Origin of the sequence: Streptacidiphilus monticola, from assembly GCF_042658505.1 — a bacterium.
GTDB lineage: Bacteria > Actinomycetota > Actinomycetes > Streptomycetales > Streptomycetaceae > Streptacidiphilus > Streptacidiphilus monticola.
In genome coordinates this window covers 1-53,290 of sequence record NZ_JBHSQJ010000023.1, presented here as the reverse complement: position 1 = coordinate 53,290, position 53,290 = coordinate 1, and the positions used below count along the sequence as shown (strand labels likewise).

Here is a 53,290-nt window from a genome sequence, read left to right as displayed (position 1 = left end):
TGGGCGCCCGGCGACGGCGTCGCCCTGCCGCCTGCGCCGGCGCGGGTGACCGCCGGACGAGCGGACGCGTACTGGCGCGGGAGCGACGACGGCGGCACCGGCTTCCTGACCGTCCTGGTGCAGAGCGACAACGAGGGCCCGGTCGAGATCGACCTGCGAGGCGGCCGCCGGGTGGCCGTCACGGCCGCCCGGGGCGGCGCGGCCCTGCTCCGCCTGGTGGACGGGGAGTTGGACGACTTCCTGGTCCTCGGCGGCAACGAGTTCCTCGACTCGCTGACGACGCCGTCGCTGCGGGTCGCCGACCGGACCTGGACCGCGCCGGGCCCCGGTGACCACGCCCGCATCGCGGGCGTGACCCGCAGCTTCGATCTCTGACAGCGGCCCGGCAGCCCCGTCAGGGGCGCGAGGAACTGCGCGAGCAACCAACCTCCCGGGGAGGTCCGTCCCGCACACGAGGCCGGACCTCCCCGAGTGGTGGGCCGGTCGCGCAGTTCCTCGCGCCCCTGGGTGGGTGCCGGGTTGCCCTCGCGGAGTGTCCCCGCACCCCTGGGCGGGTGCCGGATCGCCCTCGCGGAGTGTCCCCGCGCCCCTGGGCGGGTGCCGGATCGCCCTCGCGAAGTGTCCCCGCGCCCCCGGGTAGGTGGGGCTGACCGTGGCGGCGTCAGATGTCGCGGAAGGTTTCGATCCTCGCGCCCACGGAGTTGAGCCGTTCCGCCAGGTCCTCGTAACCCCGGTTGATGACATAGACGTTGCGCAGCACCGACGTGCCCTCCGCGGCCAGCATGGCCAGCAGGATGACCACCGCGGGGCGCAGCGCGGGCGGGCACACCAGCTCGTTGCGGCGCCACCGCACCGGGCCCTGGACCAGAACCCGGTGCGGGTCCAGCAGTTTGACGTCCGCGCCGAGCCGGGTCAGCTCCGTGAGGTAGATGGCCCGGTTCTCGTAGACCCAGTCGTGGATCAGCGTCGTCCCGTTCGCCGCCGCGCCGATCACGGCGAAGAAGGGCACGTTGTCGATGTTGATGCCGGGGAACGGCATCGGGTGGATCTTGTCCGTGGGAGCGGTGAGCTTGGACGGGTGCACCGTCAGGTCGGTCAGCCGGGTCCGCCCGTTCCTGGAGGTGTACTCGGGCGTGCTCTCGTACTCGAGGCCCATCTCCTCCAGCACGGCGAGCTCGATCTCCAGGAACTCCACCGGCACCCGACGGATCGTCAGGTCGGAGCCGGTCACCACCGCCGCCGCCAGCAGGCTCATCGCCTCGACCGGGTCCTCCGCCGGGGCGTAGTCCACGTCGCAGTCGATGTCCGCCTTGCCGTGCACGACCAGCGTCGTCGTGCCGATGCCCTCGATCCGCACGCCCAGCAACTCCAGGAAGAAGCACAGGTCCTGGACCATGTAGTTCGGGCTGGCGTTGCGGATCACCGTGGTCCCGGGGTTGCGGGCCGCCGCCAGCAGCGCGTTCTCGGTGACGGTGTCGCCCCGCTCGGTCAGCACGATGGGCCGCTGCGGGCTGACGCTCGCCTCCACGCTCGCGTGGTAGCTGCCGTCGGTGGCGGTGACGTGCAGTCCGAACGCGCGCAGCGCGCTCAGGTGGGGGGCCACCGAGCGGGTGCCCAAGTCGCAGCCGCCCGCGTAGGGGATGCGGAAGCGGTCGGACAGGTGCAGCAGCGGCCCGAGCAGCATGAGTACGCTGCGGGTCCGGCGGGCCGCGTCGGCGTCCATGTCGTCGAGCGAGAGCCGTGCGGGCGGGGTGAGTTCGAGGTCCGCGCCGTCGTTGATCCAGCGCGAGCGGACGCCGATGCTGCCCAGCACCTCCAGGATCCGGTAGACCTCCTCGATCCTGGCGACGCCGCGCAGCGTCGTCCGACCCGTCGTCAGCAATGAGGCGCACAGCAGCGCGACGCAGGCGTTCTTGCTGGTGCGCACGTCGATCGCGCCGGACAGCCGGCGGCCGCCCTCGACGCGCAGGTGCATGGGGCCGGCGTAGCCGAGCGAGACGATCTCGCTGTCGAGCGCGCCGCCGATACGGGCGACCATCTCAAGGCTGAGATTCTGCTGGCCGCTCTCCATTCGGTTGACCGCGCTCTGGCTGGTCCCCAGTGCCTCGGCGAGCTGACTCTGCGTCAAACCCCGGTGCAGGCGGGCGGTACGGATGAGCTTGCCGATACGGGCGAGGTAAGTGTCCGTCACATGCGTCACACTATCTCGTCCATGCGATAGCGCCCTGTCGGGGCACCCCTACGGAGTACGGGCGCTCAGCCCAGTACACCGATCGGGTCGGCCAGGATCCGACGGACGGTCAGACGCGCCGCGCCGAGCAGCGGTCCACGTCGGCCCAGCGCGGACGCCGTCAGCGCGTCGGCGCTCCAGGGCCGGACGGCGACCCGGGCGGTGAGCTCGGCGCGCATGGCCGGCAGCAGCCAGGGCGCGAGCTCGGCGTAGGCGCCGCCGAGGACGAGGGCCTGCGGGTCGACGAGGTGGACGGCCCCCGTGAGCGCGATGCCCAGTGCCTCCCCGGCCGTGCGGAGCGCCTCCAGCGCGCGCGGCTCGGACCGCTCGGCGCGTTCGAGGAGCTGGGGGACGCCGTCGCGGCCGTCCGTCTCGATCCCGGCCGCGCGCAGCACCGCGGCTTCGCCCGCGTACTGCTCCAGGCAGCCCCGGGCGCCGCAGGCGCAGTGGGGTCCGTCGGGGCGGACCGGGACGTGGCCGAGCTCACCGGCCCAGCCGCGGGCGCCGCGGAACAGCCGCCCGTCGATGACCAGCGCGGCACCGATGCCCGCCTCGGCGGAGACGTGCACGAAGTCCCGGGCCTCGGGGTTCTCCCACAGTTCGGCGAGGGCTCCGAGGTTGGCCTCGTTCTCCAGGGACAGCGCCGGGGTTCCCGGCGGCGCGCTGCGGGCCCAGAGTTCGGCCAGGTCCACGTCGTGCCAGCCGAGGTTGGGCGCGTGCGCCACGGTGCCGGGGGCGTCGGCGAGCAGACCGGGCACGGCCAGGACCGCGCCCACGGGCCGCAGGCCGTCGGCCGAGGTGGCGCCGACGAGCTCGGCGAGATCGGCCAACACCCGTTCCGGGGACCGGTGTTGGTTGTCCGCCTCCACCTGCCTCCAGGCCCGCACCTCGCCGCGGAGGTCCACCAGGCAGACGCCGAGGTGCCCCACCCCGACCTCCAGCCCGAGCCCGGCGGGGCCGTGGTCGCTGACGACGAGCCCGCGGCCGGGACGCCCGACGCGGCCGCTGGGGGTGGCCTCGTGCTCCTCGATCAGGCCGTTGGCCTGCAGCTCGTCCACGAGGCTGGACACGGCGGCCCTGGTCAGCCCGGTGCGGGCGGCCACGTCCGCTCGCGACAGGGGACCCTGCGCGCCGACGGTGCCCAGCACGAGGGACAGGTTCTGCCGCCGCATCCCCTGCTGGGACGCCGGCCGCGCCGGCAACGTGTCACGCACGGTCGGATTCTTCCTTCCGGAGGATGCCTCTGAACTGTCGCAGCAGGTTACCCGCCCCCTGCCCCGGCACCGGCCGCTGCCCCCACCGGACGCCCGCGGCACGGCACGCCACCTACCCGGCAACCCCTCAGGGGCGCGAGGAACTGCACGAGCAACACACCCCCCCACGGGGGTTCGTCCGCAGATGGGGCCGGACCTCCCCGAGTGGTGTGTTGCTCGCGCAGTTCCTCGCGCCCCCCACGGGGCTGCCCGGTTGCTCCTGTCCGGCGCACTCGCGCCCCTGACCGGCTGCCTGGTTACCGGCCCAGCAAAGGTGCCGCTTGACGCAGCGTCAGCGCCAGCCGGTCCAGGGTCTCCGTGTCGCGGGGCAGGGGGTCGAGGACCGGGCCGGAGGCCGTGCCCCAGCGGCGCGCGACCTGGTCAGGGGCTTCCCCGGTCAGCAGCGAAGCGGCCTGCGCCGCCGCCCCCAGCGCCACCAGCTCCTGCGCCCGCGGCACCTGCACCGGCCGCCCGGAGAGCCGGCGCACCGTCTGCTGCCAGGCGTTGCCGCGTGCGCCACCGCCGATGAGCAGCAGGGGCTGTCCGTCGTCCGCGGGCTCCCCGCCCGCCCGCAGGACGTCGTCCAGCGCGGCGAGGAGCGAGTACGCCGCGCCGTCGTACGCCGCCTGCAGCAGCTGCCCGGCGGTGGTGTCGTGGCGCACGCCGTGGAAGAGCCCGGCCGCGTACGGGAGGTTGGGCGTCCGCTCGCCGTCCAGGTAGGGGAGGACGACCGCCGAGCCGCCCGGCTCGACGTCCTCGCGGTCCCGTCCGAGCAGCGCCGCCACCCGGTCCACCGCCAGCGTGCAGTTGAGCGTGCAGGCGAGTGGCAGCCAGCCGCCGAGCGCGTCCGCGAAGCCGGCCACCGTCCCGCTCGGGTCCTGCGGACGGCCCCGGGTCACCGCGTACACGGTCCCGGAGGTGCCCAGGCTGAGCACCGGGGTGCCGGGGGCCAGGCCGAGGCCCAGCGCGGCGGCCATGTTGTCGCCCGTGCCCGGGGCGACCAGCGCGCCCTCGCGCAGCGGGCCGCCCGCGCGCACCTTGCCCGCGGCCTCGCCCGGGGCGAGCACCCGCGGCAGTTGACGCTCGGTCAGCCCGAGCGCGGCCAGGATCTCGGGGTCATAGCCCTCCCCCGTCCACCACGCCGTGCCGGAGGCGTCACCGCGGTCGGTGGTGCCCTCGCCGGTCAGGCGCTCCGTCAGGAAGTCGTGCGGCAGGCGGACCTGCGCGGTGGCCGCGGCCGCCTCCGGCTCGTTCTCGCGGAGCCAGGCCCACTTGGCGGCGGTGAAGGAGGCGCCGGGCACGCTGCCGACCCGCTCCGCCCACCACTGCGCGCCGCGCTCCTCGACGAGCCGCGCGGCCTGCGGGGCCGAGCGGACGTCGTTCCAGAGCAGCGCGGGCCGCACCGGCGCGCCGTCCGCGTCCAGGGTGACCAGGCCGTGCTGCTGGCCGCCCACCGAGACGGCCTCGGCCCGGTCCGCCCAGCCGGTCGCGGCGACGGCCTCGGCGAACGCGGACCACCACTGCCGCGGGTCGCTCTCGCGCGCCCCGCCGGTGCCGCTGACCGTGTGCCCGGCCCGGCCCTGGCCCACTACCTCGCCCGTCTCCACGTCGACGGCGAGTGCCTTGGCGGACTGCGTCGAACTGTCGACGCCGATCACGACTCGCTGCGCGCCCATCCAGGTCTCTCCCTCGTGTCCCTTGTCGTTCTGACCCGCGCATACTAATTTGTTTTCTGGCATTACGAATAGCCCTTGGGGCGCCCCCTCGGGCACCCGCACAGCCCCCGCCACCGTGGCGCACAGAAGGAGAGCCGCATGAGCCGCATGACCCCCACCCCCGAGGACCGTTTCACGTTCGGTCTGTGGACCGTCGGCTGGCAGGGCCGCGACCCCTTCGGCGACGCCACCCGTCCGGCCCTCGACCCGGTCGAGACCGTCAACCGTCTGGCCGAGCTGGGCGCGTACGGCGTGACCTTCCACGACGACGACCTGATCCCCTTCGGGTCCTCCGACAGCGAGCGCGAGGAGCACATCAAGCGCTTCCGCGCCGCCCTGGACGCCACCGGGCTCAAGGTCCCGATGGCCACCACCAACCTGTTCACCCACCCGGTCTTCAAGGACGGCGCCTTCACCGCCAACGACCGGGACGTGCGCCGCTACGCGCTGCGCAAGACCATCCGCAACATCGACCTGGCCGCCGAGCTGGGCGCCACCACCTACGTCGCCTGGGGCGGCCGCGAGGGCGCCGAGTCGGGCGCGGCCAAGGACGTCCGGGTGGCGCTGGACCGGCTGAAGGAGGCCTTCGACCTGCTCGGCCAGTACGTCACCGAGCAGGGCTACGACCTGCGCTTCGCGATCGAGCCCAAGCCGAACGAGCCGCGCGGCGACATCCTGCTGCCGACCGTGGGCCACGCCCTGGCCTTCATCAACGAGCTCGAGTACGCCGACCGCGTCGGCCTCAACCCCGAGGTCGGCCACGAGCAGATGGCCGGGCTCAACTTCCCGCACGGCATCGCGCAGGCCCTGTGGCACGGCAAGCTGTTCCACATCGACCTGAACGGCCAGTCCGGGATCAAGTACGACCAGGACTTCCGCTTCGGCGCGGGCGACCTGCGCCAGGCCTTCTGGCTGGTCGACCTGCTGGAGTCGGCCGGCTACGAGGGTCCGCGCCACTTCGACTTCAAGCCGCCGCGCACCGAGGACTTCGACGGTGTCTGGGCCTCGGCCGCCGGCTGCATGCAGAACTACCTGCTGCTGAAGGAGAAGGCACTGGCCTTCCGCGCCGACCCGGAGGTCCAGGCCGCGCTCGCCGCCTCCCGCCTGGACCAGCTGGCCGCGCGGACCGCGGAGGACGGCCTGGCCGCGCTGCTCGCGGACCGCTCCGCCTTCGAGGACTTCGACGTCGAGGCCGCCGCGCAGCGCGGCATGGCCTTCGAGCAGCTGGACCAGCTGGCGCTGGAGCACCTGCTCGGCGCACGCTGAGCCGCGTCCCGCAGGCTCCCGGCCCGGCGCACCCGCGTGGCGGTGCGCCGGGCCGGACCCCCTTCGAAACCTGACCGACCCTGGGTGTGAACTGATGACGACCACCGGCTCGTTGACCAACTGGGCAGGCAACCTCACCTTCGGCGCCCGTGCCGTCCACCGGCCGCGGGCAGTGGCCGAACTGCAGGAGCTGGTCCGCGGCAGCGACCGGATCCGGGCGCTGGGCAGCGGCCACTCGTTCAGCACCGTCGCCGACACGGACGGCGACCTGGTGCTCCTGGACGGCCTGCCCACCCGCATCGACATCGATGCGGGGGCGCGCACCGTCACCGTCTCCGCCGCCACCCGCTACGCCGAGCTCGCCGTCGCCCTCCAGGCCGCCGGCCTCGCCCTGGGCAACCTGGCCTCCCTCCCCCACATCTCCGTCGCGGGCGCCACGGCCACCGGCACCCACGGCTCGGGCGACGCGAACGCGTCCCTCTCCGCCGCCGTGCGCTCTCTCGAACTGGTCGGCGCCGACGGCGAGTTGCGCGTCCTCGACCACCCCGGCACGGTCGTCCACCTCGGCGCGCTGGGCATCGTCACCGCGCTGACGCTGTCCGTGGTGCCCGCCTTCGACGTGCGGCAGTACGTCCATGTCGGCCTCTCCCTGGGCGACTACGCCGCCCACCTCGACGAGATCCACGCCGCCGGCTACAGCGTCAGCCTGTTCACCGACTGGGGCTCGGACACCGGCCGGGTGTGGGTCAAGCAACTCGACGACGGCAGCCCGGCCGCCGCCGTCCCGGGGGCGCGCCCCGCCGAGGGGCCGGAGCACCCCGTGCCGGGCATGCCCACCGTCAACTGCACCGCGCAGCTGGGCGTTCCGGGCCCCTGGCACGAGCGGCTGCCGCACTTCCGCCCCGAGTTCACCCCGAGCAGCGGCGAGGAGCTCCAGTCCGAGTTCCTGCTCCCGCGCGCGGCGGCCCCGGCGGCCGTCGCCGAACTGCGGGCGCTGGGCGCCCGGTTGGCCCCGGTGCTGCACATCTCCGAGGTGCGCACGGTGGCCGCCGACGACCTGTGGCTCAGCCCCTCGTACGGGCGCGCGTCGGTGGCCTTCCACTTCACCTGGAAGCCCGATCCCACCGCGGTGACCCCCGCACTGGCGGCCGTCGAGCGCGCCCTGCTCCCGCTGGGCGCCCGCCCCCACTGGGGCAAGGTCTCCCTCTCCCCGCAGGGCGCCGCCCACTACGAGCGCCTGGCGGACTTCCTGGCCCTGCGTCAGGAGCTGGACCCCGCAGGCAAGTTCGGCAACGCCTTCACGCGGGCGTTGCCGGCCTGAACGCCCCGCGGACGCCCGGCCGTTGCCCCGGCCGGTGCGCCGTCAGCCACCGGGGTTGTGGTCCACCGGACCTGCGGTGGGGAGCTCGACCGTGACGCGGAGGCCGCCGTCGGGGCGGGGCGTGAGGGTGAGTCGGCCGTCGTGGGCGTCGGTGATGGCGGTGGCGATGGCCAGGCCGAGGCCGACGCCCGGGTGGTCGCCGCGGGTACGTTCGGAGCCGCGTTGGAACGGTTCGGTGAGGGTCGACACCCGCTGGGGGGTGAGCTGTTCGCCCGTGTTCTCCACCGTGAGCAGCGCCGCCCCGGACCGGACCGCGGTGGTGACCCGGACCGCGCCGCCGGTCGGCAGGTTGTGCACGACGGCGTTGTGCACGAGGTTCGTGGTCAGCTGCAGCAGCAGCGCGGGGGACCCGAGCGCGGGTGTGAAGTCGCCGGACGTCTCGACGGTGACGCCGTGCTTCTCCGCGAGCGGGAGCAGCGTCTCGGTGGCCTCCTCCGCCAGCAGGGAAAGGTCGACGCGCTCGCGGGCGAAGGACCGCTGTTCGGCGCGGGTGAGCAGGAGCAGTGCCTCGGTGAGGTCGATGGCCCGGGCGTTGACGGTGTGGAGGCGTTCGAGGATCTCGCCGGTGTCCTGGTCGGGATCGGTGCGGGCCACGTCGAGCAGCGCCTTCGAGATGGCCAGCGGGGTGCGCAGTTCGTGCGAGGCGTTGGCGGCGAACCTGCGCTGGTCGGCGACATGGGCTTCCAGTCGGCCGAGCATCGCGTCGAAGGCGTCGGCGAGCTCGCGGAACTCGTCCTGGCGGCCCGGCAGTCGGATGCGGTGGGACAGCGAGCCGGCCGAGGCGAGGCGGGTGGCCTCGGTGATCCGGGTCAGCGGTGCGAGCATCCGGCCCGCGAGGAGCCACCCGCCCCCGAGGCCGAGCACCAGCAGGAACCCGAGGACCGCGGCCGCCCTCGGGGCGAACACGCGCAGCAGGTTGGACCGGACGGGGAACACCCCGTGGGTGAGGGTGCTGGTGCCGTCGGGGACGATCAGCGCCCGCTCGGGGACGTAACGCAGCAGGAACAGCCATACGGCGGCCAGCAGCAGGACGCCGGCCAGCATCAGGAATCCGGCGTAGCTGAGCGTGAGCCTGAGCCGCACGCTCGGCCCGGGGGTCCTATCCACGCCCGCCTCCCTCGTCATCAGTCGTCGACGCCGGCTGGGCGTCGATGCGGTAGCCGACACCCGGCACGGTCGCGATGATCCAGGGCTCACCGAGGCGCTTGCGCAGCGCCGAGACGGTGATCCGCACCGCGTTGGTGAACGGGTCGGCGTTCGCGTCCCAGGCGCGCTCCAGGAGTTCCTCGGCACTGACGACGCCGCCCTCGGCGGCCACGAGGACCTCCAGCACCGCGAACTGCTTGCGCGTCAGCGCCACATAGCGGCCGTCCCGGTAGACCTCCCGGCGGAACGGGTCCAGGCGCAGCCCCGCCAACTCGCGCACCGGCGGCCTACTGTGGGCGCGCCTGCGGTCCAGGGCGCGCAGCCGCAGCGCGAGCTCCCGCAGCTCGAAGGGCTTGGTGAGGTAGTCGTCCGCGCCCAGCGCGAATCCGGAGGCCTTGTCGTCGAGCCGGTCGGCCGCGGTCAGCATCAGGATCGGCATGCCGGTGCCGGAGGCGACGATGCGGGCGGCGATCTCGTCGCCCGAGGGCCCGGGGACGTCGCGGTCGAGGACGGCGATGTCGTAGGCGTTGACGTCCAGCAGTTGCAGCGCGGTGTCGCCGTCGCCGGCGATGTCGGCCGCGATGGCTTCCAGGCGCAGGCCGTCGCGGATGGCCTCCGCCAGGTAGGGCTCGTCCTCGACGATCAGCACGCGCATGCGGTCCACGCTACGAGCTGCGGCGTATCGCGGGCATATCGGGATTCGCATACGCCCCCGCGACATCCGGGCGTCTTGACTTGCGGCATGGCTCAGACCCGCTCCTCCGCACCGACCACGCACTGCCCGGACGCCGACCGAGGTGACCGTCTCCCCGCACTCCGTCGGAGGGTGACCGGCGCGTTGTCACGGCCCGAGGCGTGGCAGCGGGGGCGGGTGCTCGCCGTACTGGCGCTGCTGCTCGGGCTGCTGCTGATGCTGCACGCGGAGATCCCGAACGGGCTCGGCAGCGTCGGCAGCCTGGTGGAGACCTTCCTGCCGTGGTTCGGCCTGTTCGTCCCGGTGCTGCTGGCCGGCGCGCTGTGGCGGCGGTCGGCGTCCGCCGTGGTGGCGCTGCTGCTGCCGGTGACCGTGTGGCTGGGCCTCTTCGGCGGGCTGCTCCTCGACAAGTCCCACCCGGGCGGGGACCTCACCCTGGTCAGCCACAACGTGAGCGCCGGCAACGCCGACCCGGTCGGCACCGCCCGGGACCTGGCCGCCTCGGGGGCCGACGTGCTGGCGCTCGAGGAGCTGACGCCACAGGCCGCCGCCACCTACGCGAAGCAACTGGCGTCGGCGTATCCGTTCCACGTCGTGGCGGGAACCGTCGGCCTGTGGAGCCGGCTGCCGCTGTCGGACGTCCGGCCGGTCGACACCGGGATGGACTACGGGCCGCTGGGCGCGACCAAGCCGGCCGCCGTCAAGCTCTCCTACAACCGGGCGCTGCGGGCCACGGTGACCACGCCCCACGGGCCGCTGGCGGTCTACGTGGCGCACCTCGGCTCCGTCCGGGTGACGCCCCGCACCGGCTTCTGGACGGTCTTCCGGGACCGGAACGCGCAGGCCCTCGCGAAGGCCGTCGCCGCCGATCCAAGCAAGCGGGTGGTGCTGCTCGGCGACCTGAACGGCACCACGGACGACCGCGCCTTCCACGCCCTCACCTCACAGCTGCGCTCCGCCCAGGAACTGGCCGGCGACGGTTTCGGCTTCAGCTGGCCGGCGGCGTTCCCGGTGGTGCGGATCGACCAGATCCTGGTCCGCGGCGTGACGCCGCAGCGCTCGTGGGTGCTCCCGGCCACCGGCAGCGACCACCTGCCGGTCGCGGCCTCGATCAGCTGGTGACCGGTCCGCCGGGTATCGGGTTCTGACGCGCTGTCAGAGCCAGCCGCGTTCGTCGGCCGCCCGCAGGGCCTCGATGCGGTTGCGGGTCCCGGTCTTGGCGATCGCGGACGAGAGGTAGTTGCGGACCGTCCCCTCCGACAGGAACAGTGCCCCGGCGATCTCGGCCACCGACGCCCCCGAGCGCGAGGCGTTGAGCACGTCGCGCTCGCGGCCGGTCAGCGGCGAGTCGCCCGCCGCGAGCGTGGCGGCGGCCAACTCCGGGTCCACGACGCGCTGTCCCGCCATCACCCGCCGCACCGCGTCCGCCAGCGCCTCCGGCGGCGCGTCCTTGACCACGAAGCCGACCGCCCCCGCCTCCATCGCGCGGCGCAGGTAGCCGGCGCGGCCGAAGGTGGTGAGGATGACGACCTTGCACGAGGGGAGTCGGGCGGCGAGGACGCCCGCCGCGGCGATGCCGTCCAGGCCGGGCATCTCGACGTCGAGCAGGGCGACGTCGGGCCGGTGCTCCAGTGCCGCCGCCGCGACCCGGTCGCCGCGGTCCACCGAGGCGACGACCTCGAAGTCCGGCTCCAGGTCCAGCAGGGCGCCGAGGGCCGCGCGGATCAGGTCCTGGTCGTCGGCCAGCAGCAGACGGATCGTCACGCGGCGCTCTCTCCCTGGGAGTCGAGGCGGACGCGCAGGCGCCAGCCCTGGGGCGTGGCCGGACCGGCGTCGAGCGCGCCCCCGGCGGCGGCCACCCGCTCGCGGAGCCCTGCCAGTCCGTTGCCGCCGCCCGTGGCCGGCGGACGGGCGGGCGGTGCGCCGTCGTCGCGGATCTCCAGCAGGCCGGGCTCGACGCGCACGGTGCACCGCGTGGCGCGGGAGTGGCGGACGACGTTGGTGAGGCCCTCGCGCAGCACCCAGCCGAACAGCTCCTGCTGCCGGGAGGGGATGTGGTCGGTGCCGGCGGGCAGTTCGGCCAGGATGCCTGCGGCGCGCAGGAGTTCGCGGCCCCGGGCGAGTTCGGTGGCGAGCGTCACCTCGCGGTAGCCCGAGACGGCGGCCCGCACGTCCGCGAGTGCCCGGCGGCTCAGCGCCTCCACTTCGGTGATCTCGGCGACGGCCCGGACGGGATCGGTGCCGGCGATCCTGCGGGCCAGGCCGCTCTTGACGGTGATGACGGTGAGCGAGTGCCCCAGCAGGTCGTGCAAGTCCCGTGCGATGCGGGCGCGTTCGGCCTGGGACGCCAGGCGTGCCACCTCGGCGCGCGCCTCCAGCAGCGCCCGGTTGGCCGCGGCGGTCTCGGCGAAGGCGCGCACGGTGAGTGCGGTGAACAGGATGGCCGCCGCCTGGTACCAGCCGGCGGAGGTGTGCCACGCGGGCACCGCCCAGGGGACCAGGACCGCGGCCAGGCAGCCCCCGGCGACGGCCGGGGTGGCCAGCCGGGGCACGAAGACAGCCGTGTACGGGACCACGACGGCCGCGAGGAAGAACCCGAACTCGTGGGCGCTGGGCAGCGCGAGCACGGTCAGCAGGGCCATCACGGCGAGCAGCGTCAGGAACGCCGGTCGCGCCCGCCGCTCCAGGGCCACGCCCGCCCCGAGGAAGCAGAGGCAGAACAGGCCGACGACGACCCCGCCGACGACCGCCGCCGGGCCCCGGCTGTACTGGGCGACCCCGGCGGCGGTGAGCGCGGGGTAGACGAACATGCCCGCCGCCAGCAGCAGCCGACGCCAACCGCCTGCCCAGCGCGGCGCGTCGGGGGCGGGCTCGGTGGCCGGGTCTGCGGCTGCGCCGTCCATGGTGGGCATGTTAGTGGCGTGTCCGGACAGGTTCGCCGGGTTGCGGTGTCCGGTGGCGGCGGCACCCCCGGCCGAAGGCTGGGGGAAGAACGCAGCGGAGGGTCGCCCTCGTACTGCATGTACTTTGGGCGCGCCCGACAGCGCGGCGTGGCGGCACCCCCGGCCGAAGGCTGGGGAAGTGCCGTGCCGGGCGCCGCAACCCGGTGGACCTGTCCGGTCCCGGCACCAGCGGCGGGGAGCGCGTCCGCCCGGTTCACGACGCCGCGAGGGCCGCGCGGACGCGGGCGGCGCTGACGAGGGCCAGCAGGGCGGCCAACAGCAGCCCGCACACGCCCTGTTCGACCTTGACCCACAGCGGCAGCGAACCGGGCACGGCCAGCAGCACGACGATCGCCGTGAGCATCACCCCGCTGAGGAGGCGCAGTCGGCGGTGGGCCCCGCGCGAGCCGCGGGCGGCCCGGGCGACGAGCGCCAGGGTGAGCACGGCGCTCGCGGTGACGATGGTCCCCCGGACCCAGACGGTGGGCGTGACCAGGTCGGCATGGCGGTGCAGCAGGCCGGCCGCGAGCAGGGTGGCGGCACTGAGGCCCAGGTAGGCGACGGCGCAGAGCCGGGCCCGACGGAAGGAGCGGGCGACCTCCGCGGAGGCGGTGGCGGCGACGGGGCCGCTGGACGTGCCGGTCGAGTTCGTCATGTCCGCCATGGTGCGGCGGCGGGATCGGCAGAGGGAGTGCGGCCGTCCACGACTCCCCCATGACACTTGTCACGACCCGCCCGAGGCCGCGGCCGGCCTGGCGGTGCGGCTGCCGCGTGTGTCCGGGCCGGGATGACGGTGCCTCAACTCCCTTGCCGCAGCGCGGCACTGTCGCCCAGCCGCCCAGCCGCCTCAGGAGACCCCCGTCAGGAGACCGCGCGCACCGCCTCCGCCACCGGAGTCTCCCCGGCGATCAGTTCCAGGATCTTCCCGGCCGTGCTCGGCGCCGACGTCAGCTCGGCGAGGTCCGCGGCGACGGCGTCGCGGGGGACGCCGCCGCGGCCGGTGTGCTCGGCGAGGCGGACGCGTCCGCTGCCGGGCTCGTCGCCGAGGACGCCGGGACGGAGCACGGTCCACTCCAAGCCGGGCTGGGCGGTCAGGTGGGCGTCGGCCTCGCCCTTCGCCTGGAGGTAACGGGCGAACTGGTCGCCCATGCCCTCGGGCCGGGTGGCCGCGCCCATGGAGGAGACCATCAGGAACCTGGGGACGCGGGCGAGTACGGCCGCGTCCACGAACTTCACCGCGCCGTCGCGGTCCACGTGCACCGTCCGGTGGGCCTGGCTGCCGCCGCCCGCGCCCGCGGCGAAGACCGCGACGTCGGTGCCGGACAGGACATCGGCCAACTGCTGGACGCTCGCGCTCTCCAGGTCGCAGACGATGGGCTCGGCTCCCGACGCCCGCAGGTCGTCGGCCTGCCCGGGAGCCCGGACCAGGCCGTAGACCTCGTCGCCCCGAGCGGACAGCAGCCGCTCCAGTCGCAGTGCGATCTTCCCGTGTCCCCCGGCGATGACGATACGCATGCCCGCGACGCTAGTCCGCCGGTGCCGTGCTGGCGCGCCGACACGAGCTGTAATAACCTCCTCCCGAGTTCATCCATTACCTGTCCCTTTTCGCCCGGGGAGTCCACATGGCCTATCCGCACAGCGAGACCGTCGCCGCCTGGGTCGCCGGATGGACGGTCTCCCGCCGCACCCCGACGCCGTCGCCGTGCCCTGGGGGCTGCGCGTGGACGTCGGCCTGCCCGGACACCTCGCCCGCCACGTGCTGTTGGCGCCGGACGAGGAGGTCGTGCGCAAGGCGGCGGCCGAGATCGCGGCCGAGGGCGCGCGGGACGTGTGGATCAAGGCCTTCCTGGACCCCGACGCGGTCGGCCGCTGGCTCGGCCCCGACTGGGAGCCGGACGCACCGGGCCATCTGATGACGGTTCAGCTCCGGCGCTCGCCGCAGATCCGCGTCCCGGACGGCTACACGCTGGACATCGCGGTCGAGGACCGCGTCGCCGTCGCCTGCGTCCGGACCGGGGACGGAGAGCTCGCCGCGAGCGGGCGGATGGCGGTGACCGGTGCGACCACGGCCGTCGCCGACCAGATCGTCACGCAGGATTCGCACCAGCGGCGGGGCCTCGGCTCCGCGGTGATGCGGAGCCTCGCCCACGCCGCGCTCGACCACGGCGCCCGCACCGGCATCCTGGCCGCCAGCGACCAGGGCCAGGCGCTCTACCGCACGCTCGGCTGGACCACGGTGGCCGAGCTCGCGAGCTACGCCTTCCGCCCCGCCCGCTGAGCCGTCGACTCCTGCGCCGACGCGTCCGACGCCTCCTGACCGGTGGAGGACGCCAAGGGCCGGGCCTCGCCCGGCTGCTGACGCCCCATCAGCAGGGCCGCCACCAGCGAGGCCACCGAGAGCGCGGCCACCACGCCGCCGTACACCACAGCGGTGCGCAGCAGGCCTGCATGCGGGACGGCGAAGCCGGCGACGACCGCGGGCAGGCTGAAGGCCAGGTAGTTGACGACGTAGAGGGTCGCGAACAGCTCCGCCCGCTCCCCCGCGGCGGCCAGCGGACCGAGGGTGCTGAGCGTGCCCAGGAACGCCACGCCGAAGCCGACGCCGGCGACGGCGGTGGTCACGAACAGCAGGGCCAGGCTGTCGAGTTCGAGGGCCGCCAGCGTTCCCAGCATGCCCACGGCCAGTGCCGCGGAGCCCAGCACCAGCTGCGGTCGGGCCGCCCGCCCGCGCATGGCGTAGGAGCTGACCGTGGCGGCCGCGCACAGGGTGGCGATGGCGAGGCCGCCGACCAGGTGGTTGCCCACGTGCAGGACCCGGGCCACCAGCGAGGGGACGAGCGAGAGGTACAGCCCGCCGACGGCCCAGTTTGCGATCATGCCGGGTACCAGCGCCGTGAACGCGCGCCGCGCCTGGCGCGGCACCCGCGCCCGCGGCAGCAGCGAGCGGGCCGCGCCGGGACGCCGGACGGCCGTCTCCGGCAGAGCGGTCAACGCGAGGGCGGCGAGCAGGAACGCGGCCAGCAGCAGCACGTAGACGAGGGTCCGGGGCGCGGGGGCGTACTGGACGAGCAGACCGGAGCCGAGCGCGCCCGCGGCCAGGCCGAGGGTCGCGAAGGCGCCGTTGATCAGGGGGCCGAGCCCGGGACGGCGCTCCGGCTGGAGGTCGATCAGCGCGGCCGCGAGCGCGCCGGTGGCCGCTCCGGTCGCCACGCCCTGGACGGCGCGGGCCACGAGCAGCCAGCCGACCCCGCTCGCGCCCACGAACAGCAGCATGGCGACCGCTTCCAGCAGTGCGGAGGCGATCAGCACCGGGCGGCGGCCGAGGTGGTCGGAGAGGCTGCCGACCACCAGCAGGGCGAGCAGCAGGAACAGGGCGTAGACCGCGAAGACCGTGGTCAGCACGGCCGCGGAGAAGCCCCAGCGCGCCTGGTAGACGACGTAGAGCGGCGAGGGCGCCGAGGCCGCGAACATCAGCAGTAGGAGCACCGTCGCGACCAGCCAGAAGGCCGGTCCGCGGGAGATGCGGGGCAGGGCGGGCAAGGCAGGCATGGCGGCAGCCTCCGAGGATGCCTAAAGCAAATGGGTTGGCTTTAGTGGACGCTACAGGTGCGCCTGCGTTAAAGCAAAAGCAATTGCGTTAGCATTCCCCCGTGAGCACCACCGAACCCCGCCGGGACGCCGGCAGCACGAGCAGCGGCACTCGGCCCGGGGGCCGCAGCGCCCGCGTGCAGGCGGCGGTCCACCAGGCGGTTGCGGAACTGGTCGCGGAGCAGGGCCCGGACCAGCTGACCATCCCCGCGGTCGCCGCCCGCGCGGGCGTCAACCCGACTACGGTATACCGGCGTTGGGGCGACGTCAGCCAACTGCTGCAATCCGTCGCGGTGACCCGGCTGCGCCCGCACGACCCCGCACCCGACACCGGGGACCTGCGCGCCGATCTGACCGAGTGGGCGGAACGGACCCTCGCTTCGATCACCCACCCGGAGGGCCTGGCGCTGCTGCGCGGCTCCATCAGCCGCTCGGCCTCGGACCGCACCCCCAACCCCTGCCTGGACGCGCGGGCCCTGCAGATCGCCACGATCCTCGCCCACGCCGACGCACGCGGCGAGCCCCACCCGACCCAGCAGGAGGCCATGGACCACCTGCTCGCTCCACTCTTCTTCCGCGTGCTCCTGGCCCTCGAACCCACGGACGCCCCCTACGCCCGCAGCCTGGTCGCCGACCTGCTCGATCGCCCGCCCACCCCCCGCTAGAGCCTTCCCGCCCAGGTCTTCGCCCCCACGCTGCCCGCCTCCACCGCAGGGGCCCCGACGCGACCTGCGCCGCACCCAACGCCCCGGCCGAAGGCCGGCGACCGCCGACCCAACTGCCGCACCACGCGCGCCAAAAGGCCATCCCGCTCCCGCCCCAAAACCACACAGCCCCGCCCCGGCGCCACACCGCTCCGCCCGAAGGCCGACGAGCAGCGGGCCGGGCACGCCCCGCCTGGCGGCGCCGAAGCGCGGCGGCACTCCGAGCCGCCTTCGCCCCGGCCCGGTCACGCTCAGTCGCCCACGGCCAGCCTCACACCGAAGGCCGGCAAGCCTCGGCCCAACTGCCGCACCACGCCCGCCAAAAGGCCATCCCGCTCCCGCCCCAAAACCACACAGCCCCGCCCCGGCGCCACACCGGTCCGGCCGAAGGCCGGGGGCGGCGGGCGGGCCACCGCAACGGTGTGGGGGCGCCCGAAACGCGTCGGGGCTCCGGACCGTCTGCCGCTGGCGCGCGTGGTCGCGCTCAGTCGCCCAGAGCCAGCCTCACACCGAAGGCCACGATCACCGTTCCGGTGATGCGGTCCAGGACGCGGCGGGCGCTGGGGCGGCGGAGCCAGCCGCGCACCGCGCGGGCGAAGGCGATCAGGACCGCGGACCACAGCAGGCCCAGTACGACGTGCTCGGACGCGAGCAGCACCCCGAAGGCGAGATGCGGGGCGTGTGCCGGGATGAACTGCGGCAGCACCGCCACGTAGAAGACCCCCACCTTCGGGTTGAGCAGGTTGGTCGTCGTCCCCTGCCGCCAGCCGGCTCCGAAGCGGTCGGCGGAACCCGTGGGCAGGTCGGCCCGGTCCCCTTCCGCATCGCCGCCGCCCCGGCGCCGCAGCGTGGCCAGCACCATCCGCCCGCCCATCCACAGCAGGTACGCCGCCCCGGCCAACCGCAGCGCGTCATAGGCGAGTTGGGACGCGGCGAGGATCGCCGTGACGCCCAGGGAGGAGAGCGTGCCCCAGAGCAGCGTCCCGGTCTGGATGCCCAGCACCACACCCCAGGCGCGGGCCCGGTGGCCGAGCGCGGCGGTGCGGAGGATGAGCGCGGTGTCGAGGCCCGGGGTCAGCGTCAGCAGGCCGACGACGAGGGCGAAGGACCAGAGGGCGGTCGTGGTCGTCATGGAGCCCCAGACTATCCGGCCACGTACGCCCGTCCCCGCGCGCCCCCACCCGCACCTGCCGGTCCGTCAACTCCTGTCCCCGTTCAGGGCGTTGACGGCGCCACCGCCTCCTCCTCCGCCACCACGGGCCGCGGCGACGGCTGCGGCGACGGCACCGGCACCGGCACCGGCACCGGCACCGACACCGGCTCGCCCGCCGCCGGCGTCGGCACCGCCGCCCGGCGTCGCGGCTGCCATTCGCTGACCAGCACGCCGAGCACGATCAGCCCCGCCCCCAGCAGCGCCGGCCCCGGCAGCCGGTCGCCCGCGATGCGGCCGACGACGCCGCCCCAGACCGGCTCACCCGCATAGATGACGGTGGCGCGCATCGGGGGCACCGACTTCTGCGCCCAGTTCATCGTCAGCTGGATGACCGCGCTGGCCGCGCCGAGGCCGACCGCCGCGACGAGCCAGACCCAGGAGAAGCCCGGCACCGGCTCGCCCGCCACCGGCATCGCCAGAAAGGACAGGACGCCCGCCGACAGCAGCTGCACGAAGGTGATCCGCCGCAGGTCGATGCGCCCGGCGAAGCGGGCGATCAGCACGATCTCCGCCGCCGCGGCGACCGCCGCGCCCAGCGTGGCCAGCTCCCCGATCCCGAAGCCGCCGCCCGCCACGGGCCCGGCGACCAGCAGCAGGCCGCCGAAGGCGCAGGCGATCCCGACCAGCCCGGTCGGCCTGGGCGACCGCCGCAGCACGAGCCATTGGAACAGCGGCACCAGCGGGACGTACAGCGCGGTGATGAAGGCGGACCGGCTGCTGCTGACCGTCTGCAGGCCGAAGGTCTGCAGGGCGTACCCGAGGAAGATGCTCACCCCGACGGCCACGCCCGCCACGGCCTCGCGCCAGGTCAGACCCGCCAGGGCACCGCGGAAGACGAGTAGGGTGAGCAGCCCGGCAGTGACGAAGCGGAGCCCCACGAAGAAGAGAGGACCGCTGTGTTGCACGGCGACGTGGACGATGAGGAAGGTCGTGCCCCAGAACATGGTGATGACCATGAGGGCGAGGTCGTGACGACTCAGGGCGGGGAGGGGCAGCCTCCGGCGGGGCGACGGGCTGTGCAACATACTGCACAGGATATGCGCACTATGCTGCACAGCAATACCCCTGCCGTCGACCGGCCGCGCTCCGACGTCCTAGCCTTCGTCGGTGAGAACCTGCGCCGCCTGCGCCGCAGGGCCGGGCTCAGCCAGGTCGCCCTCGCCGAGGCCTCGGGCATCAGCCGTCGCATGATCGTCAACCTCGAGGGCGGCGACACCAACGTCAGCCTCTCCAGCCTGGACCGCCTCGCCGAGGCCCTGGACGCCACCTTCGTGGAACTGGTCAGCGACCCGGCGGCGCAGAGCCGGCGCATCGATGCCGTCGTCTGGCGGGGCGAGCACCCGGGCAGTGAGGCCGTCCTCCTCGGCAGCGTCCCGGCGCGCGCCGAGGCGCAGCTGTGGACCTGGTCACTCGGCCCGGGCGAGCGCTACCGCGCCGAGCCCGACCCCGAGGGCTGGCACGAGATGATCGCCGTCGTCGAGGGCCGCCTGCTCATCGAACGCGACGAGGGCCCGGTGACCGTCGACGCGGGCGGCTACGCCATCTACGGCTCCGCCCAGCGGTACAGCTACGTCAACCTCCACGACGGCATCACCCGCTTCATCCGCACCGTCGTCTGCTGAACACCCGTGCGGTCAGCCGCTTCTGACGCCCCGCCAGACCGGCTGGCGCAGTCGGCCGAGGGCCGTGATGTCGGCGTACTCGACCTCGCCGCGGAGTTCCGGCCGGAGCCAGTGGGCGCGGCGCATCCGGGGCTCCAGGACGGCGGGACCGCCTGCAAAAGGGCACGTGTCGGCCGCCAGCCGCGCCAACTGCGGTGCCAGCGCCAGCCGTTCACCGGGGCCGAGGCCGGAGCCGACCGCCCCCCGGTACTCCAGCAGCCCGCCGCCCTCCCCGCTCGGGACGCCGACCAGCAGGCTGCGCGGCTCCCCTGTCTCGTCCTCCAGCCAGCCGCCGACCACGACGTCCACCGCCGGCCGGAACTTGAGCTTCAGCCAGTCGGACGAGCGCACGCCCGCCCGGTACCGGCCGGCCAGGCGCTTGAGCACGACGCCCTCCAGGCCGTGCTCCCGCGTCCAGGCCACCGCCGCCTCCGGGTCGCCGATCCACGCGGGCGGCACGTGCACCGCTCCGCCCTCCAGCCCCAGGCCCTCGAGCAGGCCGCGCCGCTCCGTGTACGGCAGCGGCATGGTGTCCCGATCGTGCAGCTCCAGCACGTCGAAGAGCATCAGTACCACCGGCACCTCCGCCATGGCCGCCCGCACCTGGGCCGACCGGCGCAGGCTCATCCGTTCCTGCAGCCGGCCGAACGACGGCCGCCCGTTGGCCGGGTCCAGCGCGACCACCTCCCCGTCCAGCACGGCCGATGACCCGCCGAGCAGTTCGCCCAGCACCTCGGCCTCCGGATAACGCAGCGTCGCGTCCGCCCCGCTGCGGGCGAACAGCTGCACCCCGCCGTCCCGGCCCACCGCGCAGACGACCCGCATGCCGTCCCACTTGACCTCCCCGGCCCAGAGCGAGCCGTCCCTCGGCAGGGCGCCGGGCGTGGCCAGCATCGGCGCGACGAAGCCCGGCAAGGCTCAGGACGCCCGGCGCGAGGCGGACTTCTTCGCCGCCGTGGTCTTCTTGGCGGCCGCCTTCTTCGCGGGTGCGGGCTTCTTGGCCGCCGCCCGCTTCGCCGGGGCCTTCTTCGCCGCAGGTGCCACGGCTTCCGGAGACTCCGCCTGCTCCGCCGCGGCCTCCGGCTCCCCCTCCTCGCCCTTCCGCCGCGAGCCGCGCGACGCCTTCGCCGCCTTGACGCTGCTGCGCAGCGCCTCCATCAGGTCGATGACCTGCCCGCCGCCGCCCGGCTCGGCCGGCTCCTCGGGCGGGGCGACACCCTCGGCCTTGGCCTCCAGCACCTCCTGAAGTGCCTGCGCGTACTCGTCCCGCAGGGCGTCCGGGTCGAAGTCCTCCGAGAGCGTGTCCATCAGACTGCGGGCCATCTTCAGCTCCTGCGGACGCAGTTGCTCGTCCGGGGGCGCGATCCGCCCGGGTTCGCGGATCTCGTCCGGCCAGAGCACGGTCTGAAGCACCATCAGGTCCCCCTGCACCCGCAGCACCGCCAGCGACTCGCGCGACCGGAGCGTCACCTTGGTCACCGCCACCTGGCCGGACTCGCGCAGCGCCTCCCGAAGCAGCACGTAGGGCTTGGCCGGGGCCTTGTCGGCGAGGCCGACGTAGTAGGGGGTGGACCAGCGCAGCGGGTCCATCTGCTCGGCGGGCACGAAGCCGAGCACGTCGATGACCCGCTTGCTGGGCACCGGGAGGTGCGAGAGGTCCTCGTCCGTGAGCACGACCGTGCTGCCGTCGCCGGGGTTCTGCCAGCCCTTGGAGATCTCGCCGTAGGGGATCTCCTTGTCCTCCGCCTCGCAGAACCGCTTGAGCCGGACGCGTGAGCCGTCCTTCTCGTGCACCTGGTGCAGTACCGGCCCCGAATGGGACTCCGTGGCCGAGTAGAGCTGCACGGGCACACTGACCAGCCCGAAGGAGATGTTGCCCTTCCAGGTGACCTGCGGCATGACGTGCACCTTTCCTCGGCCCAACGTGACAAAACCCCAGCAAACGGGACAAGTCAATTCATAATGGCCGACATGCCGGAACGCATCACCGTAGAGGTAGACGGACGCAGGCTCACCCTCTCCCATCTGGACAAGCCGCTGTGGCCGGAGTTCACCAAGGGCGAGGCGCTGGACTACTACGCCCGCGTCGCCGACGCCCTGCTGCCGCACACCCGGAACCGGGCCGCCTCCTTCGTCCGCTTCCCCGAGGGCGTGGCCGGCGAGCGCTTCTACGCCAAGAACCCGCCCGGCGGCACCCCGCCCTGGGTGCGGCGGGTGGACGTGCCGAGCAAGTCCGAGGGGACCAAGGCCCACGTCTCCGTGGACGACCGCCCCTCGCTGATGGCCCTGGCCAACCTGTACTGCCTGGAGATCCACGTGCCGCAGTGGAACGGCACCGACGGCGCGGAGCTGCACGACCGGCTCGTCGTCGACCTCGACCCCGGCGAGGGCGCGGACCTGACCGACTGCTGCCGGGTCGCCCTGCTGATCCGCGAGGCGCTGGCGGCGGACGGGCTGGACTGCGTCCCGGTCACCTCGGGCAGCAAGGGCCTGCACCTGTACGCCCCGCTGCTGCCCTCCCCCGCCGAGGCCGTCCTCGACTACGCCCGGCGGATGGCGGAGCGGCTCGCCATCGCCCACCCGAAGCAGGTGGTGGCCCGGATGACCAAGGCCCTGCGACCCGGCAAGGTGTTCGTCGACTGGTCGCAGAACAACACCGCCAAGACCACCTCGACGCCCTACACCCTGCGCGCCACCAGCCCCGCGCCGGGCGTCTCCACCCCGGTCACCTGGGACGAGGTGGCCGCCTGCACCGACCCCGCCCAACTCGCCTTCGGCCCGGACGAGGTGCTGGACCGGATCGCCGCCTCGGGGGACCTCGCCCTTGATCTTCTGGACCCAACTGCCGCTACAGTGATCCCCGTTGACTGAGCGACAGGCCCGGCGACACCGGGGAGGGGAGCGCGGGCCATGGCCGCGGACGACTGGGGCTTCGGCGCCTGGATGAGCACGGCTCTGGAGCTCGAACCCGTCGACCGGGTCGAACTCCACACCGACCGGCCCCAGTCGGCCCGGATGTACGACTACCTGCTCGGCGGGAAGACCAACTTCGCACCGGACCGCGAGATCGCCGGTCAGGCGCTGGCCGCGTTCCCGGGCCTGCGGGACGTCGTCCGCGCGGGCCGGGCCTTCCTGGGCCGGGCCGGCTCGTTCCTCGCCCACGAGGGCATCGACCAGTACCTCGACATCGGCTCCGGCATCCCGACCAGCCCCAACCTGCACGAGACCGTGCAGGCCGTCCGGCCCGAGGCGCGCGTCGTCTACGTCGACAACGACCCGATCGTGCTGGCCCACACCCGGGCCCTGCTCAACAGCACCCCCGAGGGCCGGATCGACTTCGTCGCCGCCGACCTGCGCGACCCGAAGGCCATCCTCGCCCACCCCTGCCTCGCCGGACCGGACGCGGCCCTGGACCTGGACCGCCCGGTGGCACTGGTGCTCAGCGCGGTCGTGCACTTCCTCGCGGACGAGGACGACCCGCACGGCATCGTCGCCACGCTGGTGGACCGGCTCGCTCCGGGCAGCTGGCTGGTCCTCGCCCACGCCACCGCCGACGCCAGCCCGGACCAGGTCGGCCGCGCCGGCTCGGCGTACCGCTCCGGCGGCGTGGGCATCCACCCCCGCTCCCTGGAGGAGGTCAGCGCCTTCGCGGCGGGCCTCGACATCGCCGCGCCCGGCGTCGTCCATCCCGGCGCCTGGCGCCCCGCCCCCGGCGGCCCCGTCAGCGCCACCACCCCCGACGGCTACGTCTTCGCCGCCCGCAAGCCCTGACGGGCGGTCAGGGTCCCGCCCGCTGCCCCGTCGTCGGCCTCCCGCCCCGAAGACATCCCGGCTGCCCCGGCCACCCCCACGCGCGGGGCCGGGGGAACGCGCGCTCAGCCGCGGAGCGCCGGGCGCCCTTCGACTCACCCAGGGCAGACCCGCAAGCCCAGACGCCCTGTCAGGGCCCCCGCGCAGAGTCCGCCACCGGCGGCTTCCTGCCGCAGACCACCGCTGCCCCCGGTCACCTGGCCTGGCGCTGAGGTTCCGCCCGCCGGGGCCTGGCCCATGCCGCTCCCGCCCCGAGCACGGTCGGCTCGACGGCTCGCATCCACAGGGCAGCACAGAGCACCGCCAACTGCCTCTCCCGGCATGGACTTTCAGCCTGTCGACGGCAGCCTGCCGAGCAGCCGCTCCAGCTCCCTCCGGTGGCGTGGCGGCAACTCACCCTCCCCATGGTCGAGTTCGACCGCAGCCGCCGTGGCGGTGTCGACCAGGCGCTCCAGCGCTTGCAGTACCGGGGCCGCCGCCAGGGCGGGACGTGCGTGCGAGGGAAGCTCCGCCGCCGCCAGTTCCACCCCCGCCCGCGCCGCGCCCAGCTCCCGGTACGCCGCCCGCCGCAGGCGACCCCGCGCGACGGGATCGGCGCCCGCGCCCGCGAGGACGTGCCGCAGATACTCCCCCGCCGCCCGCTCGGCCCGCGCCCGGCGCAGCGCGACGCCGACGCCGTGGTGCCCCGGAATGGGCACGTGCCCCACCAGCAGCACCAGGGCGCAGGCCAGCAGCGTGTCCTCGATCCGCGAGCCGACCAGTCCGGCCCCGCCCTCCCGGCCGACCAGGGTCAGCACCAGAACCGTGATCACCCCCGTCTGCAGGGCGAAGTGACGCAGCGACAGCGGGATCAGCGCGCCCGTCACCGCCACCACCGCGACCGGCAGCCACAGCGTCCCGGGCAGCTCCGGGGCGAGCACACCGAAGACCCCCGCACCGACGACCGTGCCGAGCACCCGGTTAAGCGTCCGGGAGACCAGCGGACCGAGGTCGGGCTTGACCAGGAAGGCCGCGGTCACCGGGAGCCAGTACCAGTGCGCAGGGTGCAGGGCCTGCGCCGCCGCCGTGCTGGCCGCGGTGGCGAGGGCGACGCGCAGCCCGTACTCCCGCCCGGCGGGGCCGAGCGCCGCCCGCATGCCGCGTGCCCAGCGGCGGGCGACCGGCGCGGGAACGGCGGCGGTCGGGGTGCCGAAGGTCTGCGCCGCGGCCAACAGCGCGTCGTCGAAGGCGCGTTGAGCCGCCGTCGCCCGCCCGGGGGCGGGCAGCGGACCGCAGGCGCCGCCGTCGCGTACCGCCTCCGCCAGGCGGCGCGGACCCCGCGCCACGCGAGTCGGCAGGCGCTCGCCCTCCCAGGCGAGGGCGGTGGCCGCCTCGGCGAGCGGGTGCACCGCGGCGAACTGCGCCCGCAGCCGCCGCTCGGCCGCGCCCAGCGCGCCGCGGCGGAGCCGGGGACCGGTGAGCGCGTCCTGCGCCCGGTCGAGCGCAGCCGACAGGGCGGCCCGGCGGCGGGAGTGTTCTGACGGCCCGTCGGCTTCGAGCAGCGCGGCGACGGCCTGGTACGCGTCGGCGACGGCGCCACGCTCGCCATCGAGCAGGTACGGTCCGCCCCGCCCGGGCGCGGGCAGTGCGACACGCAGCGCCAGCAGCCAGGCCGCGCCGCCCAGGAAGCAGAGGGACTGGGCCCACGCGGGCAGCGGGGTGGCGATGCCCCAGCCCAGGGCGGCGGTGATGAGCAACTGCGTGCCGACGGCGGACGCGACCGGCCCGACCGCGCTCACGCCTCCGGCGACCAGCCCCACCAGCCCGAGGCCGAGCACGGCGGCGCTGACGGGAAGCCCGGAGACCTGCGCGGCCTGCCCGGCGCCGAGCCCGACCGCCCCGCCGAGTGCCGGGACGCCGATCCGGGCAAGCGCCGAACGCCTGCTGCCGGGACGGTCGTTGACGCCTGCGAACATCGCGCCGAGCGCGAGCGGGATCGCCGCGGAGACGGCCCCGAAGGCCAGCGCCCCCACCATCGGCACCACCCCGACCGCCCCTCGCCCGACGGCCCCCCACGGCACGGGCCCCCGCTGCCAGCGGAACGCATGCGCAAGCCACAGCGGTGGCGACGGACGCGACACAGGCCTCACTCCTCCTCGGAGAGTCGTCTGACGGACACTCACCTCGGACAACACCGGCCTGGGCGTGCGACTCACTGTAGACGAACCGTGTTTCACGAAGGTGAACCCCTCACCGGCCGCCCCCACCCCCAACGCCAGTTCAACGAGCCCACCCCAGCCCACCACCGACACCCCACGCACCGCCCCACAGCCACCCCTCCTCCCCACAAGCCCCCCACCACCCCGACCAAGGCCCGACCAACCACCGGCCTGGCCCACCTGCGCGCCGCACCACGCACCCTCCTGCCCGCCGCAGCCGCCCGCCTCGGCGGGAGGCCGAGCGGGGTGGTCCGCGGGCTGACGAACTCACCGCCAGGCCACGGCTGTCACAGCACAAGCCGGCCCGCGACCAATCGCGGCACCCGTCCGCCACCGACCCCCGCCCTCCGCATCCCCCCGCTCCCCCCGGCCGAAGGCTGAGCGACCGCACCCCCGCCAACAGGCCGCAGGCACCGCACAGCACCGCCCCGCCCCCATGCCCACCCGTCGAAAGCCACACGCCACCCCGGCCGAAGCCCGGGCGACCGACATCGGGCGTCGGGCGGCCTCGCTGCCGGGCGCAGCGAGCGCAGCGCGCCGGCACGTGCGCTGCCCCACCCCACCGCCACCGGGGCTCTCTCGACACCGGCCCTCGGGCCGTAAGCTCGGAGCATGTCCGACGCCCCCGATTCCCTCAGCAGTGCCCGGGTCGACGCGTGGCTCTGGGCGGTGCGGCTGACCAAGACCCGCTCGCAGGCGAACGCCGCCGCCCGCGCAGGGCACGTGCGGATCAACGACGAGCGGGCCAAGCCCGCCCAGGCGGTGAAGGTCGGGGACCAGGTGCGGCTGCGCGGCGAAGGCCGCGAGCGGATCGTCGTCGTGTCGAAGGTGATCGTGAAGCGCGTCGGCGCGCCCGTCGCCGCCGAGTGCTACGTGGACCACAGCCCGCCGCCGCCCGCGCGCACCGACATCGCGCCCGTCGCCGTCCGGGACCGGGGAGCGGGTCGCCCCACCAAGCGGGACCGGCGCGAGATCGAGCGCCTCTTCGGCGCCCAGCGCCGAAGCGCCGGCCGCTGATTCTCAGCGGACCCTTACCTCGTCCCCATACCGGCGTCATGCGCCTCCGCCAACCTGATCCGCATGACGCCGCTCCGCTTCCCCAGGGCCGCCGCGGCCTGGCTGGTGCTGCTCACCGCGGGTTTCTGCACCACCGTCAGCGACCAGGCCTCGGCCGATGGTTTGGGCATCGGCCGTCTCGCCCCGGCCGGTGCCGCCGCCGCGCGGATCGGCGCGCTGTTCTCCGGCGGCGACCACTTCTGCACGGCGAGCGTCGTCGACAGCCCCGCCGGGAACCTCGTCATCACCGCCGCGCACTGCCTCAGCGGGGGCGCGAGCGGCGTCTCCTTCGCGCCCGGCTACCGCGCGGGCACCGCGCCCTACGGCAGTTGGCCGGTCACCGCCGTCGTCGTCGACGACGCCTGGAGCCAGGACGAGGACGAGGACCACGACGTCGCGTTCGCCGTCCTCGGTCCGGACAGTCAGGGGCGGAGCGTTCAACAGGTCGTCGGCGCCGAGGAGTTCGACGCCGAGACCGATCCCGCCGCGGCCGCCGCGGCGGAGCCGGTCAGCCTCACCGGCTACCCGGACGGCGACGACGACCCGATCACCTGCCGCAACCTGGTGGACCACTACTCCGCCACCCAGCTGCGCATCGCCTGCACCGGCTACACCGACGGGACCAGCGGCAGTCCGTGGCTGCTGGGCGACCGCGTCGTCGGGGTGATCGGCGGCTTCGAGCAGGGCGGCGCGACGCCGGACGTCTCCTACAGCGTGCGCTTCGGCACGGACGCGGCCGTGCTCTACGCGCAGGCGGTCACGGGTTCTCGCTGAGCCGCGCGCCGCGCGGGGCCGCAGCCGTCCGGCGCGGGGCGGAATCCGCGGTCTCCTGCGGCAGGATGTCCAGCCGCGAGAGGCCGACCACGCCGGTCAGCACCAGTCCCACGCCGATGATCGCGGGCAGCAGCCACCAGCCGGTGCGGACGTGCTCGTCGTAGAGGGTGACGCCGAGGGAGAGGCTGATCAGGGCGTCGCCGAGGGTGAGCGCGGGTTGCGAGGCCACCAGCGGGCCGGCCTGCATGGCGTTCTCCAGCAGGAACAGCGCGCCGACGCCGACCGCCGCGAAGGCGTAGGTCTGCCAGGCCTCGAAGAACGCGGCGACGCCGTCGTGGTCGAGGGTGTCGGTGGCCGACTTCATCAGCGCCGCGGTCAGTGCGTAGCCGATGGCCGCCGCGAAGCCGAGGCAGGCGGCCCGGGCCGGGCCGACCGGCCGCCGCAGCGCCGCCGCGCAGAGGACGGCCATGGCGCCGCCGCAGCAGGCCAGGGCCAGGAACCAGAGGGCGGCGGGGGCCTGCGGATTGCCGCCGCTGGGCGCCGCGCTCCCCAGAGCGAGACCGAGGCCGGTGACGATCAGCCCCACCGAGACCCAACCCGCCCGCGACATCTGCCGCTTGAAGACGACACCCGCGATCAGCAGGGCGAACGGCAGCTCGAGGACGAAGATCGGTTGGACGACCGCCAACGGGCCGGTGGCCAGGGCGACGCCCTGGAAGAGCGCGGCGAAGACGACGCCGAGGATGCCGAACAGCCAGATCGGGGTGCGCAGCAGATCCCACATCAGGCCGATCCGGAAGCCCTGGGACTGCGGGACGGTCAGCGCGGCACGCCGCTGCAGCACGGTGCCGAGCGCATTGCTCACCGCCGCGAGTACCGCGAACACCACGGACAGCACGGCCATGCGCAGCCGTCCCCTTTCCGGTCGACACCGCCAGCTGACACTTACCAACACCTGACGTGCCGCCAGGACTTCCCACAACTCCCGCCGCCTTCGATGCTAGCGGGCAGATCGTTTCTGCTCGGTACGATGACGATGCGTGTAGGGGTGAACAGCAGCGGAGGACGGCGCGCATGGAGCAGGCGGCGGTCGAGGCCGAGGTCGCGGTGCCCCCTGCCGGGCGCCTGGACGCGTCGGCCGCGGCCCGGGTCGCCGGAGCGCTGCAGGCGCTGGCCACGCCGTCGCGGCTGATGATCCTCGCCCGGCTGCGCGAGGGGCCCTGCGCGGCCACCGAACTGGCGGCCGAGGTCGGCATGGAGCAGTCGGCGTGCTCGCACCAGCTGCGGGTGCTGCGCGAGCAGGGCCTGGTCAGCAGCGAGCGGCACGGCCGCAGCGTCGTCTACGCGCTCTACGACGCGCACGTCCGCGCCCTGCTGGACCAGGCGGTCTACCACGTCGAGCACCTGAGCCGGGGTCAGCTGCCGTGACGGCCGCCGCCTGAGGGCCCGTCGCTCAGGCGTGCTGCTTGGACGAACCCTCGCTGCTGTCGGCGGGCTCCGGCGTCGGCGGCACCGACTTCCCGGTGCGGTTCTCGGGTTCCGGCCGGTTGCGCGTGGCGATCAGGTACGCCACCGCTGCCAGGAAGAGGATCAGCGAGGTCCAGTCGTTGAGCCGGACCCCGAAGAACTCGTTGGCGTGGTCCGTGCGCAGCGACTCGATCCAGCCGCGGCCCGCCGTGTAGAGGGCGACGTAGAGGGCGAAGAGGCGGCCGGAGTGGAACTGCCAGCGCCGGTCCACGAGCAGCAGCACGGCCATCACGCCGAGGTCCCACAGCGACTCGTAGAGGAAGGTCGGCTGGAAGACGCCGTGCACGCCGTCCTTGTTGATCTCCAGGCCCCAGGGCAGCGAGGTCCGGTCGCCGTAGAGCTCCTGGTTGAAGTAGTTGCCCCACCGGCCGATGGCCTGGGCCAGCACCAGCCCGGGGGCCATGGCGTCGGCGAAGGCGGAGAGCTTGATGCCCTTCTGCCTGCAACCGATCCAGGCACCGACCGCACCGAGGGCGACGGCGCCCCAGATGCCGAGACCGCCGTCCCAGATGTAGAGCGCGCGGATGGGGTGCTGGCCCTTGGTGAAGTACAGCTCGGGGTCGGTGATCACGTGGTAGAGGCGACCGCCCAGGATGCCGAAGGGCACCGCCCAGAGCGCGATGTCGAAGATGTCGTCGGCGTTGCCGCCCAGCTTGACCCAGCGCTTGCGGGTCAGCCAGATCGCGGCGGCGATGCCGGCCAGGATGCACAGCGCGTACGCGCGGATCGGCACCGGACCGAGGTGCCAGACGCCCTGCGAGGGGCTGGGGAGGTACGCGAGATCCATCAGGGCCGTTCCCTTTGCGACCGGTGGGCCCGTCCCGGGGAGTAGGGGCCCGCTGCTGCTGCGGGCCCCACCCTACATGCGCCCTACTCGATGATCAGCTCGACCGGGATGTTGCCGCGGGTGGCGTTGGAGTACGGGCAGACCTCGTGCGCCTTCTTCACCAGCAGCTCGCCCTGCTCCCCCTGGAGCGACTCCGGCAGCTCGACCCGGAGCACGACGGCGAGGCCGAACCCGCCCTGCCCGTTGCTGCCGATGCTCACCTCGGCCGTCACCGAGGCCTCGCTGGTGTCCACCTTGGCCTGACGGCCCACCAGGCCGAGCGCGCTGGCGAAGCAGGCGGAGTACCCGGCGGCGAAGAGCTGCTCGGGGTTGGTGCCCTGCCCGTTGCCGCCCAGCGCCGGGGGCATGGCCAGGGCCAGGTCCAGCTGCCCGTCCGAGCTGACGGCCCGGCCCTCCCGGCCGTTGGCGGTGGCGACTGCGGTGTAGAGCGCGTCCATGGCAGAAGACTCCTTCGGTCGATTGCGCATCATTCAATTGCGCACAACTGAATACTACACTAGGAGGCATGACGATCAACCCGGGACCGGAACCGGAATCGGAGACCGAGGCGCGGTCGGCGGACCTGCTGCGCCTGGAGCACCAGGTGTGCTTCGCGCTCAACAGCGCGTCCCGCGCCTTCGGCGCGCTCTATCGGGACCTGCTCCAGGACCTGCAGCTCACCTACCCTCAGTACCTGACGATGATGGCGCTGTGGCAGCACGGCGACCTGCCGGTCAAGCGCATCGGCGAACTGCTGCGCCTCGACTCGGGCACGCTCTCCCCGCTGCTGAAGCGGCTGGAGGCGGCAGGGCTGGTGCGGCGCGAGCGCTCGACGGAGGACGAGCGCGTGGTCGTGGTCTCCCTCACGGCGTCCGGCGAGGCGCTGCGCGGCCCGGCCCAGCGGGTGCCCCGCGAACTCGCCCGGCGGTCCGGCCTGGAGACTGCGGAGCTGCGTCAACTCCATGAGCTGCTCAATCGCCTGACGGACCGTCTGGACGCGGCTCTGACATGACACACTGGGAGCCGCCGAACGGCGGCCCTATCCGGAGGTCAGCAGTCATGTCCGAAGACGTCACGCAGGAACAGCACGAGAGCCCCGAGGACGACGTCAAGCGCAAGTTCCGCGAGGCGCTGGCCCGGAAGCGCGGCCCCCAGGTGGAGGGCGGCCAGGGTCACCACCCGGGCGATCCGTCCAAGATCCACGGCACCCACGGCAGGTCGGGCGGCGCCCGGAACTTCCGCCGCAAATCGGGCTGACGCCCGCCTGCACCATCAGGGGCGCGGGGACCGCGCGACCAGCCCCACCGCTGAGGGAGGTCCTTCCCCGATCAACGGGTCGAACCTCCGCGAGGGGGCTGGTCGCGCGGTCCCCGCGCCCCTGATGGTTACTCGTCGAAGCTCAGCGTCACGCAGTCACTCGTGGCGCGAGCCTGGCAGGTGAGGACGTAGCCGGCGTCGACCTCCTCGCGCTCGAGCGCGAAGTTCCGGCGCATGTGGACCGTGCCCTCGACCACCTTCGCGCGGCAGGTGCCGCAGACACCGCCCTTGCAGGCGAAGGGCAGGTCGGGCCGGGCCGCCTGCGCAGCGTCCAGCAGGAGGGCGTCCGCCGGTACCGCGAGCGACGACTCGCGGCCGTCCAGGCGGACCGTCAACTCCACGCTCGGGCCGGTCGGTTCGGGCTCCTCGTGGCGCAGCGGCTCGGGCGCGTCCCCCTCTTCCGCGAAGAAGAGCTCACGGTGCACCCGGTCCCCCGGGACGCCCGCCTCGGCCAGGACCTTCCGGGCGTCCTCGACCATGCCCAGCGGGCCGCAGAGCCACCAGTGATCGACGTCCGCCACGTCCACCAGGGCGTCGAGCAGGGCCGCGAAGTGCGCGCCGTCGATGCGGCCGGTCAGCAGCTCCGCCTCACGGGGCTCGCGGGAGAGCACGTGCACCAGCTGGAAGCGCGCCGGGTACCGGTCCTTCAGGTCGGCCAGCTCGTCCGCGAACATCACGGTGTCCGAGCGCCGGTTGCCGTAGAACAGGGTCACCCGGGACTCCCCGTCCGCGAGCGCGGTCGCCGCGATGGACAGCAGCGGTGTGATCCCCGATCCGGCGGCCACCAGGGCGTGGTGGGCGGGACGGCTCAGGTCGGGGGTGAACAGGCCCAGCGGGGGCAGCGCTTCCACGACGTCTCCCGGCCGCACGTCCCGGACCAGCCAGGACGAGAACAGGCCGCCGGGCACCTCGCGCACGCCGATCCGCAGCGGGCCGCCCTCCGGCGCGCAGATCGAGTAGGACCGGCGCTCCTCGCGGCCATCGACAAGTCGACGAATCGTCAGCGACTGGCCGGCCCGGAAGCGGTACTCCTCGGCGGGCGCGTCGAAGGTCACCGCGACGGCGTCCGCGCACAGCGGCTCGACGGCGGCGACCCGCAGCGGGAGGAACTCGGGCACCGTCACAGCTCCTTGACCTGCTCGAAGGGTTCCCGGCAGACGCGGCAGCGGCGCAGCGCCCGGCACGGGGTGGCGGAGTGGCGGCTGGTCTCCTCGGTGTCGGGAGAGCCGCAGTGGGGGCACGGGACGACAGCGGTCCGCGTCGGCAGCAGGGTGAGCGGCACGGGACCGTCGCGCCGGGGAGCCGGGCCCGGGGGCGCGATGCCGGCCGCCAGGAGCTTGGCCCTGCCGGTCTCGGAGATCCAGTCCGTGGTCCACGGCGGGCTCAGCACGGTGACCACCCGGACCTGCTCGTAGCCCGCGTCCCGCAGCGCCGCGTCGAGGTCGGCGCGCATCTCGGCGATCGCCGGGCAACCGCTGTAGGTCGGCGTCAGCGCCACGGTGACGCCTCCGTCCGCGTCCTCACGGACGTCCCGCAGCACGCCGAGCTCGGCCAGGGTCAGCACCGGCAGCTCCGGGTCGCGGACCGCGGCGGCGACGCTCGCGGCGGACTGACGCACCGTCACCATGTCGCCCCCGGATGCGTCCGGGCCACCGACTGGAGCTCCTCCAGCAGCGGCGCAAGGTGCTCCCCGTGCTCACCCCGGCGTCCGGACGTCGTGACCGGCGTGGCCTGCGGCTCCGGAAGGGTCGCCGCGCGGAGCACCTGGCGCAGCACGTCCTCGACCTCCTCACGCAGCTCGGGCGCGGCGGCGTGCAGTTCGCCGAGGTAGGGCCAGAGCTTCCCGAGCGCGGCCAGCATCCGCCGCCGCGACTCCTCGGTGCCGTCGCCGAGGCGGAGGACCCACTGGGCGGCATGGTCACGGTGGTAGCTCAGCTCGGGGACGGCCTTCGCCGCGACGGCCGCGAGCACCGGGTCCGGATGCGTGCGCAGCCGCTGCATCAGCGCGAGCCGCCAGGTGGAGTGCAGCAGCAGGCCGGTGACGCAGTGGGCGAAGTCGCCCCGGGGCTGCTCCACCAGCAGCAGGTTGCGGAACTCCTCGGGGCCGCGCGCGTAGGCGAAGGCGTCCTCGTCCCGGCCGGTGCCGTCGACCTGGCCGGCGCGGGAGTAGAGCAGCCGGGCCTGGCCGAGCAGGTCGAGGCCGATGTTGGCCAGGGCGACCTCCTCCTCCAACTCGGGCGCGCGCGTCGTCCACTCGGCCAGTCGCTGCGCGGCGACCAGCGCGTCGTCGCCCAACTCGACGCAAAGAGCCGCGAGTTCGCTGGTGTCCACCCCCTCGGGGACGGTGGGGTCGACCCCCATCAGCGGGTCCTCGAAGCCGGTGCCGAAGGCCCAGCGGCCGTCGCCGTCGCCCTCCACCAGGGAGAGGTAGACGTGGTCGTCGTCCTGGTCGATCACGCGGTCGCTCCTAGATGTGCGGGACGTCGTCGGGGATGGCGTAGAAGGTCGGGTGCCGGTAGACCTTGTCCCCGCTGGGCTTGAAGAAGGCGTCCTTCTCGTCGGGCGAGGAGGCGGTGATCAGGTCGGAGCGGACCACCCAGATGCTGACGCCCTCGTTGCGGCGGGTGTAGAGGTCGCGGGCGCTGGTCAGCGCCATCTGCTCGTCGGCGGCGTGCAGCGAGCCCACGTGCACGTGGTTGAGCCCGCGCTTGCCACGCACGAAGACCTCGAACAGCGACCAGTCGTTCATCCCTGCTCCTCCTGCGAACCGTCCTGCTGCCAACGGTGCTGCTGCGAACGGCCTTGCTGGGCGCGGTGCTTGGCCGCGTGCGCGGCGGCAGCCGCGCGGACCCAGGCGCCGTCCTCGTGCGCCTGCCGGCGCCGGGCCATCCGCTGCTCGTTGCACGGGCCGTCGCCGCTGATGACCCGCTTGAGCTCGTCGAAGTCGGGCCGCCCGAAGTCGTGGTGGCCGCGCTCCTCGTTCCAGCGCAGCTCCGGGTCCGGAAGCGTGACGCCCAGCTTCTCCGCCTGGGGGACCGTCATGTCCACGAAGCGCTGCCGCAGTTCGTCGTTGCTGTGCCGCTTGATGCCCCACGCCATGGACTGCGCGGTGTTGGGCGAGTCGTCGTCCGGCGGGCCGAACATCATCAGCGAGGGCCACCACCAGCGGTCCACCGCGTCCTGCACGTCGGCGCGCTGGGCCTCGGTGCCGGACATCATGCGCAGCAGCAGCTCGTAGCCCTGGCGCTGGTGGAACGACTCCTCCTTGCAGATCCGCACCATGGCGCGGGCGTAGGGCCCGTAGGAGCTGCGGCAGAGGGGCACCTGGTTGCAGATCGCCGCGCCGTCCACGAACCAGCCGATGACGCCGACATCGGCGAAGGACAGCGTCGGGTAGTTGAAGATCGAGGAGTACTTCTGCCGCCCCTGCAGCAGCAGTTCGGTGAGCTCGGCGCGGTCCACGCCGAGGGTCTCGGCGGCGGAGTAGAGGTACAGCCCGTGCCCGGCCTCGTCCTGCACCTTGGCGAAGAGGATCGCCTTCCGGCGCAGGCTCGGCGCCCGGGTGATCCACTCCCCCTCCGGCTGCATGCCGATGATCTCCGAGTGCGCGTGCTGCGCGATCTGCCGGACCAGCGTCTTCCGGTAGCCCTCGGGCATGTCGTCCCGGGGTTCGATCCGCTGGCCGCGGGCGATGAGCGCGTCGAACGTCATGCCGATCAATCTACCGAACGATCGGTCGGGACTCAATGCCTGGGGTGTTTCCTGGGTTGTGCCTGGGCGCGGGCGGTGCCGCGCGGCAGGATGTCCCCATGACCGCGATTGCCAAGGGCGCCAACGTCCCCGTCCCTGCGACCACGCTCCGAGCGGAGGTGAGCTGGCAGTCCGGCCCGGGGGTACCGGCCGTGGACGTCTCCGCACTGCTGCTGACCGCGTCCGGGCGGGTGCGCAGCGACGACGACTTCGTCTTCTACAACCAGCCCGTGCACGCGGCGTCGGCCGGCGCGGTCCGCCAGGACGGCAACGCGGTGACGGTCGAACTCCCGCGCGTGGAGCCGCAGATCGACCGCGTCGTGATCGGCGCCTCGGCGGACGGCGGCACGTTCGGCCAGGTGCCCGGCCTGCAGCTGCGGGTGACCGGGCCGGACGGCGCCGAGCTGGCCGTCTTCTCCATCACCGACGCGACCTCCGAAACCGCCTTCCTCTTCGGCGAGTTCTACCGCCGCGCTGACGCCTGGAAGTTCCGCGCCGTCGGCCAGGGCTACGCCACCGGCCTCGCCGGCCTCGCCACGGACTTCGGCATCAGCGTGGACGAGAGCCCCACCGACACCCCGGCGCAGAGCCACACCGGACCGCAGGCGCCCGGCGCCGCCGGGTACGGGCCCCCCGCACACCCCGCCCCGGCCCAGCCCGCGGCGGGCTACGCCCAACCGCTCGCGCCGCAGGCGCCGGCCTCCGGGCCGTACGCCCAGCCCCCCGCGCCGCAGGCGCCGGGCGCGGGCGGGTACGGCGCGGCGGGTCAGCCGCAACCCCAGCCCGGATACGGCCAACCCGCCACCAGCACACCCGGCGCCCCGGCGCAGCCGGCAGCGGCCTACAGCCAACCGCCCGCGCCCCCGCAGGCACCGGCCGCCGGGCCGTACGCCCAACCGCCCGCGCCGCAGGCGCCGGGCGGGGGCGGGTACGGGGCACCGGCCGGCTATCCCGGGCAGGCGCCCGCCGGGGCGGGGGTTCCCGGGGCCGGAGGCCCGATCAGCCTGAAGAAGCAGAAGCTGATCAACATGGAGAAGTCCCTCGCCGACCGCGGCGACCACGCTCTCCTCGACCTCACCAAGAAGGCCGCGATCAGCCTCGAGAAGCACGGCCTCTCCGAGCACACCGCCCGCGTCGCCCTCTGCCTCGACATCAGCGGGTCCATGCACACCCTCTACCGCTCCGGCAAGGTCCAGGCCCTCGTCGAGCGCGTCCTCGCGCTCGGCCTGCGCTTCGACGACAACGGCGAGGTCGACGTCTTCCTCTTCGGCACCGGCGGCCACGAGGCAGGCTCCGTCGGCGCGGGCTCGTACCAGGGCTGGACGCAGTCCATGCTGCAGCGCAACCGCCTTGAGCCGGGCACGAACTACGCCGCTGCCATGCAGCTGATCCGCCGTCACTACTTCGGCTCCGACGGCCCCCGCCACCAGCCCTTCGCCGACCAGCAGCCGGTCTACGTCATGTTCGTGACGGACGGTCACACCACCAGCGAGCAGCCCACCCGCCAGCAGGTGCTCTCCTCCAGCTACGAGCCGCTGTTCTGGCAGTTCATGGGGATCGGCAAGTCCTCCCGCTCCGTGGACGCGCCGCAGGCCCAGCAGCCCGCCGCCGACGCCGGCAAGGGCGGGCGGTTCGGGCGGCGCTTCCGGGCCGCAGCCGCGAACTGGGGCGACGGAACCTTCCGCTTCCTGGAGGAGCTGGACGACCTGCCCGGCCGCTTCCTGGACAACGCGGACTTCTTCGCCGTCCAGGACCCGGCCAACCTCAGCGACGAGCAGCTCTACGACCTGATGACGGCCGAGTACCCGAACTGGCTGAAGCAGGCCCACGGCCGCGGCCTGCTCCCGCCGGTCTGACGCGGCGTCAGCCGCGCCCGAGGACGTCCCCGCGTCCGCCGCCGCCCCACCCGGTGAGCGCGGCGACGTCCTCGGCGAGCGCGGCCGCATCGCCCTGGCGGAGCGAGGCGACGGTGATCCGGATGCCGGGCGGCGCGTCCACCCGGAAGCGCGCCCCCGCCGCGACGCCCCAGCCGCGCCGCAGCAGGCCCGCGACCGCGGCGGTCTCGTCCCGCACCGGCACCCAGACGTTGAGCCCGCTGCGCCCGTGCGCCCGCACGCCCCGCGCCGCGAGCTCGGCCAGCAGCTCGTCGCGCCGGGCGCGGTAGGCCGCGGCGACAGGCGCGGGGTCGTGCCCGGCCCACAGCTCCGCCGCCGTGCGCTGGAGCAGCAGGCTGACCCAGCCGGGCCCGAGCCGCAGCCGCCCGCGGACCCGCTCGACCGTCTCGGCGTCACCTGCGAACACGGCCGTGCGCAGGTCGGGGCCGAGCGACTTCGCCACCGACCGCAGCACCGCCCACCGTGCGGACGTAGCCGCGCCCACGCGCTCGAAGGGCAGGTCCACGATGCCGTGGCCGTGGTCGTCCTCGATCACGCCGACATCGGGGCGACGTTCCGTCAACTCCCGCAGCTCCCGCGCCCGTCGGCTGCCGAGCGAGGCCCCGGTCGGGTTCTGCGCCCGGCTGGTGACGACGACCGCGCGGGCCCCGGCGTCCAGCGCCTCCGCGAGGTCGGCGGTCAGCGGGCCGTCGTCGTCCACCCGGACCGGGTGGGTCTTCAGGCCCAGCGCCGGGAGCAGGTCGAGCAGCGCGCCCCAGCCCGGGTCCTCGACGGCGACGGTGTCGCCGGGGCGGAGCCAGGTCTGCAGGATGCGCTCGATGGCGTCGAGGGAACCGGAGGTCACCGCGAGGTGGTCGGCGGGGATGCCGTCGGCGGCGAAGGAGGCGGCGGCGAGGGCGAGCAGCCGGTCCTCCTGGGCGGCGCGGCCGTAGAGCACGGGTGAGTCGGCCTCGGCGCGGGCCGCGGCGGCGAGAGCGCGGCCGAGGGCGGGCAGCAGCGCCGGGTCGGGGTTGCCCTCGGACAGGTCGCGGGCCCCGGGCGGGATCTCCAGGCGGACGAAGTCCCGCGAGGTGGCGGCGGGGCGCGGCAGCACCCGCGAGCCCCGGCGTCCGGCGGTCTCGATGACCCCGCGTTCGCGCAGCACCCGGTAGGCGGCCGCCACCGTGTTGGGGTTGACGCCGATCTCCCCGGCCAGCTCGCGCAGCGGCGGCAGTATCGCGCCGGGCGCGAGGGAGCCGCTCACCACCAGCTGCTCGATCTCCGCAGCGATCTCGTTGGCCCGACGCCCAGTGATCCGATAATCTCCTAGCACAAAGGACATTATGCACTAGTACGTAAGGACGCGCATGCTGATCCACCCCTGGGACCGCGCGGACGACCAGACCTGGCGCAGCTGGCTGGCCGCGCGCGACTTCGGCCTCTTCGCCGCGAACGGGCCCGCAGGCGCCGCTCCGGTCCTGGTCCCCTCCCACTTCCTGTACGAGGGCGGCGACGAGATACTGCTGCACCTGGCCCGGCCCAACCCGGTCTGGGCCGCGCTGGAGGCCAACCCGCGGATGACCCTCGCCGTCACCGACGACTGGGCCTTCGTGCCCGGCCCCTGGCGCGCGGCGGAGGGCGCCCCGCCGGAGGAGGGCGTGCCCACCAGCTACTACGCCTCGGTGCACCTGGTCGGCACGGCCGCGGTCGTGGACGACCCGGAGGCGAAGGCGGAGCTGATCGGCCGTCAACTCGCGCGCTTCCAGCCGGAGATCGCGCATGGACCGATCGTCCCCGGGCAACCGCCGTTCGGGCGGATGCTCTCGGCGATCCGCGGCCTGCGGCTGACCGTCGAGGAGGTGCGCCCCAAGTTCAAGTACGACGGACAGAAGGACGCGTCGCACCGGACCCGGGTGGCCGACCAGCTGGCCCGGCGCGGAGCCCCCGGCGACGCCGCCGCCCGTGCCCGCCTCCTGGCCTGACGCCCGCCCCGCGGGCCCGGGCCGGCGGCGGTCCCCGGACGGGGCAAGCCGGGGCGGCCGCAGGACCGTCCGGGTCAGCCGGTGACCCGAACGGGCCAGCGCCGCCGCCGCGTCGCGGGCGGGCCCAACGGGCCGCTGCCTACGCTTCCCTGACGGTCCGTCCGCACCCCGGGAGGCTCCCCTGTCCAGCACCAGCTCCTCCACCCGGGTCGAGGAGAGCAGCCTCGGCCACGTCATCTTCATCGCGGCCGCCGCCGCGATGGGCGGGTTCCTCTTCGGTTACGACAGCGCCGTCATCAACGGCGCCGTCACCGGCATCCAGCACCACTACCGGGTGGGCAGCGGCGAGACCTCGCTGGTCGTCTCCTCCGCCCTGCTGGGCTCCGCCGCCGGCGCGGCGCTCGCGGGACGGCTCGCGGACTACCTCGGCCGGATCCGGGTCATGCAGATCGCGGCCTTCCTCTTCGCGATCAGCGGCGTCGGCTCGATGTTCCCGCCGAACATCTTCGTCCTCGGCGTCTGGCGCGTCGTCGGCGGCATCGCCATCGGCATCGCCTCCGTCGTCTCGCCCGCCTACATCGCGGAGGTCGCCCCGCCGGGCGTGCGCGGGCGGCTCGGCTCCTTCCAGCAGGCCGCGATCGTGCTGGGCATCTTCATCTCCCAGCTCGTCAACTACGCCATCAACGAAGGCGCGGGCGGCAGCCCCAACGACCCGATCGCCGGCATCCAGGCCTGGCAGTGGATGCTCGGCGTCGAGGCGATCCCCGCCATCCTCTACGGCCTGCTGTCCTTCGCCATCCCCGAGTCCCCGCGCTACCTGGTGGCCACCGGGAAGCTGGAACGGGCCCGCACCGTGCTGGCGGAGGTCGAGGAACCGGGCACGGACGTGGAGGCGCGCATCGCGGAGATCCAGGAGGTGCTGCGCAGCGAGCACAAGCCGCGGTTCAAGGACCTGATGGGCGGAAAGGCCGGCCTGCTGCCCATCGTCTGGATCGGCATCGGCGCCTCGGTCTTCCAGCAGTTCGTCGGCATCAACGTGATCTTCTACTACTCGTCGCTGCTGTGGCAGTCGGTCGGCATCAACGCCTCCAACTCGCTGCTCATCAGCGTCTCGACGTCGCTCGTCAACATCGTCGGCACGGTGATCGCGATGGTGCTGGTGGACCGCGTCGGCCGCAAGCCGCTGGCGCTGGCCGGCTCGGTCGGCATGGTGATCACTCTGGCGATGGCCGCCTGGGCCTTCTCGTACCGCCACGGCACCGGCACCAGCGCCACCATCCCGAGCACCCAGGGCACGGTCGCCCTGGTGGCCGCGCACCTGTACGTGCTCTGCTTCGCCTTCTCCTGGGGCGTGGTGGTCTGGGTGCTGCTGGGTGAGATGTTCCCGAACAAGATCCGCGCGCTGGCCCTCGGTGTCGCCGCATCGGCGCAGTGGCTCGCCAACTGGGCGATCACGGTCAGCTTCCCCAACATGGCGGACTGGAACCTGTCCGCCACCTACGTGATCTACGCCTGCTTCGCGCTGCTGTCGTTCTTCTTCGTCTGGTTCTTCATCCGCGAGACCAAGGGCCGGCGGCTGGAGGACATGGGCTGAGCGGGACCGCGCCCGGGCGGGTGGCCGGGTTCACTCTCCCGGCCACTCGCCCGGGTGGTCCATCCAGTGCACCAGTTCGCTGTCGTAGGGGTCCTCGCCGGGGTAGTCCTCGGCCATGCGCTCCTCGAACTCCTGCCTGCTCATGGGCACATGGTGGGCACCACGGAAGGACACCAGCCGGTAGTGGTGGTCGTCGGCGAACAGTCCGACCTGCACGGGAGGCTCACTCTCACTCATGCGCCCAGAGTGCGCCCTTGCCAGGTCGGACGCATTCTGATGGGGCAAGCGGCATCCGACGAGGAGTCAGCCATGAGCGTGATGGACAAGGTCAAGAGCCTGCTCCACGGGCACGAGGCCCAGGCCAAGCAGGCCGTCGACAAGGCGGGCGACATGATCGACGCCAAGACCGGCAACAAGTACGCCGAGCAGGTGGACAAGGTCCAGGAACAGGCCGACAAACAGATCGACGAGCTGGGCCAGGGCTGACCGCGCCCCTCCCGCTCCTCCGCCAACGCCGCGACGCCGCCGNGGCGTCGCCCCGTTGCCGGTCAGCCATTCCACACCCGCGCCGCGCAGGATCTGCGCCGCCCGCGAGCCCTTGCGCGCGGCCAGTTCGCCGAGCAGGTCCAGCGCCTCGGCGGCCGGGTCCGGCTGTCGGCGCAGCAGTGCGCGCAGGGCGGTGCGCTCCAGCGCGAGCAGCGCCTGCTGCTCCTCCTCCGCGCTGCCGTGCCAGCCGCGGCCGAAGCCGATGCTCCGCTGGGCGAGGTAACCCAGCAGGCGGGTCCGCTGCGCGGGCAGCGGGGCGAGCGCGGCGAGCGCCGACTCCTCGGACTCGAGCAGGGCGTGCAGCAGATGGCCGGTGTCCGCGGTGCGGTCGCCCGCACGCAGCGCCCGGCGCCGCGCCCGCGCGGCGACCCGGGCCAGGGTGGGCGACAGGAGGTCAGTGTGCACGTGGTCCACCCCGGGGTGAGAGGCGTGAGGGCGCCGGGTCTCGGGTGAGCGTGAGCAGTCTTGTGCGCAGCGTGACCATGCGTCAACCCACAGATAGGATCTTCCCACTGACGACACGTCAGCTCCTCGGGCTGAGCTGGACGGACGGCTGCCACCGCACAGGAGCGCCCACCCGGCGCGCGGTTGACGCCCGCGCCCCGCCCGCGTGCAACCAGGCGCGGCCGTCATCCGTCGCACCTGGAGTACCGCTGCTGCACCCATGCCCTCCGGAGTCTCTTGACCGCCAAGCCGCTGCTCTACCTCGACGTCGACGGGGTGCTGAACCCGGTCTGCCCGCCCGTGGACGCCGACTTCGCCGTCCACGCGCTGCACGGCAGCGCGGTGCTGCTCTCCCCCCGGCACGGCGAGTGGCTGCGGGAACTTGCCGGGGTCTACGAGCTGGTCTGGGCGACGACGTGGGAGTCGCACGCCAACGCGTCCATCGGCCCGCTGCTCGGGCTGCCGCCACTGCCCGTCGTCCCGACAGGGCGCTACGCGGAGCGGCTGGACGGGGACTGGCTGCCGATCCTCCGCCACGCCGCGGGACGCCCGTTCGCCTGGATCGACGACCTCATCCCACCCCATCTGTTGCGCGGCGCCTCCGCCCGCCCTGACCGCCTGCTCGTCCCCGTCGACCCCGCGACCGGCCTCCGCCGGCCCCACGTCGACCGCCTCCTCCGCCGGCCGCCTTCGGCGATGGCGGCTCCCGTGCCCAACTGACCCGAGCTGCTGGGTAGTTGCAGCCCATCGTCGCTGCGGTCGGGTCACCGGCGGAGCCGCGCCGCCCGCCGCCGGCCATTCGCTCTCGGGCGACGGGCGCCGCCGTCCGCCCACCCGGCAGGACCGACAGCGCCCCGGACGCGCCCCCAGGCAGGCCCCCGGCAGCCGAGCTTCGGACGCGCCCCCTCCCGACGGGCGGATGGTCGACGCTCGGCGCCAGCGGCGCCAGCGGCGCCAGCGGCGCCGGTCGCGCCACGGCCCTCGTCGGCGGGCCCTGGAGCAGCAGGGCCTCTGGCCCGTGCGTGCACCGTGCGCCGGGTGCACGTCGCCGTCACCTGCTGGCGGTGGTCCTGTCCTGGCCCGGGCTCGACCACCGGCGGGCCGCCCGCCCGGCAGACCAGCGAGCGGCGTCCCACCACGGGCGGCAGCCCGGGCCTCCGCCCATTCCCCGGAGCGCCGCACGTGGCGCCGGGCTCAGCCCCACCCCCACAACGCAGCGCCGTACGTGCCGCCGGGCCTCAACCCCACCCCCACAACGCAGCGCCGTACGTGCCGCCGGGCCTCAACCCCACCCCCACAACGCAGCGGGGCAAGTAGCGCCCGGGGCGTCCGCCCCATGCCCCGCAATGGGGCAGGTGGGCGCAACCGGCCAGGCCGCGGGCCGGGCCGCGCTCACTCGTCCTCGGCGAGGATGAGGTAGAGCTTCTTGCGCGTGTCGTTGAGCAGGGCCAGCGCCTTCGCCCTCTGCTCGGCGGTGCCGGTCAGCACCACCTGGCGCAGGGCGTCCTTGACCGCGGCACCTGCCTGGCCGAACTCCCGCACCGTCTCCCAGTGCTCGCTCTGGCCGGCCTCCTGCCACGGCGCCTCGGGCCCCGAATCGGCCTCGGCGCGGCCCTCCTCCGTCAGCTCGAACAGGCGCTTCCCGCCCGACTCCTGACTGCTGATCAGGCCCTCCTCCTCCAGCATCTGCAGCGTCGGGTAGACCGACCCCGGGCTCGGCCGCCAGCTGCCGCCGGAGCGTTCCGCGATCTCGCGGATCATCTCGTAGCCGTGCATCGGCCGCTCCTTGAGCAGTGCCAGCAGGGACGCCCGTACGTCGCCCCGCCGTGCCCGACCACCGTGCCGTCCGCCGCGACCGCGCGGCCCGAAGGGCCCGCCGTGCGGCGGACCGAACGGCCCCGGCCCGAACCCGCCGAAGGCGGCGCGGGCCTCGGGCGGCAGACCACCGCCCTGCCAAGGGGAGCGCATTCCGTGTCCATGTCCGTGTGCATGCCGCTTCATGATCTTTCTCCTTTGTCGTCAGCGACTGTCTCGATGCCTCAACGATATATCGGCAACTGTCGTGCGACAAGTCCTTTCGACAGTGCCCTTCCTCTTCCCGCACCGTCGACGCCGGTCAACCCCCGGGGTGAGGGGCTGGTCGCGCTGGGGCACCTCCCCCCGAAGGGCGGGACGTCCCCGCGCCCCACGCCTGGGGCAAGCGCGTCGTCTGTCCGGCGGCCAACCACCGCCTGGGCCGGGGCCGTTCCAGCCGCCCTGTCGGTGGGCGCCGGTACCGTGAGTACGTGTCCACGCGAGTCCCCCTCTCCGACCTCGTCCGGCTGCGCCAGGCCCGCGACCGCATGGATCGCGAGTACGCGCAGCCGCTCGACGTGCCGACGCTGGCGCGTGGCGCCCTGATGTCGCCCGGCCACTTCTCCCGCAGCTTCCTCGCCGCCTACGGCGAGACCCCGTACAGCTACCTGATGACCCGTCGGATCGAGCGCGCCAAAGCGCTGCTGCGCCGGGGCGACCTCACCGTCACGGAGGTCTGCATGGAGGTCGGCTGTACCTCGCTGGGCTCCTTCAGTGCGCGCTTCACCCAGTTGGTGGGCGAGACGCCCAGCGCCTACCGGGCCCGGGACCACGCCCCGGGAGCGCCCATCCCGGCGTGCGTCGCGAAGATCCACACCCGCCCGTCGAAGAAGAAGGGAGACAGGGCGGCCGCCAGTTCGTAGCGTGTGGGCATGGATGTGAAGATCTCCCAGTGCTTCATCGCCGTCGACGACCCCGACAAGGCGCTCGCCTTCTACCGTGACGTCCTCGGCCTCGAGGTGCGCAACGACGTCGGCTTCGAGGGCATGCGCTGGATCACCGTCGGCTCGCCCACCCAGCCGGACGTGGAAATCGTCCTGGAGCCGCCCGTGGCGGACCCCAACGCTCCCGCCGCCGACCGCCTGGCGGCGGCCGAACTGCTGGCCAAGGGCCTGCTCCGTGGCGTGATCTTCCGGACCGACGACTGCGACGCGACCTTCGAGCGCATCCGCGCCGCCGGGGCCGAGGTGATCCAGGAGCCGATGGACCAGCCCTACGGCGTCCGCGACTGCGCGTTCCGCGACCCCTCGGGCAACCTGCTCCGGTTCAACCAGCCCCGGAACCAGTAGCGCCACCTGGACTGCCCCTGCCTCCGCGCAGGTCCGCCACGTGGGCCCCGGCCAACGCCCCCCGCGCCGCGCCCTCGGCCGGGATGCGACCACTCGGAGCACCGCAATCCGGCGGACCTGTCGGGGCGCAGCCCTAGACTCCCCGCATGCGCATCCGGATCGTCGACGCCTTCACCGAAACCCCCTTCTCCGGGAACCAGGCGGGCGTCTGCCTCCTGTCCGAGGGCCCCTGGCCCCACGCGGACTGGATGCAGGCGCTCGCCGCCGAACTGCACCTGTCCGAGACCGCCTTCCCCAAGCCGCGCCCCGACGGGGACTGGGACCTGCGGTGGTTCACCCCGAACGTCGAGGTGGACCTGTGCGGCCACGCCACTCTGGCCACCGCGCACCTGCTGGGCGCCGGGCTGCACCGCTTCCACACGGCGAGCGGCCCGCTGGAAGCCACGGTCGCCGAGGACGGACTGATCACTCTCGACTTCCCGGCCAACCCCACCACCGAGGCCGCCGCGCCGGTCCCGGGCCTTGCCGACGCACTCGGCGCCGAGATCCTGACGACGCATCACACCGGGGCCCTCGGCGACATCCTGGTCGAACTGGCCGACGAGAAGGCGGTGCGCGGGCTGAACCCGGACCACCGGGCCCTGCGCGCTTACCCGGAGCACCGCGGCTTCATCGCCACCGCCCCCGCCGCGGACCCGGCCGGGTCCGGTTACGACTTCGTCTCGCGCTGGTTCGGCGCGGGCGTGGACGTCGGGGAGGACCCGGTGACCGGCAGCGCGCACACGGCCCTCGGCCCGTTCTGGTCGCAACGCCTGGACGGCCGCACCGAGTTGACGGGCCGCCAGGTCTCACCCCGCGGCGGCACCGTCGTCCTCTCGCTCCGCGGCGACCGGGTCCTGCTCCGCGGCCGCGCCGTGACCGTCCTGGACGGCGAACTGAGCCCCGCCGCGTCCCGGCCCACCGCGCGCTGAGTCCGACGGCTGAGGCGGACGGTCCGGGTCAGCCGGTGGGCAGCCAGCTGACGTGTCCCGCCAGCAGGGCGTAGCCGACGAAGGCGACGGAGTCGATCAGCGTGTGCGCCACGGCGAAAGGTGCCACCCGCCGCCACCGCCGGTAGAGGAAGCAGAAGATCAGGCCCATCGCCAGGTTGCCGACGAACCCGCCGACGCCCTGGTACAGGTGGTACGACCCGCGCAGCAGCGAGCTGGCCGCCATCGCGGCCGGCCAGCTCCAGCCCAGCTGCTCCAGCCGCCGCAGCATGTAGCCGAGGACGATGACCTCCTCGACGACCGCGTTCTGCGCGGCGGACAGCAGCAGGACCGGGATCCGCCACCAGACGTCCGGCAGCGACGAGGGCACCACGGTCAGGTTGAACCCGGCTGCCCGCGCGCCGAGGTAGAGCAGCAGCCCCGAGCCGCCGATGCCGGCGGCGACCAGCGCACCCTTGCCCAGGTCGGCCCAGGGCCGGGTGCGGTCCAGTCCGAGCACCCGGATCGACGTCCCTTCGCGCAGCAGCAGGTGGGCCACCAGCAGGACCGGCACCAGCGCCGTGGCGATGTCGAAGAGATGCCAGGTCAGGTCCAGCCAGGGGCGCCCCGGCGCGAGCGAGCCGACCAGCGTCGCGGTCTGGTGCTTGAGCGCGGCCGGGGCGGTGAGCGAGCCGCCGAAGCTGATCACCGCGCTGACGGCGCTCGCGCCCAGCGACAGGGCCAGCACCAGCAGCAGCTCCTGCCGCAGCAGCCTGCGGCTCAGGCCGTCGCGGGCGGAGGCGGTGTCGGTGCTGGTCACGGCGGGGCTCCCACGGTGCGCGGCGGGACGGTCGGACGATGCCGGACGATCATCGCACAAGCACCTGTGGGCGATCCCGCTCAGCGCACCGCTCACTCGGCCCGCCGGCCGCTCAGCGCACCGGCCAGGTGTGCACCGGGTCCCCGGTGCGCATCAGCTCCAGGTAACGCCTCGTCATCCGCCCGAGCGCGGACGCCCGGTCGAGCCCGAGCCGGTCCCGGAGGTCGTGGAACACCGCTGCCTGCCAGGCCGCCCCGTTGGTGCCGAGCAGGCAGCGCTGCTCGATGACGCCCAGGTACCGGTCCCGGTCCACCGGCTCCACGCCCCAGGCGTCCAGGCCCTGCCGGGCCAGCGGCAGCAGTTCGCGCAGCACCAGCTCGCGGACCGGCACCCGTTCCACCGCCGGGCCGCGCCCAGGCACCCGGGACCCGGGCAGCCTGCTGCTGCGCGGCCACCACAGCTCGGCGTCGATGCCGTGGCGCGCGCCGTTGTGGAAGTTCTCCGCCGCCAGCTCGAACGGCAGCCGCTGCCAGACCGGACGCGACTGGTCGGCCAGCGCCCGCACCGCCCCGTAGTAGAAGGCGGCGTTGGCGAGGGTGTCCACCACGGTCGGCCCGGCCGGCAGCGCGCGGTTCTCCACCCGCAGGTGCGGGACCCCGGCCGCGACGTCGTAGACCGGGCGGTTCCACCGGTAGATGGTGCCGTTGTGCAGCCGCAGCTCGCGCAGTCCGGGAACGCCCCCGGCGGCGAGCGTCTTGAGCGGGTCCTCCTCGTCGCAGATGGGCAGCAGCGAGGGGAAATAGCGCAGGTTCTCCTCGAACAGGTCGAGGACGGAGTCCACCCAGCGCTCGCCGAACCAGGTGATCGGCCGGACCCCCTGCTCCTTGAGCTCGTGCGGCCGGGTGTCGCAGGCCTGCTCGAAGAGGATCGGCCGGGTCTCCCGCCACAGCTCGCGGCCGAAGAGGAAGGGCGAGTTGGCGCCGAGGGCGAGTTGAGCGCCCGTCAGCGCCTGGGCGGCGTTCCACACGGAGGCGAACCGACCGGGCGTCACCTGCAGGTGCAGTTGCAGCGAGGTGCACGCGGCCTCGGCCATCACCGACACCGAGTCGGCCTTGAGCCGCTCCACGCCCTCGATGTCGAGCGCCAGGTCCTCCCCGCGCGCGGCCAGGATCCGGTCGTTGAGCAACTGGTAGCGGTCGCCCGCGGAGATGTTGTCGAGCACGGCGTGGTCGAGCATCAGAGTCGGCAGGATGCCGACGGTGACGATGCGCGCGCCCGCGGCGGCGGCCCGCCGGTCGGCGTAGCGCAGGGCCGTGTCGACCTCCTCGCGCAGTTCCTCGAACACCCGGCCGCCGAGCCGGTGCGGGGCGATGTTGACCTCGATGTTGAACTGGCCCAGCTCCGTCTGGAAGTCGCCGCTGCCGATGGCGTCGAGCACGGCGGCGTTCCGCATGGCCGGCTGCCCCTCCTCGTCGGCGAGGTTCAACTCGATCTCCAGCCCCATGAGGGCGCGCGCCCGGTCGAAGCGCCCCTCGTCATGCATCCGGCGCAAGGCGTCCAGACATTGCCGCAGTTTCTGCCGGTACAGCTGACGGTCCGCCAGGTCCGCGCTCTGAGCTGCGATTTTCTCCCCCATGGGGTTCCCCTCCTCCGATCGACGGCCCCGCGCGCCCCTTGAGCATGCCCCGTACGTGTGATCGATAGCCCGCTCGGGCAAGGGGAGTCGCCCGGCGCATTTGGCATGTGCCACTTGTGCGCCCCGTACACGAACTGCCCGGTTTGCCCCTTGCCTTCCTGCACGGACGGTAGTAGAAGAGTCACACCGTGCACTCGTTCGTATAGAATCGCGAGATACAGGACCCGACCGCCCGACGCCGACGCGCGGCGACCCGCAGAACCGGGCTGAGGGCGGCTCCTGCACCTTCTGTGCACCACCCCATGCGCCGTCAGGCTCTTCACTGCGCACCGGAGACCACTCCCGCGCAGCCCAGCAACGTCACCGCCACGCACGTCTCTGCTGCTACGAGAGGCGAACCGACATGTCCTTGCAGCTGCCCCAGCCGCCCGCCGCCGCTCTGCGCGCCGTCCTCGACGCCATCGACGACCCCGGCACCTCCCCCGCCCACACGCCCGCGATGCGTGCGGCGCGCGGCCCGCTCACCCCGGCGCACCCGCTGCCGGTGCACCTGCTGGACCCGTTCCCCGGCGCGCACGGTCGCAGCCCGCTGGACCTGGCCGCGCGCACCGGCTGGCGCTTCCTGATCCGCGACGGCGAGGACGTCGTCGCGGCGGCGGAGACCGCCGAGGACGGGAGCGGCCACAGCGTGGCCTACTTCGCGGAGGGGCCGTACCCGCTGTCCACGCTCCGTGCGCTCCAGCAGGCCCGCCTGCACGCCGGCCCGTCCGCGACGACGTACCTGCCCCGGCTGCTGTCCGTGCCGGGCCTCTACATGGCCGCGCTCTGGCTGCACCCGGTGCTGGGACCGACCCAGAGCCCCGACCTGCTGATCCCCCTGGCTCCGGCCCCGCTCGGGGTGACGGCCCATCTCCCGCACCACGCCGAGGAGTTGCTGGCCCTGCTCGCCCTGGGGCGAAAGGCCCTGGTCCCGACGCCCGCCTGACCCGTAGGGACCAGACATGACCACCCGGGAGGACCATGACGCAGTGGCCCGCCCGGGTGGTTTCGTGGCGCTTGTACGACGAAGACGTGACGCATGTCACGAAATGGCTGCGCGCGGGTTCCAGGAGGCACACACTGGGAACCGACGCGGGGGCCGTACTGTCTACCCAGAGAGAAGGCGGTTCACACCACCGCGCGGCCACTTGTTGACGCCGAATCGAGGGTTCGAGCCATGTGCCAGCACCACCCTGAGTGTCCGTCAGCGGACTCCCCCGACCGCGAGGCCGCGGTCGTCATGGTCAGCCACCCGGAGCAGGGCTGGAGCCTGCTCTGCAACGGTGTCCTCCTCTTCGAGGACACCGGCGAGATCCTCCCCGACGGCCGCGCCATCGCCCCCCGCCGCACCCTCACCCCCGCGTAGGGCACCCGTAAGGGGCGCGAGGAACTGCGCGACCAGCCCACCACCCCGGGACGGACCTCCCGGGGTGGTGGGCTGGTCGCGGTGGGGCATCCTCGCGCCGCTACAGGGCGGGCAACTTACCCCTCGTACTCGTCCAGCGGGGGGCAGGAGCAGACGAGGTTCCGGTCGCCGTACGCCCCGTCGATCCGCCGCACCGGCGGCCAGTACTTCGTCGCGGCGTCCACGCCCGCGGGGAACACGGCCTCCTCCCGCGAGTAAGCGTGGCTCCACTCCCCGGCCAGCGCCGCGGCCGTGTGCGGAGCACCCCGCAGCGGGTTGTCCTCCGCCGGCCACTCCCCGTTGGCGACCTTCTCGATCTCCCCGCGAATGGCGATCATCGCCTCGCAGAAGCGGTCGATCTCCCGCAGGTCCTCACTCTCCGTCGGCTCGATCATCAGCGTGCCGGCCACCGGGAACGACATGGTCGGGGCGTGGAAGCCGTAGTCGATCAGGCGCTTCGCCACGTCGTCCACGCTGACCCCCGCCGACTTCGCCAGCGGCCGCAGGTCGATGATGCACTCGTGCGCGACCAGCCCGCCGGGACCCGTGAAGAGGACCGGGTAGTACGGAGCGAGGCGCTTCGCGATGTAGTTGGCGTTGAGCACGGCCACCTGCGTGGCACGCTTCAGGCCCTCGCCGCCCATCAGCCGGACGTAGCTCCACGAGATCGGCAGGATCGCCGCCGAGCCCCAGGGCGCGGCCGAGATCGGGCCGACGCCCGTCTCCGGACCGGCGGACGGCTGCAGCGGGTGGTTGGGCAGGTACGGCGCCAGGTGCGCGCGTACCGCGACCGGACCGACGCCCGGGCCGCCGCCACCGTGCGGGATGCAGAAGGTCTTGTGCAGGTTCAGGTGCGAGACGTCCGCCCCGAACTTGCCCGGCTTGGCCAGACCCACGAGCGCGTTGAGGTTGGCGCCGTCCACGTAGACCTGGCCGCCGGCGTCGTGCACGGCCGCGCAGATGTCGGTGATGTTCTCCTCGAACACGCCGTGCGTGGACGGGTAGGTCACCATCAGCACGGCCAGCTGCTCGCGGTGCTGCTCGATCTTGGCGCGCAGGTCCTCGACGTCCACGTCCCCGTCGGCCAGCGTCTTGACGACCACGACGCGCATGCCGGCCATCACCGCGCTCGCCGCGTTGGTGCCGTGCGCGGACGACGGGATCAGGCAGACGTCGCGCTGGGTGTCGCCGTTCGCGCGGTGGTAGGCCCGGACCGCCAGCAGGCCAGCCAGCTCGCCCTGCGAGCCGGCGTTCGGCTGGATCGACACGGCGTCGTAGCCGGTGACCTCGGCCAGCCGCTGCTCCAGCTCGTGAATGAGCGTCAGATAGCCCTCGGCCTGTGCCTCGGGGGCGAACGGGTGCACGTCCGCGAACTCCGGCCAGGTGATCGCCTCCATCTCGGTGGTGGCGTTCAGCTTCATCGTGCAGGAGCCCAGCGGGATCATGCCGCGGTCCAGCGCGTAGTCCTTGTCCGCCAGCGAGCGCAGGTAGCGCAGCATCGCGGTCTCGGAGCGGTGCGCGTGGAAGGTCGGGTGCGTCAGGAACGCGTCGGTGCGCAGCAGATCTGCCGGGAGCTTCTCGCCCGCGGCGGCGTCGAGCGCGTCGATGTCCCCGGCGGCCACGCCGAACGCGGACCAGACGGCGAGCAGGTCCTCACGGGTCGTCGTCTCGTCGCAGGCGGCGGAGACGCGGTCGGCGTCGATCTGACGCAGGTTCACTCCGGCCGCGCGGGCGGCCTCGACGACCTCGGCGGCGCGGCCCGGGACGACGGCGGTGACGGTGTCGAAGAAGGAGTCGGCGGTGGTCTCGACCCCGCCCGCGCGCAGGCCCTCGGCCAGCACGGCGGCGTAGCGGTGGGTCCGCTGCGCAATGGCGGTCAGGCCCTCGGGACCGTGGTAGACCGCGTACATCGACGCCATCACGGCGAGCAGCACCTGCGCGGTGCAGATGTTGCTGGTGGCCTTCTCACGGCGGATGTGCTGCTCGCGGGTCTGCAGCGCCAGCCGGTAGGCCCGGTTGCCGTCCTCGTCCACCGAGACGCCGACGAGGCGGCCCGGCAGGTTGCGGGCGTACTCGGCGCGCACGGCCATGTAGCCGGCGTGCGGTCCGCCGAAGCCCATCGGCACGCCGAAGCGCTGGGTGGTGCCGACCGCGATGTCCGCCCCCAGCTCGCCCGGCGGCTTCAGCAGCGTCAGCGCCAGCAGGTCGGCCGCGACGGCGACGACCGCGCCCAGCTCGTGCGCCTGCGCGATGACCGGGGCCAGGTCGCGGACCTCACCGGTCGCGCCGGGGTACTGCAGCAGCACGCCGAAGACGCCGCGCTCGGCCAGCTCGGCCGGGATGCCCTGGCTCAGGTCCGCGACGACGGTCTCGATGCCCTGCGGCACCGCCCGCGTCTCCACCACGGCGATGGTCTGCGGCAGGGTCTCGGCGTCGATGACGAAGACGCCGCCCTTGACCTTGCCCACCCGGCGGGCCAGTGAGACCGCCTCGGCGGCCGCGGTGCCCTCGTCCAGCAGCGAGGCACCGGAGGTCGGCAGGCCGGTCAGGTCGGACACCACGGTCTGGAAGTTGAGCAGCGCCTCCAGGCGGCCCTGCGAGATCTCCGGCTGGTACGGCGTGTACGCGGTGTACCAGGCCGGGTTCTCCAGCACGTTGCGAAGGATCACCGGCGGGGTGAAGGTGCCGTAGTAGCCGAGGCCGATCATGCTGCGCAGCACCTGGTTGCGTCCGGCCAGGTCACGCAGTTCGGCCAGGACCTGGGCCTCCGAGCGGGCGGCGGGCAGGTCCAGCGCCTGGATGCTGCGGATCGCCTCGGGCACGGCGGCGGCGGTGAGCTCGTCGAGGGTGGCGAAGCCGACCTGGGCCAGCATCTTGGCCTGCGCCTCGGCGTCGGGGCCGATGTGGCGGTTCTCGAAGGGGCTGGACTGCTCCAGCGCGGCGAGGGACGTCATGGGGTGGAGGCCTCCTGGTCTGACCCGGATGGGCTCGCGGTGAGCGCGCCCGGACGGCCTCCCCCTCTGTCATCGGAACCTGAGAGCTTCACCGGCTCGCACCGGCTTTCACCGTCGGTGAGGGGAGGGGTGGGTCGGGAGACCGTCCTGCCCTGCTTTCCAGAGTGACCTCGCGTGCGCGGTACCGGTGCCTGAGAGATTCCGGGGAGGAGTTGCTCCTTCGGCGCCGAAAGGGACCTGACGGCCTTTCGGACTCTCCCGCGCATGCTTGACGGTCGTCTCCCAGCCTACCAGTGGGTCTGCTGCGACCCGTGGCCCGAACGGACCAGCGACACACCCGGCTGAGCAGCGAAGATTCGACAAAGCGATCAATGTGCCTTTTCGTATGAGTTGAACGATTCTGCCAGCGACTGCCAGGGCTTTTCCCTGAATGCGAGGAGTGGTGCTGCCGTGCAGACCGAGATCGACCCCCGCGATCTGATCGGGCACAAGGCCGTCGACCGGAACGGCGAGAAGATCGGCACGGTCGACGAGGTCTACCTCGACGACGCGACCGGGCAGCCCGAATGGGCCGCCGTCCGCACCGGCCTGTTCGGACGGGACGCCTTCGTGCCGCTGTCGACGAGCGAGTTCGTCTCCGACGAACTGCGGGTCGCCTACGACAAGTCCCAGGTCAAGGACTCCCCCGACTTCGGCGTGGGCCAGCACCTGTCCCCGGAGCAGGAGTTGCAGCTCTACCGCTACTACGGGCTGGACGTCCCGACCGGCGACGGCCGCCACGCGGCCGACTCCGGCGCGGGCCGGGCGTCGCACGAGCAGAAGCCGGCGTCCGCC

The 53,290-nt window shown here is 73.7% G+C and carries 54 protein-coding genes and 1 riboswitch; of the genes, 25 read left to right on the top strand and 29 right to left on the bottom strand.

Annotation, left to right across the window (positions count from 1 at the left end; translation table 11 throughout):
* The coding region (locus ACFP3V_RS07655) for a hypothetical protein (RefSeq protein WP_380581150.1) at positions 1-375 on the top strand (375 nt) is incomplete at its 5' end.
* Positions 376-661: 286 nt separating this feature from the next.
* On the opposite strand, the gene ACFP3V_RS07650 is transcribed toward ACFP3V_RS07655, so the two are convergent.
* The 3 genes from ACFP3V_RS07650 to xylB form a co-directional block, all read right to left on the bottom strand.
* Entirely contained in the window at positions 662-2,191 is a 1,530-nt protein-coding gene (locus tag ACFP3V_RS07650) for a helix-turn-helix domain-containing protein (protein ID WP_380581148.1), read from the bottom strand.
* 65 nt (positions 2,192-2,256) lie between these two features.
* Complete coding sequence (locus tag ACFP3V_RS07645) at positions 2,257-3,402, bottom strand: ROK family protein (RefSeq protein ID WP_380581245.1); 1,146 nt, start codon at positions 3,400-3,402, stop codon at positions 2,257-2,259.
* A gap of 338 nt (positions 3,403-3,740) precedes the next feature.
* Positions 3,741-5,159: a xylulokinase gene (gene xylB, locus ACFP3V_RS07640; protein ID WP_380581146.1), complete on the bottom strand. Its 1,419-nt coding sequence runs from the start codon at positions 5,157-5,159 to the stop codon at positions 3,741-3,743.
* A gap of 147 nt (positions 5,160-5,306) precedes the next feature.
* Between xylB and xylA the strand changes: the two genes are divergently transcribed.
* Together xylA and ACFP3V_RS07630 are read left to right on the top strand one after the other, a co-directional pair.
* On the top strand, positions 5,307-6,464 hold the full coding sequence (gene xylA, locus ACFP3V_RS07635) for a xylose isomerase (RefSeq protein WP_380581243.1): 1,158 nt from the start codon (positions 5,307-5,309) through the stop codon (positions 6,462-6,464).
* 94 nt (positions 6,465-6,558) lie between these two features.
* Complete coding sequence (locus tag ACFP3V_RS07630) at positions 6,559-7,785, top strand: FAD-binding protein (RefSeq protein WP_380581144.1); 1,227 nt, start codon at positions 6,559-6,561, stop codon at positions 7,783-7,785.
* Between the two features lie 42 nt (positions 7,786-7,827).
* On the opposite strand, the gene ACFP3V_RS07625 is transcribed toward ACFP3V_RS07630, so the two are convergent.
* The gene (locus tag ACFP3V_RS07625; RefSeq protein WP_380581142.1) at positions 7,828-8,952 is read right to left on the bottom strand and encodes a sensor histidine kinase; all 1,125 of its coding nucleotides are present in this window, start codon (positions 8,950-8,952) and stop codon (positions 7,828-7,830) included.
* Entirely contained in the window at positions 8,945-9,646 is a 702-nt protein-coding gene (locus tag ACFP3V_RS07620; protein WP_380581140.1) for a response regulator transcription factor, read from the bottom strand. Before ACFP3V_RS07620 ends, ACFP3V_RS07625 begins: the two co-directional genes overlap by 8 nt.
* An 87-nt stretch (positions 9,647-9,733) precedes the next feature.
* Here ACFP3V_RS07620 and ACFP3V_RS07615 point away from each other — a divergent pair, with 87 nt between their 5' ends.
* On the top strand, positions 9,734-10,807 hold the full coding sequence (locus tag ACFP3V_RS07615) for an endonuclease/exonuclease/phosphatase family protein (protein ID WP_380581138.1): 1,074 nt from the start codon (positions 9,734-9,736) through the stop codon (positions 10,805-10,807).
* A 33-nt stretch (positions 10,808-10,840) separates the two neighbouring features.
* On the opposite strand, the gene ACFP3V_RS07610 is transcribed toward ACFP3V_RS07615, so the two are convergent.
* The 4 genes from ACFP3V_RS07610 to ACFP3V_RS07595 all read right to left on the bottom strand — a co-directional run bounded on the left by ACFP3V_RS07610 (position 10,841) and on the right by ACFP3V_RS07595 (position 14,142).
* Positions 10,841-11,449 (bottom strand): response regulator, encoded by a 609-nt coding sequence (locus ACFP3V_RS07610; protein ID WP_380581136.1) that lies wholly within the window; start codon positions 11,447-11,449, stop codon positions 10,841-10,843.
* Entirely contained in the window at positions 11,446-12,588 is a 1,143-nt protein-coding gene (locus ACFP3V_RS07605) for a sensor histidine kinase (protein ID WP_380581134.1), read from the bottom strand. Before ACFP3V_RS07605 ends, ACFP3V_RS07610 begins: the two co-directional genes overlap by 4 nt.
* Positions 12,589-12,841: 253 nt before the next feature.
* A complete protein-coding gene (locus ACFP3V_RS07600; protein WP_380581132.1) occupies positions 12,842-13,282 on the bottom strand; it encodes a hypothetical protein in 441 nt (146 codons plus the stop codon).
* Positions 13,283-13,488: 206 nt separating this feature from the next.
* On the bottom strand, positions 13,489-14,142 hold the full coding sequence (locus tag ACFP3V_RS07595) for an NAD(P)H-binding protein (protein ID WP_380581130.1): 654 nt from the start codon (positions 14,140-14,142) through the stop codon (positions 13,489-13,491).
* A gap of 151 nt (positions 14,143-14,293) precedes the next feature.
* Between ACFP3V_RS07595 and ACFP3V_RS07590 the strand changes: the two genes are divergently transcribed.
* Positions 14,294-14,905: a GNAT family N-acetyltransferase gene (locus ACFP3V_RS07590; RefSeq protein ID WP_380581128.1), complete on the top strand. Its 612-nt coding sequence runs from the start codon at positions 14,294-14,296 to the stop codon at positions 14,903-14,905.
* On the opposite strand, the gene ACFP3V_RS07585 is transcribed toward ACFP3V_RS07590, so the two are convergent.
* Entirely contained in the window at positions 14,881-16,176 is a 1,296-nt protein-coding gene (locus ACFP3V_RS07585; protein WP_380581126.1) for an MFS transporter, read from the bottom strand. The two genes, ACFP3V_RS07590 and ACFP3V_RS07585, sit on opposite strands and share 25 nt — an antisense overlap.
* Positions 16,177-16,277: 101 nt before the next feature.
* Here ACFP3V_RS07585 and ACFP3V_RS07580 point away from each other — a divergent pair, with 101 nt between their 5' ends.
* Positions 16,278-16,880 (top strand): TetR/AcrR family transcriptional regulator, encoded by a 603-nt coding sequence (locus ACFP3V_RS07580; RefSeq protein WP_380581124.1) that lies wholly within the window; start codon positions 16,278-16,280, stop codon positions 16,878-16,880.
* Positions 16,881-17,403: 523 nt separating this feature from the next.
* Here ACFP3V_RS07580 and ACFP3V_RS07575 read toward each other — a convergent pair.
* Positions 17,404-18,051 carry a LysE family translocator gene (locus ACFP3V_RS07575; RefSeq protein WP_380581122.1) on the bottom strand — a complete coding sequence of 216 codons (648 nt, stop codon included), beginning with the start codon at positions 18,049-18,051 and terminating at the stop codon, positions 17,404-17,406.
* A gap of 83 nt (positions 18,052-18,134) precedes the next feature.
* A complete protein-coding gene (locus tag ACFP3V_RS07570; protein WP_380581120.1) occupies positions 18,135-19,157 on the bottom strand; it encodes a DMT family transporter in 1,023 nt (340 codons plus the stop codon).
* A gap of 21 nt (positions 19,158-19,178) precedes the next feature.
* Between ACFP3V_RS07570 and ACFP3V_RS07565 the strand changes: the two genes are divergently transcribed.
* Complete coding sequence (locus ACFP3V_RS07565) at positions 19,179-19,754, top strand: helix-turn-helix domain-containing protein (RefSeq protein WP_380581118.1); 576 nt, start codon at positions 19,179-19,181, stop codon at positions 19,752-19,754.
* 12 nt (positions 19,755-19,766) lie between these two features.
* Here ACFP3V_RS07565 and ACFP3V_RS07560 read toward each other — a convergent pair whose 3' ends face one another.
* Positions 19,767-20,687: an ATP-dependent DNA ligase gene (locus ACFP3V_RS07560; RefSeq protein ID WP_380581116.1), complete on the bottom strand. Its 921-nt coding sequence runs from the start codon at positions 20,685-20,687 to the stop codon at positions 19,767-19,769.
* 24 nt (positions 20,688-20,711) lie between these two features.
* The gene (gene ku / locus ACFP3V_RS07555) at positions 20,712-21,692 is read right to left on the bottom strand and encodes a non-homologous end joining protein Ku (RefSeq protein ID WP_380581114.1); all 981 of its coding nucleotides are present in this window, start codon (positions 21,690-21,692) and stop codon (positions 20,712-20,714) included.
* Positions 21,693-21,764: 72 nt separating this feature from the next.
* Here ku and ligD point away from each other — a divergent pair, with 72 nt between their 5' ends.
* The gene (ligD, locus tag ACFP3V_RS07550) at positions 21,765-22,664 is read left to right on the top strand and encodes a non-homologous end-joining DNA ligase (RefSeq protein ID WP_380581112.1); all 900 of its coding nucleotides are present in this window, start codon (positions 21,765-21,767) and stop codon (positions 22,662-22,664) included.
* 39 nt (positions 22,665-22,703) lie between these two features.
* Positions 22,704-23,564 (top strand): SAM-dependent methyltransferase, encoded by an 861-nt coding sequence (locus tag ACFP3V_RS07545; protein ID WP_380581110.1) that lies wholly within the window; start codon positions 22,704-22,706, stop codon positions 23,562-23,564.
* A gap of 368 nt (positions 23,565-23,932) precedes the next feature.
* Here the strand turns inward: ACFP3V_RS07545 and ACFP3V_RS07540 are convergent, their stop codons facing one another.
* Positions 23,933-25,618 (bottom strand): FUSC family protein, encoded by a 1,686-nt coding sequence (locus tag ACFP3V_RS07540; protein WP_380581241.1) that lies wholly within the window; start codon positions 25,616-25,618, stop codon positions 23,933-23,935.
* Positions 25,619-26,413: 795 nt separating this feature from the next.
* On the opposite strand from ACFP3V_RS07540, the gene ACFP3V_RS07535 reads away from it, so the two are divergent.
* Positions 26,414-26,818, top strand: a complete 405-nt coding sequence (locus ACFP3V_RS07535) for an RNA-binding S4 domain-containing protein (RefSeq protein WP_380581108.1) — start codon at positions 26,414-26,416, stop codon at positions 26,816-26,818.
* 63 nt (positions 26,819-26,881) lie between these two features.
* Positions 26,882-27,631: a trypsin-like serine peptidase gene (locus ACFP3V_RS07530; RefSeq protein ID WP_380581106.1), complete on the top strand. Its 750-nt coding sequence runs from the start codon at positions 26,882-26,884 to the stop codon at positions 27,629-27,631.
* Here ACFP3V_RS07530 and ACFP3V_RS07525 read toward each other — a convergent pair.
* The gene (locus ACFP3V_RS07525; protein WP_380581104.1) at positions 27,615-28,535 is read right to left on the bottom strand and encodes a DMT family transporter; all 921 of its coding nucleotides are present in this window, start codon (positions 28,533-28,535) and stop codon (positions 27,615-27,617) included. The genes ACFP3V_RS07530 and ACFP3V_RS07525 overlap by 17 nt on opposite strands.
* Before the next feature lie 170 nt (positions 28,536-28,705).
* Between ACFP3V_RS07525 and ACFP3V_RS07520 the strand changes: the two genes are divergently transcribed.
* Positions 28,706-29,059, top strand: coding sequence for an ArsR/SmtB family transcription factor (locus ACFP3V_RS07520; protein WP_380581102.1), 354 nt, complete (start codon positions 28,706-28,708; stop codon positions 29,057-29,059).
* Between the two features lie 25 nt (positions 29,060-29,084).
* Here ACFP3V_RS07520 and lgt read toward each other — a convergent pair whose 3' ends face one another.
* Positions 29,085-29,945: a prolipoprotein diacylglyceryl transferase gene (gene lgt / locus ACFP3V_RS07515; RefSeq protein ID WP_380581100.1), complete on the bottom strand. Its 861-nt coding sequence runs from the start codon at positions 29,943-29,945 to the stop codon at positions 29,085-29,087.
* A gap of 83 nt (positions 29,946-30,028) precedes the next feature.
* Positions 30,029-30,442: an organic hydroperoxide resistance protein gene (locus tag ACFP3V_RS07510; protein ID WP_380581098.1), complete on the bottom strand. Its 414-nt coding sequence runs from the start codon at positions 30,440-30,442 to the stop codon at positions 30,029-30,031.
* A gap of 68 nt (positions 30,443-30,510) precedes the next feature.
* On the opposite strand from ACFP3V_RS07510, the gene ACFP3V_RS07505 reads away from it, so the two are divergent.
* Together ACFP3V_RS07505 and ACFP3V_RS07500 are read left to right on the top strand one after the other, a co-directional pair.
* A complete protein-coding gene (locus ACFP3V_RS07505; protein ID WP_380581096.1) occupies positions 30,511-30,996 on the top strand; it encodes a MarR family winged helix-turn-helix transcriptional regulator in 486 nt (161 codons plus the stop codon).
* Positions 30,997-31,043: 47 nt separating this feature from the next.
* Positions 31,044-31,241, top strand: a complete 198-nt coding sequence (locus ACFP3V_RS07500) for a DUF5302 domain-containing protein (RefSeq protein WP_380581094.1) — start codon at positions 31,044-31,046, stop codon at positions 31,239-31,241.
* Positions 31,242-31,369: 128 nt separating this feature from the next.
* Here the strand turns inward: ACFP3V_RS07500 and paaE are convergent, their stop codons facing one another.
* From paaE to paaA, 5 genes are read right to left on the bottom strand one after another with little or no spacing between them, the layout of a single operon-like run.
* A complete protein-coding gene (gene paaE / locus ACFP3V_RS07495) occupies positions 31,370-32,458 on the bottom strand; it encodes a 1,2-phenylacetyl-CoA epoxidase subunit PaaE (RefSeq protein ID WP_380581239.1) in 1,089 nt (362 codons plus the stop codon).
* Complete coding sequence (paaD, locus tag ACFP3V_RS07490; protein WP_380581092.1) at positions 32,422-32,928, bottom strand: 1,2-phenylacetyl-CoA epoxidase subunit PaaD; 507 nt, start codon at positions 32,926-32,928, stop codon at positions 32,422-32,424. The genes paaE and paaD overlap by 37 nt, the downstream gene beginning before the upstream one ends.
* The gene (paaC, locus tag ACFP3V_RS07485; RefSeq protein ID WP_380581237.1) at positions 32,922-33,755 is read right to left on the bottom strand and encodes a 1,2-phenylacetyl-CoA epoxidase subunit PaaC; all 834 of its coding nucleotides are present in this window, start codon (positions 33,753-33,755) and stop codon (positions 32,922-32,924) included. The genes paaD and paaC overlap by 7 nt, the downstream gene beginning before the upstream one ends.
* Positions 33,756-33,768: 13 nt before the next feature.
* Positions 33,769-34,050 carry a 1,2-phenylacetyl-CoA epoxidase subunit PaaB gene (gene paaB, locus ACFP3V_RS07480; protein ID WP_380581090.1) on the bottom strand — a complete coding sequence of 94 codons (282 nt, stop codon included), beginning with the start codon at positions 34,048-34,050 and terminating at the stop codon, positions 33,769-33,771.
* Positions 34,047-35,012, bottom strand: a complete 966-nt coding sequence (gene paaA / locus ACFP3V_RS07475; RefSeq protein WP_380581088.1) for a 1,2-phenylacetyl-CoA epoxidase subunit PaaA — start codon at positions 35,010-35,012, stop codon at positions 34,047-34,049. The genes paaB and paaA overlap by 4 nt, the downstream gene beginning before the upstream one ends.
* A 98-nt stretch (positions 35,013-35,110) precedes the next feature.
* On the opposite strand from paaA, the gene ACFP3V_RS07470 reads away from it, so the two are divergent.
* The gene (locus ACFP3V_RS07470) at positions 35,111-36,907 is read left to right on the top strand and encodes a VWA domain-containing protein (protein WP_380581086.1); all 1,797 of its coding nucleotides are present in this window, start codon (positions 35,111-35,113) and stop codon (positions 36,905-36,907) included.
* A 7-nt stretch (positions 36,908-36,914) separates the two neighbouring features.
* Here ACFP3V_RS07470 and ACFP3V_RS07465 read toward each other — a convergent pair whose 3' ends face one another.
* A complete protein-coding gene (locus ACFP3V_RS07465) occupies positions 36,915-38,258 on the bottom strand; it encodes an aminotransferase class I/II-fold pyridoxal phosphate-dependent enzyme (protein WP_380581084.1) in 1,344 nt (447 codons plus the stop codon).
* A 34-nt stretch (positions 38,259-38,292) separates the two neighbouring features.
* Between ACFP3V_RS07465 and ACFP3V_RS07460 the strand changes: the two genes are divergently transcribed.
* Positions 38,293-38,907, top strand: a complete 615-nt coding sequence (locus tag ACFP3V_RS07460; RefSeq protein WP_380581082.1) for an FMN-binding negative transcriptional regulator — start codon at positions 38,293-38,295, stop codon at positions 38,905-38,907.
* 181 nt (positions 38,908-39,088) lie between these two features.
* Complete coding sequence (locus tag ACFP3V_RS07455; RefSeq protein WP_380581235.1) at positions 39,089-40,501, top strand: sugar porter family MFS transporter; 1,413 nt, start codon at positions 39,089-39,091, stop codon at positions 40,499-40,501.
* A gap of 30 nt (positions 40,502-40,531) precedes the next feature.
* Here ACFP3V_RS07455 and ACFP3V_RS07450 read toward each other — a convergent pair whose 3' ends face one another.
* Complete coding sequence (locus ACFP3V_RS07450) at positions 40,532-40,738, bottom strand: hypothetical protein (protein WP_380581249.1); 207 nt, start codon at positions 40,736-40,738, stop codon at positions 40,532-40,534.
* Here ACFP3V_RS07450 and ACFP3V_RS07445 point away from each other — a divergent pair.
* On the top strand, positions 40,652-40,987 hold the full coding sequence (locus ACFP3V_RS07445) for an antitoxin (RefSeq protein ID WP_380581079.1): 336 nt from the start codon (positions 40,652-40,654) through the stop codon (positions 40,985-40,987). The two genes, ACFP3V_RS07450 and ACFP3V_RS07445, sit on opposite strands and share 87 nt — an antisense overlap.
* 741 nt (positions 40,988-41,728) lie before the next feature.
* Entirely contained in the window at positions 41,729-42,211 is a 483-nt protein-coding gene (locus ACFP3V_RS07440; protein ID WP_380581076.1) for an HAD domain-containing protein, read from the top strand.
* A gap of 672 nt (positions 42,212-42,883) precedes the next feature.
* Here ACFP3V_RS07440 and ACFP3V_RS07435 read toward each other — a convergent pair.
* Positions 42,884-43,267 carry a PadR family transcriptional regulator gene (locus ACFP3V_RS07435; protein WP_380581074.1) on the bottom strand — a complete coding sequence of 128 codons (384 nt, stop codon included), beginning with the start codon at positions 43,265-43,267 and terminating at the stop codon, positions 42,884-42,886.
* Between the two features lie 566 nt (positions 43,268-43,833).
* Between ACFP3V_RS07435 and ACFP3V_RS07430 the strand changes: the two genes are divergently transcribed.
* The 3 genes from ACFP3V_RS07430 to ACFP3V_RS07420 all read left to right on the top strand — a co-directional run bounded on the left by ACFP3V_RS07430 (position 43,834) and on the right by ACFP3V_RS07420 (position 45,605).
* Complete coding sequence (locus tag ACFP3V_RS07430) at positions 43,834-44,208, top strand: helix-turn-helix transcriptional regulator (protein ID WP_380581233.1); 375 nt, start codon at positions 43,834-43,836, stop codon at positions 44,206-44,208.
* A gap of 9 nt (positions 44,209-44,217) precedes the next feature.
* Positions 44,218-44,634, top strand: a complete 417-nt coding sequence (locus ACFP3V_RS07425) for a VOC family protein (protein ID WP_380581071.1) — start codon at positions 44,218-44,220, stop codon at positions 44,632-44,634.
* Positions 44,635-44,780: 146 nt separating this feature from the next.
* Positions 44,781-45,605, top strand: a complete 825-nt coding sequence (locus ACFP3V_RS07420; protein ID WP_380581069.1) for a PhzF family phenazine biosynthesis protein — start codon at positions 44,781-44,783, stop codon at positions 45,603-45,605.
* 28 nt (positions 45,606-45,633) lie between these two features.
* Here the strand turns inward: ACFP3V_RS07420 and ACFP3V_RS07415 are convergent, their stop codons facing one another.
* Entirely contained in the window at positions 45,634-46,422 is a 789-nt protein-coding gene (locus ACFP3V_RS07415; protein ID WP_380581067.1) for a CPBP family intramembrane glutamic endopeptidase, read from the bottom strand.
* A gap of 112 nt (positions 46,423-46,534) precedes the next feature.
* Positions 46,535-48,058: a glutamate-cysteine ligase family protein gene (locus ACFP3V_RS07410; protein ID WP_380581065.1), complete on the bottom strand. Its 1,524-nt coding sequence runs from the start codon at positions 48,056-48,058 to the stop codon at positions 46,535-46,537.
* A 403-nt stretch (positions 48,059-48,461) separates the two neighbouring features.
* Between ACFP3V_RS07410 and ACFP3V_RS07405 the strand changes: the two genes are divergently transcribed.
* Together ACFP3V_RS07405 and ACFP3V_RS07400 are read left to right on the top strand one after the other, a co-directional pair.
* Positions 48,462-49,043 (top strand): hypothetical protein, encoded by a 582-nt coding sequence (locus ACFP3V_RS07405; RefSeq protein WP_380581063.1) that lies wholly within the window; start codon positions 48,462-48,464, stop codon positions 49,041-49,043.
* 231 nt (positions 49,044-49,274) lie between these two features.
* Positions 49,275-49,463: a DUF5999 family protein gene (locus tag ACFP3V_RS07400; protein ID WP_380581061.1), complete on the top strand. Its 189-nt coding sequence runs from the start codon at positions 49,275-49,277 to the stop codon at positions 49,461-49,463.
* A gap of 116 nt (positions 49,464-49,579) precedes the next feature.
* On the opposite strand, the gene gcvP is transcribed toward ACFP3V_RS07400, so the two are convergent.
* Positions 49,580-52,456 (bottom strand): aminomethyl-transferring glycine dehydrogenase, encoded by a 2,877-nt coding sequence (gene gcvP, locus ACFP3V_RS07395; RefSeq protein ID WP_380581059.1) that lies wholly within the window; start codon positions 52,454-52,456, stop codon positions 49,580-49,582.
* 169 nt (positions 52,457-52,625) lie between these two features.
* Positions 52,626-52,727: riboswitch (glycine riboswitch) on the bottom strand.
* A gap of 179 nt (positions 52,728-52,906) precedes the next feature.
* Between gcvP and ACFP3V_RS07390 the strand changes: the two genes are divergently transcribed.
* Positions 52,907-53,290: PRC-barrel domain-containing protein (locus ACFP3V_RS07390; RefSeq protein ID WP_380581057.1), on the top strand; the 384-nt coding region annotated here is incomplete at its 3' end.

Excerpts from the sequence above, each read along its gene's own strand:
- ACFP3V_RS07645 (WP_380581245.1), bottom strand. The coding sequence starts at position 3,402 with ATGCGGCGGCAGAACCTGTCCCTCGTGCTGGGCACCGTCGGCGCGCAG.
- xylB (WP_380581146.1), bottom strand. The coding sequence starts at position 5,159 with ATGGGCGCGCAGCGAGTCGTGATCGGCGTCGACAGTTCGACGCAGTCC.
- xylA (WP_380581243.1), top strand. The coding sequence starts at position 5,307 with ATGACCCCCACCCCCGAGGACCGTTTCACGTTCGGTCTGTGGACCGTC.
- ACFP3V_RS07630 (WP_380581144.1), top strand. The coding sequence starts at position 6,559 with ATGACGACCACCGGCTCGTTGACCAACTGGGCAGGCAACCTCACCTTC.
- ACFP3V_RS07620 (WP_380581140.1), bottom strand. The coding sequence starts at position 9,646 with ATGCGCGTGCTGATCGTCGAGGACGAGCCCTACCTGGCGGAGGCCATC.
- ACFP3V_RS07615 (WP_380581138.1), top strand. The coding sequence starts at position 9,734 with ATGGCTCAGACCCGCTCCTCCGCACCGACCACGCACTGCCCGGACGCC.
- ACFP3V_RS07605 (WP_380581134.1), bottom strand. The coding sequence starts at position 12,588 with ATGGACGGCGCAGCCGCAGACCCGGCCACCGAGCCCGCCCCCGACGCG.
- ACFP3V_RS07600 (WP_380581132.1), bottom strand. The coding sequence starts at position 13,282 with ATGACGAACTCGACCGGCACGTCCAGCGGCCCCGTCGCCGCCACCGCC.
- ACFP3V_RS07595 (WP_380581130.1), bottom strand. The coding sequence starts at position 14,142 with ATGCGTATCGTCATCGCCGGGGGACACGGGAAGATCGCACTGCGACTG.
- ACFP3V_RS07590 (WP_380581128.1), top strand. The coding sequence starts at position 14,294 with ATGGACGGTCTCCCGCCGCACCCCGACGCCGTCGCCGTGCCCTGGGGG.
- ACFP3V_RS07585 (WP_380581126.1), bottom strand. The coding sequence starts at position 16,176 with ATGCCTGCCTTGCCCGCCCTGCCCCGCATCTCCCGCGGACCGGCCTTC.
- ACFP3V_RS07575 (WP_380581122.1), bottom strand. The coding sequence starts at position 18,051 with ATGACGACCACGACCGCCCTCTGGTCCTTCGCCCTCGTCGTCGGCCTG.
- ACFP3V_RS07570 (WP_380581120.1), bottom strand. The coding sequence starts at position 19,157 with ATGTTGCACAGCCCGTCGCCCCGCCGGAGGCTGCCCCTCCCCGCCCTG.
- ACFP3V_RS07565 (WP_380581118.1), top strand. The coding sequence starts at position 19,179 with ATGCTGCACAGCAATACCCCTGCCGTCGACCGGCCGCGCTCCGACGTC.
- ACFP3V_RS07560 (WP_380581116.1), bottom strand. The coding sequence starts at position 20,687 with ATGCTGGCCACGCCCGGCGCCCTGCCGAGGGACGGCTCGCTCTGGGCC.
- ku (WP_380581114.1), bottom strand. The coding sequence starts at position 21,692 with ATGCCGCAGGTCACCTGGAAGGGCAACATCTCCTTCGGGCTGGTCAGT.
- ligD (WP_380581112.1), top strand. The coding sequence starts at position 21,765 with ATGCCGGAACGCATCACCGTAGAGGTAGACGGACGCAGGCTCACCCTC.
- ACFP3V_RS07545 (WP_380581110.1), top strand. The coding sequence starts at position 22,704 with ATGGCCGCGGACGACTGGGGCTTCGGCGCCTGGATGAGCACGGCTCTG.
- ACFP3V_RS07540 (WP_380581241.1), bottom strand. The coding sequence starts at position 25,618 with ATGGTGGGGGCGCTGGCCTTCGGGGCCGTCTCCGCGGCGATCCCGCTC.
- ACFP3V_RS07535 (WP_380581108.1), top strand. The coding sequence starts at position 26,414 with ATGTCCGACGCCCCCGATTCCCTCAGCAGTGCCCGGGTCGACGCGTGG.
- ACFP3V_RS07530 (WP_380581106.1), top strand. The coding sequence starts at position 26,882 with ATGACGCCGCTCCGCTTCCCCAGGGCCGCCGCGGCCTGGCTGGTGCTG.
- ACFP3V_RS07525 (WP_380581104.1), bottom strand. The coding sequence starts at position 28,535 with ATGGCCGTGCTGTCCGTGGTGTTCGCGGTACTCGCGGCGGTGAGCAAT.
- ACFP3V_RS07520 (WP_380581102.1), top strand. The coding sequence starts at position 28,706 with ATGGAGCAGGCGGCGGTCGAGGCCGAGGTCGCGGTGCCCCCTGCCGGG.
- lgt (WP_380581100.1), bottom strand. The coding sequence starts at position 29,945 with ATGGATCTCGCGTACCTCCCCAGCCCCTCGCAGGGCGTCTGGCACCTC.
- ACFP3V_RS07510 (WP_380581098.1), bottom strand. The coding sequence starts at position 30,442 with ATGGACGCGCTCTACACCGCAGTCGCCACCGCCAACGGCCGGGAGGGC.
- ACFP3V_RS07505 (WP_380581096.1), top strand. The coding sequence starts at position 30,511 with ATGACGATCAACCCGGGACCGGAACCGGAATCGGAGACCGAGGCGCGG.
- ACFP3V_RS07500 (WP_380581094.1), top strand. The coding sequence starts at position 31,044 with ATGTCCGAAGACGTCACGCAGGAACAGCACGAGAGCCCCGAGGACGAC.
- paaD (WP_380581092.1), bottom strand. The coding sequence starts at position 32,928 with ATGGTGACGGTGCGTCAGTCCGCCGCGAGCGTCGCCGCCGCGGTCCGC.
- paaB (WP_380581090.1), bottom strand. The coding sequence starts at position 34,050 with ATGAACGACTGGTCGCTGTTCGAGGTCTTCGTGCGTGGCAAGCGCGGG.
- paaA (WP_380581088.1), bottom strand. The coding sequence starts at position 35,012 with ATGACGTTCGACGCGCTCATCGCCCGCGGCCAGCGGATCGAACCCCGG.
- ACFP3V_RS07470 (WP_380581086.1), top strand. The coding sequence starts at position 35,111 with ATGACCGCGATTGCCAAGGGCGCCAACGTCCCCGTCCCTGCGACCACG.
- ACFP3V_RS07460 (WP_380581082.1), top strand. The coding sequence starts at position 38,293 with ATGCTGATCCACCCCTGGGACCGCGCGGACGACCAGACCTGGCGCAGC.
- ACFP3V_RS07445 (WP_380581079.1), top strand. The coding sequence starts at position 40,652 with ATGGTGGGCACCACGGAAGGACACCAGCCGGTAGTGGTGGTCGTCGGC.
- ACFP3V_RS07450 (WP_380581249.1), bottom strand. The coding sequence starts at position 40,738 with ATGAGTGAGAGTGAGCCTCCCGTGCAGGTCGGACTGTTCGCCGACGAC.
- ACFP3V_RS07435 (WP_380581074.1), bottom strand. The coding sequence starts at position 43,267 with ATGCACGGCTACGAGATGATCCGCGAGATCGCGGAACGCTCCGGCGGC.
- ACFP3V_RS07430 (WP_380581233.1), top strand. The coding sequence starts at position 43,834 with ATGGATCGCGAGTACGCGCAGCCGCTCGACGTGCCGACGCTGGCGCGT.
- ACFP3V_RS07425 (WP_380581071.1), top strand. The coding sequence starts at position 44,218 with ATGGATGTGAAGATCTCCCAGTGCTTCATCGCCGTCGACGACCCCGAC.
- ACFP3V_RS07420 (WP_380581069.1), top strand. The coding sequence starts at position 44,781 with ATGCGCATCCGGATCGTCGACGCCTTCACCGAAACCCCCTTCTCCGGG.
- ACFP3V_RS07410 (WP_380581065.1), bottom strand. The coding sequence starts at position 48,058 with ATGGGGGAGAAAATCGCAGCTCAGAGCGCGGACCTGGCGGACCGTCAG.
- ACFP3V_RS07405 (WP_380581063.1), top strand. The coding sequence starts at position 48,462 with ATGTCCTTGCAGCTGCCCCAGCCGCCCGCCGCCGCTCTGCGCGCCGTC.
- ACFP3V_RS07400 (WP_380581061.1), top strand. The coding sequence starts at position 49,275 with ATGTGCCAGCACCACCCTGAGTGTCCGTCAGCGGACTCCCCCGACCGC.
- gcvP (WP_380581059.1), bottom strand. The coding sequence starts at position 52,456 with ATGACGTCCCTCGCCGCGCTGGAGCAGTCCAGCCCCTTCGAGAACCGC.